Origin of the sequence: Desulfovibrio subterraneus, from assembly GCF_013340285.1 — a bacterium.
In the GTDB taxonomy this organism is placed as follows: Bacteria; Desulfobacterota; Desulfovibrionia; order Desulfovibrionales; family Desulfovibrionaceae; genus Halodesulfovibrio; species Halodesulfovibrio subterraneus.
Genome location: NZ_BLVO01000012.1, coordinates 517924 through 575594, shown reverse-complemented (window position 1 = coordinate 575594; position 57671 = coordinate 517924). Strand labels below are relative to the sequence as shown.

Here is a 57671-nt window from a genome sequence, read left to right as displayed (position 1 = left end):
GCAAGGGCGTGGGCGATGTAGGCTCTTCCGTACTCAAGGAGCGCCAGATTCTGGGCGGCGAAGGCATGGTGGTAGTCTTCCTCGTGCTCGACGAACAGATCTGGGAGATTCTGCACGGACCGGACATCGTTTCCAAGGGCTTCATATTTGAGGCCCATTACAACCACGTGCTGGAAGATGCCAAATGCATCGTTCTGGATATACTGGAGAACATGAGCCCCGGCGATCTGGAAAAACTGCAGGACCGTATCCGGTCCACCCTGCGAAGATTCTTCCGCAAGGTGCTGGAGCGCGACCCTGTGGTTCTGCCCGTTATCACCATGGTATAACGGCTTACGAATTGCAGCATGCACGTGCCGCGGATACGCCGGAGGCTGTGTCCAGTGCTGTGCAGCTTCAGGAAACCGGAAGAATAATGGACGCTTCCGGCCCTGCACCGCATACTGCCCCGCAGTGCCGGCTGCCACAAAGCCGGAACACTGCCGCACGCTCACAACGTCCCGCAACGGAGGAGACATGCGCGTTCTCAGGGTCCGCTACAACAATACCGCCTTCTACGCCGCCTTGCGCGAGGATACCGTACTCTGCCTGAACCCCCAGCTCGGGCTGGTTGATCCCATTCCGTTGGAAGACGTTTCCATCCTCCCCGTTGTCACGCCGTCCAAAATCGTGTGCGTGGGACTGAATTACAGGGCCCATGCGGCAGAACTTGGCATGCCCGTTTCGGATGAGCCGGTCTATTTTCTCAAGCCCCCGTCCGCCGTCATCGGTTCCGGCCAGCCCATTCTGCTGCCGGAAATCTCCAAACAGGTGGACTACGAAGCTGAGCTGGCCATCGTCATAGGCAAGGAATGCCGCAGACTGCGCCACGATCAGGTGCCGGACAGCATTTTCGGTTTCACCTGCGCCAATGATGTCACCGCGCGCGACCTGCAGAAAAATGACCCATGGTTCGGCCGCTGCAAGGGATTTGATACCTTCCTGCCCATAGGGCCGTGGATTGAGACGGACGTGAAGAACCCCGACGACCTGACCATACGGTGCATAAAGAACGGTCAGGTCATGCAGGAAGGACACACCTCGGACATGCTCTTCTCTCCCTATGATCTGGTGGTGCATATCTCGCAGGTCATGACGCTGCTACCGGGTGACGTGATTCTCACCGGCACCCCGCCCGGGATAGGCCCCATGCAGCCGGGAGACGAGATTCGGGTGGAAGTGGAGAACATGGGCCTGCTCATCAATCCGGTGCGCGACAGCATGGGGCGAACCGGCGAAGACGAAGTGCCCCTGCAGTAGGGCTTCGCGGACGGATTTCCGTCCCGCACCCCCTTCTTTATTATCTGATAAAATTCGCCGCCAACGCGCACAAACGCTTGCTTTTTCCCTGAAAGCGGCTTATCTACTCGTGCCTTTTATACATAAAGCACACTCCGAGTTTCGTCCTTGGGTGCCTTCAAGTCGGCGTAAACACGTACCTTCTTGCAGGTCGAGGGTCATGGCTCGGGGTGGAAGAAAACCCAATTACAGGAGTTACACATGTCTTACGTATCAATGAAGCAGATGCTGGAGACCGGCGTCCACTTCGGCCATCAGACCCGCCGCTGGAACCCCAAGATGCGCCCCTTCATTTTCGGCGCACGCAACGGCATCCACATCATGGACCTGCAGCAGACTGCAAAGCTGTTCCGCCGCGCTCATGACAAGGTTGCTGAAACCGTTGCCAAGGGCGGCAAGGTCATCTTCATCGGCACCAAGCGTCAGGCTCACGAAGCTGTTCGCACCGAAGCTTCCCGCGCAGATCAGTTCTTCGTAACCAACCGTTGGATGGGCGGCACGCTCACCAACTTCCAGACCATTCGCAAGTCCATCGACCGCCTGAAGAAGCTGGAAGCCATGTTTGAAGACGGCACCATCAACCGTTACCAGAAGAAGGAAATTCTGACTCTCCGTCGCGAGATGGATAAGCTGGAACTGACCCTCGGCGGTATCAAGAACATGGATCGTCTGCCCCAGCTGGCATTCATCGTGGACCCCAAGCGCGAAGAAATCGCCGTTAAGGAATGCCGCAAGCTCGGTATCCCGATTGTTGCCATCACCGACTCCAACTGCGATCCCGACGTGATCGACTACGTTATTCCCGGCAACGACGACGCCATCCGCGCCATCAAGCTGTTCGTAGCCCACATTGCCGAAGCCTGCATGGAAGGCGCCGCAATGGGCAAGGACGGCAAGGACGCTGATCCTGAAGTTGCCATGGCTGCCGCTGCTGAAGCTGAAGCCGGCAAGGACGAAGAATAAAATCACCACGGGAGAATACATATGTCTATTTCCGCCGCTATGGTGAAGAGCCTGCGCGATAAGACCGGCGCCGGCATGATGGACTGCAAGAAGGCTCTTGCAGAAAACAACGGAGACGAAGAGAAGGCAATCGACTGGCTGCGCCAGAAGGGCCTCTCCAAGGCTGCCAAGAAGGCCGGTCGTGCCACCACCGAAGGCCTCGTGGGCTGCGTGGTTGAAGGCAAGGTTGCCGCTCTGGCCGAATTCAAGTGCGAAACCGACTTCGTTGCACGCAACGAAGCCTTCATCGCCCTTTCCCAGAAGTTCGCACAGGACGTTGCAGCCAACGGCGCAGAAGGCTTTACTGACCGCGTAGCCAATGACGTGACCGACTGCATCGCCACCCTGGGTGAAAACATGTCCGCCGGCCGTGCAGCCCGTGTTGCACTGGCTAACGACGGCGTTATCGGTTCCTACGTGCACTCCAACGGCAAGATCGGCGTTCTGGTTGCCATCGAAGGCAGCTCCGACGCAGAACTGGCCAAGAACATTGCCATGCAGGTAGCCGCTACCAACCCCGTTTCTCTGGACTCTTCCAGCATTCCGGCCGACCTGATCGCCCGCGAACGCGAAATCCATCGTCAGAAGACCCTGGAAGAAGGCAAGCCCGAGAACATTGTCGACAAGATCGTGGACGGCCGCATGCAGAAGTTCTTCAAGGAAGTTACTCTGCTCGACCAGCCCTACATCCGCGACGACAAGATGGCCGTTAAGGACCTGCTCAAGGGCGGTGCCAAGGTTGTCGAATTCGTTCGCTTCGCTCTGGGTGAAGACGCCGTAGCCGAAGAGGAAGAGGCAGAATAGCCTTTTTCTTTCCATAGCTCGCTAAAGGGGGTCGCAAGACCCCCTTTTTTTGGGTACGGTATCGTCGGTCCGAAACAATGGCTCCAAGACCTCCCGGACACCTGCAAAATCACAGGCCCGCGCGTGTCTTGACTTTCGTGACCAAAGGGCGCACAGAAACGCAAATCTGAAACCGAATCCCCTTTTTCCATGCGCCTTCCGCCCCCTCAGGCGTGGCCGGAAAAACAGCTTACACACGCACAGCAAGCGGAGTTTACATACATGCGCGATTCCTTTCTGGTCTTCGGACAGCCGCTGATCGAGCAGGACGAAATTGATGAAGTGGTGGACAGCCTGAAAAAGGCGTGGATCGGCACCGGTCCCAAAGTGCATCAGTTCGAAAAAGATTTTGCCGCGTACAAAGGCGTTTCCTGTGCGGCTGCGGTTAACTCCGCCACCGCCGCCCTGCACCTTTCCTGCCTTACCCTTGAGCTGGAACCCGGTGATGAGGTCATCACCACGGCCATGACGTTCTGTGCCTCGGTGAACTCCATCATCCACGCAGGTGGCACTCCCGTGCTCGCCGATGTTGACCCGCTGACGCTCAACATAGACCCCGCCGCCATTGAAGCCAAAATTTCTCCGCGCACACGCGCCATCATGGTGGTGCACTATGCCGGACGATGCTGCGACATGGACCCCATCATGGCCCTTGCCGCCAAGCACAATCTTGTGGTCATTGAAGACTGCGCCCATGCCATTGAGACCACCTACAAGGGGCGTCAGGCAGGCACCATCGGCCACATAGGCTGCTTCAGCTTCTATGCCACCAAGAACATCGTCACCGGCGAAGGCGGCATGCTCATTTCCAATGACAAGGCCGCCATCGACCGCTGCAAGATCATGGCCCTGCACGGCATGAGCGCCGATGCGTGGGCACGCTTCTCTGATTCGGGCTACAAGCACTATCAGGTTGTGGACCACGGCTTCAAATACAACATGATGGATCTGCAGGCTGCGCTCGGGCTGCACCAGCTGCCCCGCGTGGATACATACTGGAAGCGCCGCGAAGCCGTGTGGAACCGCTACATGGAGGCCTTTGCCGATCTCGGACTCGGCCTGCCCGCAGCGCCTGAAGCCGACACCGTGCACGCCTACCACCTGTTCACCATCCGCGTGAACAAGGACTGCTGCAGCGTTGAGCGCGACCAGATGCTGGAAGCCATGCGCAAGCACAATATCGGCGTGGGTGTGCACTATCTCGCCATTCCCGAGCACCCTTACTATCAGAAGCGGTTCGGCTGGATGCCTGAAGACACTCCCCATGCCACCAGCTACGGCCGCGAAACCGTCAGCCTGCCCCTTTCGGCCAAACTGTCCGACAAGGATGTGGACGACGTGATCGAAGCCGTGCGCTCCATCTGTAACGCCTGCTCCGGAGTGTCCTAGTGAAACCTGCGGTGACCGGACTGGTGCTCACCTACAACGGTGAGCGTCTGCTGGACAAATGCCTTGTCTCTCTGGCGTTTTGCGACAAGGTACTGGTTGTGGATTCCTTTTCCACCGACCGCACCGTCGCCATTGCCGAAGCGGCCGGAGCAACCGTTGTTCAGCGCAAATGGGAAGGCCCCGGCCCCCAGTTCCAGTTCGCCCTCGCCCAGATTGACACAGAATGGGTTGTGAGCCTTGATCAGGATGAGATTTGCACCGATGATCTGCGTGAACGCGTCCTTGCGGCGCTGCCCGCTGCTCCGGCTTCGCTTGCCGGATTCTACGTGCACCGTCGCAACTGGTATTATGACAGGTTCATGAAGCATTCCGGCTGGTATCCGGACCGGTTGCTGCGCGTGTTCCGCACAACCAGGATGCAGGTAGAGGTAAGCGGTGCGCACTACTCCTTCCGCCCCAAGGGTGACACGGACGTGATCAAGGCCGACATCATACACTACCCTTACGAGAGCTTTGCCCAGCATCTGGACAAGATCAATTCCTATGCCCAGCAGGGTGCGGATGATCTGCGGCGCAAGGGCAGAAAAGGCGGAGTGCTGCGCGGCATAGGTCATGGCATGATGCGTTTTGCGAAACTGTATTTCTTTCAGTTGGGAATGCTGGATGGCCGTGCCGGTTTCATCAATGCCGCGCACGGCTCGTTTTACGCCTTCCTCAAATACGTTCGAATTGACGAAGGCATGTGGGGCAAGCCCTACAGCGATCAATAATGTATTTATGGCGGCAAGTCCGCCATATTTTTTGAATAGGTTTAGTAACGACAACCCCAGAGGTCGGACATGAGCGATTTGCGTTTCAAGCGCGTGCTGCTGAAGCTCAGCGGCGAGGCTTTGGCTGGTGATGAAAAATTCGGTATTGACCCTGCAACTGTTTCAAAGATATGTCGAGAAATCGCTGAAGTGGCTGATATGGGTATAGAAGTTGCCCTGGTCATCGGCGGCGGCAACATCTTCCGCGGATTGTCCTCTTCCGCCAAGGGCATGGACCGCTCCTCAGCGGACTACATGGGGATGATGGCAACGGTGCTCAACGCCCTTGCCGTGCAGGACCAGCTGGAAAAGCTCGGGCATCCCACCCGCGTTCTTTCCGCCATCACCATGCAGGAAGTGTGCGAGCCCTACATTCGCCGCCGCGCCGAGCGCCATCTGGAAAAGGGGCGCATAGTCATATGTGCCGCCGGAACCGGCAACCCCTACTTCACCACTGATACCGCTGCTGCGCTGCGCGGCATGGAACTCAAGTGCGATGCCATTATCAAGGCAACCAAGGTGGACGGGGTATACGACAAGGACCCCGTAAAGCACTCTGATGCAGTGATGTTCAAGCAGCTCAGCTACATCGACGTATTGCAAAAGAAGCTCGGCGTCATGGACTCCACCGCCATTACGCTGTGCATGGAAAACAATGTTCCGATTCTCGTCTGCAACCTCCACAAGGGTGACATCAAGCGCATGATGCTTGGCGAGAATGTCGGCACCATCGTACAAGGAGAGTAACCCCATGGATGAGATCCTGCTCGACGCCGAAGAAAGAATGGAGAAGGCCATCACGTCGCTTGAACGTGATTTCGGAAAGCTGCGCACCGGCCGCGCATCCACCTCGCTCGTGGACAACATCATCGTGGACTACTACGGCACACCCACGCCCATAAAGCAGATGTCGTCCGTTTCCATTCCCGACAGCCGCAGCATTACCATACAGCCGTGGGATAAGGCCGCCTTCGGGCTGATTGAAAAGGCCATCATCAATTCCGATCTGGGTCTCAACCCCATGAACGACGGCCGCGTCATCCGCATCAACATCCCGATGCTGACCGAGGAACGCCGTAAGGAACTCGTGAAGGTCGCCAAGAAGTATGTTGAAGAAGCCAAGGTTGCTGTCCGCAACGTACGTCGCGATGCCAATGAACAGATCAAGAAGCTGGAAAAGAGCAAAGACGTAACCGAGGACGAATCCCGCCAGGGTCAGGACGAGGTGCAGAAGCTCACCGACGCTTACGTGGCCAAGGCCGATGAGCGCGGAACTGCCAAAGAAGCCGAAATCATGGCTATCTAGCCCTTTCCTGTTTTTGTTGAAGAGTGAAGGCCGGTCCTCGTGGACCGGCCTTTTTCTATATAGAAGATTGATATCACACCTTATCCGGCTACCTGTTGTATCGTTGATATTCTTGAAGGACCGCATCTCTGTACTACCAATGCCTATGCAACTATGCTATGAGCAAAGGTAATTTAGCCATTTACCGCTCCGCCAGCCGCCAGCGCGGCAACCAGCGAGCCTTGCGGAAAACCCATAAAAGGCAGGTATCAACATGGAATCGAAGGCGTTGTATAAAACAATCTACAAAATCGCCAAGGTCGTGAACTCCTCCCTTGAACCCAAGGTAGTGCTCGGGCAAATAGTCGAACAGGTCACCCGTACAATGGGGGCCAGAGGCTGCTTTATCCGCCTGCTGAACAGAACCGGAACAGTGCTCAAGCCCGATGCATATTATGGCCTCAGCGACCGCTACGCCCAGAAAGGTCCCGTAGAAGTGAGCAAGAGCAAGCTGGATCAGGAAGTGCTGGCCGGCAAGGCTATCTATATTGAAGATGTACGAAACGATACACGTTTCCAGTATCCGGAGCAGGCTTCTGAAGAAGGCCTTGTCTCCCTCGTGGTTGTGCCGCTTATCGCACACGGCAACAAGGTTATCGGCGTGCTGCGCGTCTATTCCGGCGAAACCCGCAAGTTCACCGAAGACGAACTGGAATTTCTGAGCTGCATCGCCAACCTGTGCGGCATAGCACTGGAAAATGCGCGTATGTATGCGACTCTCAAGCGTGCCAGCGACCTGGCCAACGCCTACGTATATCAGGTGTTTGAAGACTAACCCTGACGCACCTGAACATTACCACTAACGCGACATATCGCGAGCGGAGGATAGCATGAGTAAAGTACGTGTAGGCATCAACGGCTTTGGCCGCATTGGTCGCCAGGTTCTCAGATCCATATGGAAATATCATCGGGACACCATTGAAGTGGTGGCCGTGAACGACCTTTTCGATATCAAGACCAACGCGCATCTGCTGGCGCACGACACCAGCTACGGCCCCTTTGAGCCCAAGGTGAGCGTGGACGGCGACATGATTATTGTGGGCGACGACTTCAAGGTGAAGAACTTTGCCGAGCGCGACCCGCGCCTCATTCCGTGGGGTGCCGAAAAGGTGGACGTGGTGGTGGAATCCACGGGTATCTTCCGCACCGGCCCCAAGGCGGCCATGCATATTGAAGCCGGTGCCAAGAAGGTCATCATCTCTGCCCCCGCCAAGGAAGAAGACATCACCATCGTCATGGGTGTTAACGACAAGGCATATGACCCTGCCAAGCACCACATCATTTCCAACGCATCGTGCACCACGAACTGCCTTGCCCCTGTCGTGAAGGTAGTGCACGAAACGTACGGCATCAGAAAGGGTGTGATGACCACCATCCACTCATACACCAACGACCAGCGCATTCTCGACCTGCCCCACTCCGACCTGCGTCGCGCACGGGCAGCCGCCTGCAACATGATTCCCACCTCAACAGGCGCAGCGAAAGCCGTTGCCCTGGTCATTCCTGAAATGAAGGGCAAGTTCTCGGGCTACTCCGTCCGCGTTCCCACCCCCACGGTTTCGCTCGTTGACTTCGTCTGCGAGCTTGAAAAGGACACGACCACTGAAGACCTTCGCGCCGTGCTCAAAGCCGCAGCAGAAGGCCCGCTGAAGGGTATTCTGGGGTACTCGGAAGAGCCGCTGGTATCTTCCGACTTCATCGGAGATCCGCGTTCCTCCATCGTGGAAGCGGACTTCACCATGATGCAGTCCGGCAACATGGCCAAAATCTATTCGTGGTACGACAACGAGTGGGGCTATTCCTGCCGCGTGGGCGACCTGATCGCCATGATGGCTGCCAAGGGCATGTAGCCTGCGGCCATATGATTACAATACAAAGGGAGGCCATGTGCCTCCCTTTTGCGTTGCCGCCCTCTTCCATCTTCCTGCAAATACGTATACATCCCAACCCATGAACAGCACAGTCCACAAAGATCTCATCAGTTTCGTTGAAGAGAAGATTCCCTTCCACCGTTTTCTCGGCGTGAAGGTGCTCGATGTTCGCCCCGGGTATGCCAAGGTGTGCCTCCCCTACCGGGAGGATTTTAACGGGAACGAAATGCGCGGCGTGTTGCACGGGGGCATAACCGCCCTGCTGGTGGACATTTGCGGTGCTGTTGCCCTGTGGACCCACTTTGGCCCCGAGGACAAGACGGCCACCATAGACATGCGTGTGGATTACCAGCGCCCTGCCCCTTTTGAAGATCTTGTGGCGGAAGGCGATGTGCGCATGCTCGGCAACCGCATTGCCAACGTGCACATACGCGTGACCTCCGCCTCCATGCCCGATACGCAGATTGCCGAAGGCCGTGCCGTCTATTACGTCAAGCGTGTCGGAGCACCGAGCTGACCTGCAGCCTGAAAGCAGTCTGATCCCATACGGCTCGCGCCAAGCTCACAACGGCTAACATCCGGGTAGCTGCTTACTCTGATCCGTTTTGAGGGCGGTTCGCAGCAGATCATCTTCAGCCGTCCAATCATACACTCACCCATCAGGACATACCCGCCGCCTGCAGACCCGATATTCCACATTACCAATGATAAAAGGCCGCCCCCCTGTGGAGCGGCCTTTTAAAAAACTGTGAGCAGGGAAGGAGAGGCGTAGTTCCAAACCTGGTCACAGGGTCTACCTATTGTGTGCTGCCGCGTCGTGTTCCCCCCGGAACAGAAGGGCTATGGCGTAGCCCTATCACGCGGCATCGTGTATCCACCGGCACGGACAATACCCACTGCCGGAGAACAACAGTCTGCAAAGGGCGGCTAGGCCACGGCTTCGTCAACAGAAGACCGCAGCGGCAAACCACACCTTCTATGCGCCCGCTGCCGGAGTATAATCCGACGGGCAGACGCTGTGCTTCAAATTCCCTGCCTAATCCGCCTGTTTGCGGATGAAAGACGGAATCTCGAACTCATCCTCATCGAATACGAAGTCGTCTTCGCCGGGATTATGTACATTGGCTGCCTGCTGTGCAGTCTGGGCAACCTGTCCCTGACGACGCAGATATGCGGGGATATTGCGATCTTCTTCACTGAAATTGCCAAGTCCGCGCGCGGGTGCAGGACGGGTGATCACTTCCTGCGCACGACGGGCCTGAGGAGCCATGGCCTGTCCTGCGGAATGGCCCATGCTATGCCCCATGGGCTGAGCTGCGGGCTGGGCAGGACGTGTGGCAACCTGAGGCTGAATCTGCTGCGCACGCGGAGCGGGTGCTGCCTTGGGCGCGCTGTTGCGCATGGGAGTCACCTTGCTTCCGCCGCCGGAAACCATGGTCCGGCTGCCGCTGCCCTGCGTTTCTGCACGGGAAGTGTCGATGCCGGTGGCAATAACGGTAATGCGCATTTCGTCGCCGATGTTGTCATCGAAAACGGTACCGAAGAAGATGCGTGCCTCTTCATGGGCGGCTTCCTGAATGGCGCCTGCGGCCTCGGAAACCTCTTCGATGGTCAGATCGGAGGAGCAGGTGATGTTCATGAGAACACCGCGTGCGCCGTCGATGGATACATCTTCCAGAAGCGGGCTGGTAATGGCCTTCATGGCTGCCTCGCGGGCGCGGGCTTCGCCGGTGGCGCTGCCTGCACCCATCATGGCGAGACCGGATTCGCCCATCACTGCCTTCACGTCCGCGAAGTCAAGGTTGATGAGACCGGGAACCATGATGAGGTCAGAGATGCCCTTCACTGCAAAATACAGAATTTCGTCGGCCTTCTTCAGCATTTCCACGAAGGTGGCTTTTTTGGCGGCCAGAGACAGCAGTCGGTCGTTGGGGATGGTGATGAGGGAGTCCACGTGCTGACGGAACTCTTCAATACCGGCTTCGGCTGCTTCAAGACGCTTCTTGCCTTCGAAGAAGAAAGGCTTGGTCACAACGCCAACGGTGAGCGCGCCCATTTCCTTGGCTACCTGTGCGATAACGGGTGCTGCACCGGTGCCGGTGCCGCCGCCCATGCCTGCGGTAACAAAGACCATGTCTGCTTCGCCGATGGCGGCACGGATCTGCTCGATGGATTCCAGAGCGGCATCGCGGCCGACTGCGGGGTTGGCGCCTGCGCCAAGGCCCTTGGTGAGCTTGTCACCCAGCTGAATCTTGTATTCAGCCTGCGAGTTGTTGAGAGCCTGCACGTCGGTGTTTGCCGTGATAAAGGTAACGCCGCGCAGTACCGAGCTGATCATGTTGTTGACGGCATTCCCGCCACCACCACCGACACCTATGACTTTTATTTTCGCCATGCTGTCGTTTTCAATTTCCATGAATTCCATTTCGCCTCTCCTTTAACCGATACTCAGTTCAACAATGTAGACCTTAAACGTGTAGACCATACAGGAATCAGTTCTCGGAAACGCCTAGGACACATCCGAGAACCACTTCTTCATCCGGGACAGGACCCGGTTGAAGACATTGCCGTCGCGAATGCGGAATTTCAGCTCCAAGCCTTCCTTTTCCGCGCCATACCGCAGGAGACCAACCGCGGTGGCGTACTTGGGGCTGTTCACTACATCCTTCAGGCCGCCCACATTGCGCGGATAGCCAATCCGCGTGGGCAAGTTGAAGATTTGTTCACCAAGTTCCTGGCATCCGTCAATAAGCGCCGTGCCGCCAGTGAGCACCACGCCTGCACCGATAAGGTTCTTGTATCCGGAACGGACGAGTTCCTGATCCACGAGGGACAGAATCTCTTCCATGCGCGGTTCACATATTTCCGCCAGTACCTGACGGGAAAGCTTGCGGGGCTCACGGTCGCCCACGCTGGAGACCTCTATGGTTTCATCGCCGCGCACAAGTTCGGCAAGTGCGCAGCCATACCGGGTCTTTATCTTTTCGGCGCTTACCATGGGGGTGCGCAGGCCGAAGGCGATATCGTTGGTCAGGTTCTGCCCGCCAAGAGCCAGCACCCCTGTGTGCTTGATGGAGTCGTTGGCGAAGACGGCGATATCCGTCGTGCCGCCGCCAAGGTCCACCAGAGCAACGCCTATTTCGCGCTCTTCTTCCGTCAGCACGGCTTTGGAAGAAGCCAGCGCCTCAAGCACGATATCGGAAACATCAAGACCGCTGCGATGGCAGGAACGCACGATGTTCTGGGCGCTTGTCACCGCGCCGGTGACTATATGCACCTTCACTTCGAGACGTACACCGGCCATGCCGAGCGGATCGGCAATGCCGCGCTGGTCGTCCACAATGTATTCCTGCGGAAGGATGTGGATGACCTCCCGGTCGAGCGGAATGGCCACAGCCTTGGCCGCATCCAGCACGCGCTCCACATCTTTGGGGCCGACTTCGCCGCCCTTGACCGCAATAACGCCGTGGCTGTTGAAGCCCTTGATATGACTGCCCGCAATTCCGGCATAGACGGAGCGGATCTCGCAGCCTGCCATGAGTTCAGCTTCTTCAAGCGCCTTCTTGATGGACTGCACGGTCTGCTCGATGTTGACGACAACACCCTTGCGCAGACCCGTGGAGGGAGCAGTGCCGATGCCGACGATGTCCACACCGTCAGGAGTGGGCTCGCCCACCACGGCGCAGATTTTCGTGGTCCCGATATCGAGTCCCACTATCAGATCAGACTTGCCCATACTGCATACCTCCGAAATTCATTATCTATCTGCGGCAGGAGAACGTGCCGCCTCAACCCAAACACTGTCACCATCCACCTTTACCGACCGAACATACTTCAGTTCGCCCCTCCTGCTCAAATCCCCCAAAACAAGAGCCAGCCGGTTCAGGTTTGTGGTCCAGTCCTCGACCCCTATGCCAAGGGTCATGTCCGCATTCTCCAGAAACAGCTCCATCCCCCCACTTCTGCTGAGCCGAACCCATGCGGCGTTATTCACATCCAATGGCAGACTTGCCGTTTCCAGCGACCCCACCATGTCGGGCAGCAACCCGAACCAGGGCTCCATTCCCGGATCTACCGAGAGGAAAGGCAGCGATGTGAACTTGGCGGGCTCCACCTCGCAGATAATGTCTCCGCGACTGTCGAGATACACCACCTTGTCATCACGCCTTCCCCAGTAGCGGGGTACCCGTTCGCGCACCGTTATGTAGAAGCTGCCGGGCAGTTCACGCTTCACCGACACACCCGCGATCCAGGGATTGTCGAGCAGGCGGGCTTCCACCGCCCCCATGCGTACAGCCAGACTGTTCATTCCGGGGCTTATCTCGGCAAGCTTTTGAATTTCAGCGCTTCCGAGGCGAACATTTCCCGCCACCTGTACATCCTTCACGGCAAAGTATTCACTAACTGTGAAGAAACGGTATAAATAGAGCAATGCGACACTGAGAATAACAATAAACAGGAAAGAAGTAAACAGTGTAAGCACCCAAGGCCACAAATTAGGAAACTTTCTATTACTGGGCTTCCTGGTTTTTGACCTTGTGTACGTGTTGCCGGAGATACTTATCGGCGCACGCTTTTTTTTGATTGCAGCAACCCTGGCCATCAGATGATTCTTACTTCCAGTTCAAGGGAATATCCCGTTTCTTTCTTTACTTTTTCCTGCGCATTTGATAAAAGATACTTTGCTTCTTCACTTGTCCCATCACCTGTGTTGATGAGAAAATTAGCATGCATTTCAGAAAATGCCATGCCACCATATCTTTTTCCCTTAAATCCAAGACTGTCTAAAATCTTTCCTGCGCTTGCTTCTTGCGTAGGATTTTTGAATACACAACCGGCACTATAGGCTGTAACTGGTTGCGTTGCTTTTTTCTTTGCGTAGTTTGTCTGCATTACAGTGTGAATACAGTCCCTCGATCCGACTTCAAGACGGAATGTTGCGTCCAGAATGATAACGGGAGAAAGGGAAGCAGATACATCATCAGTCTCTTTCACTGAAAAATGTCTGTACGCGAAATGCAGTGCATCACGCATAAGAGTCCGCACACCATTCGCGACATCAAAAACCGTCGCACTCACCAGTCGCGAACCGGTTTCACACCCGTAGGACCCCGCATTCATTGCCACGGCACCACCAACGGTTCCGGGAATTCCTGCCAGCCCTTCCAGTCCCGTCAGACCTGACGAACACAGCCAGCCGAGCAATCGCGGCAGTCTGAATCCTGCTCCCACGCGTACAAGCACGCCGGATGCGTCTTCACCGACAACCTTCGGGGCATCCATGACTGCAGGATTGACCACGACAAAGGGCAATTCTCCGTCACTGGCCAGAATATTGCTGCCATAGCCAAGCACCAGAGGCGTACCGCCAAGGCGTTGCAATGTCTGCGGCAAGGCATCACAGTCACGGGCGCAACCGATGACCACTTCTGCCATGGCGGTACCGCCAAGCCGGAGTGTGGTGCGTTCCCTGAGACTGGGACCTTGCAGAAGAGCCAGCGACATACTGTTATTCTCCGTCCAGATACTTCTGGCCAACAGTCCAGATGTTGCCTGCGCCAAGCGTTATGAAGAGATCGCCTGGCTGCAGCACGTCCGGAAGTGCATCAGATACCGCCTGAAAATCCTGACAATACAGAACATCAGTATTGGAAACCTGCCGGATGCCCTGTGCCAGACTCTGACCGCTCACTCCGGGAATGGGCGCTTCAGATGCAGGATAAATTTCGGTAAGCAGAAGCTTGTCCACGCCTTCAAAGGCCTTGCAGAATTCACCGAACAGCGCCTGTGTGCGGCTGAACCGGTGCGGCTGGAAAGCAACCACAAGTCTGCGGTTGGGGAAACACTGCTTTGCGGTGCCGATGGTAGCGGCAACTTCGGCAGGATGGTGGCCGTAATCATCCACCACCAGCACACCGTTGCGCTCACCCTTGCGTTCGAAGCGGCGGCCCACACCGGTAAATCCGGAAAGGCCTTCAAGGCAGGCAGCTTCGGAAATTCCTGACTCAAGCGACACACCAATGGCACCCAGTGCGTTCAGGATGTTGTGACGACCGGGCTGGGAAAGATTCACCTCACCGATGTCACGTCCCTTCACGACAACGCGGAAACGGCTTGTCTCTGCGCAGGAAAGCACCTCGGCTCTGACTTCGTTCTCGCGTCCGAAGCCGTAGGTGATGACAGGGCGCTTCACTCTGGGCAGCAGCCTGCGGACACCGGGATCATCGCCGCACACAACGTTGGAACCATAGAAGGGAACGTTGTTCATGAACTGCACAAAGGCATCGTCAATAGCCTGCTGGTCGGCATAAAAGTCCATGTGGTCGCGGTCCACGTTGGTCACCACGGTCATGATGGGCAGCAGACAGAGGAAGGAACCGTCGGATTCATCCGCTTCCGCGATCAGGAATTGCCCTTCGCCCAGACGGGCATTGGTGCCGTATGCATTGAGGCGACCGCCGATAATGACGGTGGGGTCGGTCTGCGCGGCATCGAAAATGGCGGCGGTGAGCGATGTGGTGGTCGTCTTGCCGTGCGTCCCCGCTATCGCCAGACCGGTACGCAGGCGCATCAGTTCGGCAAGCATTTCGGCACGGGGGATGATGGGAATCTTCTTCTCACGTGCGGCAATGACCTCGGGGTTGTCGTCCTTCACGGCTGAGGAACGCACAAGTACCTGAGCATCTGTCACATTGTCGGCACCGTGGCCGATGTAGATTTCAGCACCCAGATTCTTCAGGCGACGCACCACGGGGCCGTCGGATATATCGGAGCCGGCCACTTCATAGCCGAGGTTGAGCAGAACTTCGGCTATGCCGCTCATGCCTGCCCCACCGATACCCACCATGTGAATCTTGCGAACCTTGATCATCTCGCACCTACTTCTTGTATTCATGCACCAGAGACGCCAGAGGCGCCTTGCGCGTTATATCGAGCAGCCCGCTTGCCACGTTGGAAGCGGCTTCGGGCCATCCCTGTCTGCGGGAAGCGCCCGCCATGGTTTTCAGGCGGGATGCATCGCAGATCAGTTCGGTAACCAGAGTTGAAATTTCCACGTAATCGGATGCACCTTCGGCCAGCTGGCGCTCTTCAACCACCAGAGCCGCGCCCTGCCGCTCAAGGTAGCGGGCGTTGTGCACCTGATGGTTGTGCGTGGCATGCGGAAAGGGAATGAACACGGCAGGCTTGCCCGCCACGGTCAGCTCCGCCACGGTGGTGGCTCCGGCACGGCACAGCACAAGGTCGGCCTGCGCATAGGCTGCTGCCATATCGTCGATGAACGGGGAGACAATGCAATCCTGCATGCCCGCTTCCGCATAGGCAGTGCGAACCCGTTCGAAATCGGCCTGCCCTGTCTGGTGCTGCACGGTTACACCGGCATCACGCAGTGCAGGCAGCATGGCGATAACCGCCGTATTCACGGCACGGGCACCAAGGCTGCCCCCCACCACGAGAAGACGGCGCGCACCCGTCGTGTTCATGGAATGATCACGCAGCGCCCTGATATCAGCGCGGACGGGGTTGCCCGTCAGCACTGTTTTGCGGGGCAGAAAATTTTCCGCCGGATCAGGCATGGAAATGAACACGCGGTCGGCCACCTTGGCGATGAGCTTGTTGGCAAGGCCGGGAACACTGTTCTGCTCGTGCACTGCCACCGGCTTTTCACGCAGCTTGGCGGCCATGCATGCGGCAAAGGCGGCATACCCGCCGAAGCCGATAACGGCATCGGGGTTGAACCTGCCGATAATGCCCATGGCACGCACCGTTGCAGCAGCAAGGCCGAACACGGCACCCACGGCGCGCACACCGCGGCCGAGCACTCCGCGCACGGGCAGGCCCACGAATTCGATTCCGGCCCGCGTGACAATGTCGCGCTCCGGCCCGTACTCGCCGCCTATGAACAGGAATTCGGCCTCGGGAAACCGCTTCCGAAGTTCCTCTGCCACGGCCAGCGCCGGGAAGATGTGTCCACCGGTTCCTCCGGTGGTGAATATCACGCGTTGCATATCCTACGCCGTCCCTTCAGACGTTCTTGAAAAATTGAGCAGCAGGCCCACACAGGCGAAAGTGGCCAGAAGGCTACTGCCGCCGTAGCTCATGAATGGCATGGCAACACCCTTGGGCGGTGCGGCCCCCATGACCACGGCAAGATTGAACACGGCACCGAGCGTGAGAATGAGCGCCAGCCCGAACGCGGTGAGGCGGTCACGCAGGTCTTCCTGCTTGTAGGCCACTCTGTAGGCGCGCCACAGGAACACGCCCATGATAATGAAAAACAGGGATACACCCACAAAGCCCAGTTCTTCGCCTACCACCGCCATGATGAAGTCGTTGTGCGGTTCGGGCAGGAAGAAAAGCTTCTGCTTGCTTGCGCCGAGTCCCTGCCCTGCTATACCGCCGGAACCCATGGCAAAGAGCGACTGCACGAGCTGATAGCCTGTATCCTGCGCATCCTTGAACGGGTCGAGAAAGGCGAGCATGCGGCGCGAGCGGTAGCTGGAACGCATGATGAGCAGCCACCCTGCTCCGCCTGCCAGTACTGCGGAAGCGACCAGATAGATAAGGCGCGTTCCGCCTACAAGACACATGAAGAACAACAACATGGCCATCATTGCGGCAGCGCCGAAGTCCGGCTGCTTGAGCAACAGCAGGCAGAAAAGGCCGGTTACGGCAAAGGGAGGTATGACCCCCTTGGAGAAGGTCTTTACCAGCTCCTGCTTGGCGCTGAAGAAATAGGCCAGATACAGCACCAGGGCGATCTTGGCGAATTCCATGGGCTGCACGGCAAAAAATCCAAACGATATCCATCGACTGGCACCGTTGATATTGGTGCCCACCGGAGTCAGCGTAAGAATGACCAGCACAAGCGCTATGCCGAGCGCCGGATACTGCAGCTGATAGAGAAGCTTGCGCGGCATGGAGGCAAGCGCCACCATGCCCAGCCCGCCAAGCCCTGCGAACAGCAACTGGCGTTTGAAGAAGAAGTACTTATCCGCATAGAACTTCTCGGCCATGATACCGCTGGCGCTCAGCACCATGGTCAGGCCGAAGGCGACAAGGCACACCGCCGAGGCGAGCAGTACCCAGTCCATGTTCCATGCGGTCTTCTTCAAAGGGGACATACTTCCTATTCTCCTGCCAACAGGCTGTAGATGCGGCGGAAGTCCTCACCGCGGGCCCGGTAGTTGGCGTACTGGTCAAAGCTGGACGTGGCGGGAGCAAGCAACATCACATCGCCTGCGGCAGCCTTATCCATGAGCCGTCTTGCGGCTTCTTCCATGGTCGTGTCGTAGGACATGGGCGCACAACCGGCCCATGCCTGTTCAAATTTCTCACGGCTGCTGCCATACAGTCCCACAGCCTTCACCTTGCTGCGCACGAGTCCGGCAAGGGTGGAGAGGTCTCCGCCCTTGTATACGCCGCCTGCAAGCAGCAGGATGGGAGCGTCAAAGGTTTCCAGCGCGGCGCGCACGGCGTCCACGGTGGTGGCCTTGGTGTCGTTCACAAAGGTCACGCCCCTGGCGACGCCCACGGTTTCCAGCGTGTGCTCGGCTGCGACAAATTCGCGCAGCGTGGCTGCCGCACTTTCTTCAGTCACGCCGAACACTGAACAGGCAAGGAAGGAGGCTTCCATATTCAGACGATTGTGCCGCCCCTTCAGCAGTGCATCGGGGAAGCGGGAAGAATCGTCGAAGAACCAGATTTCCGCCTTCACGTCGTGGCGGTACGGCAAATCCTCAAGACCGGGACCGAAAATGGCCTTGTCCTCAACGGTCTGACGGGCGAACAGGCGCATCTTGGCGTCCGTGTATTCGTCCATGTCCTTATGGTAGTCGAGATGGTCCACGGTGATATTGGTCAGCACGCCCACCTTGGGGCGCAGTGCCGAGCAGGTCTGCAACTGGAAGCTGGAGAGTTCCAGCACCAGCACATCGGCCTCGCCGCCTTCCAGCACGAAACGGCTGAGAGGGGTGCCTATGTTGCCGCCGAGAAACACCTTCTTGCCAGCATCTTCCAGCATCTTTGCACACAGGCGCACGGTGGTGGTCTTGCCGTTCGTGCCCGTCACCGCCAGCACGGGAATGTGCTGCACGCAGTGCCACGCGAGTTCGGTTTCCGCCATCACAAGCGCATCGGCAGGCAGATACTGCTGTATCTTGAGCACAGGAACACCGGGGCTGGGCACCACAAGCGACGCTCCGGCAAACTGCTCCACGGAGTGATCGCCAAAGGCGGTCTCAAAACCCAACTTTTCGATAACCTCACGAAATGCGGGTGTAACCTTGTCCGCGCTGCGGTCCACAATGCGCACCTGTGCGCCAAGGGCATGCAGCAGCTCTGCGGCAGCCATGCCGGTGCTTCCCACACCCACAACCACGGCCTTCATGCCTGTGGTAACGGGACTCTGCTGGCAGGATATCTTCATGACCATGAACCTAGCGGAGCTTGAGCACGCTGAGGGCGACGAGGCCCAGCAGTGCCGAGGTTATCCAGAACCGGATGATGACCTTGGACTCCGGTATTCCCTTCAATTCGAAATGATGATGCAGCGGGGCCATGCGGAAGATGCGCTTGCCGCCGGAAAACTTGAAATAGCCCACCTGCAGGATGACCGAGAGGGTTTCCACCACGAACAGGCCGCCAGCCACGAGCAGGATGAGTTCCTGCTTGCAGAGCACGGCAAGGAAGCCGAGCGTGCCGCCGAGCGAGAGGCTGCCCACATCGCCCATGAACACCTGTGCCGGATAGGCGTTGAACCAGAGAAAGCCCATGCCCGCGCCAATGAGCGCACCGCAGACAACGGTCACCTCACCCACGCCGGGTACGGCGGGTACCTGAAGGTAGGAGGAAATCTGCGCGTGACCGGCCACATAGATGAACACCGAAAAGACGATGCCCGCTATGATGGTGGGCCCTATGGCAAGGCCGTCCATGCCGTCGGTGAGGTTCACGCCGTTGGAGGCACCGACCATGACGAACATGGCAAACGGCAGATACAGCCAGCCAAGATCAGGGGTGATGTTCTTAAAGAACGGCACGGAGAGCTGCGTGGAATAGGCGGGGTCCTGCACCAGTACCCACATGACCACAGCGGTGATGGCCATTTGCCAGAGGAACTTTGCCTTGGCGGAAAGGCCCTTGTTACGCTTGCGGCGCAGCTTGGAAAAATCGTCGATAAAGCCCACAAGGCCGAACCCGGTGAACACGAACAGGGTGAGCCACACCCGCGTGTTTGTCAGGTCGCACCACAGCAGTGAGCTGGTGATCATGGTAAAACCTATGAGCAGGCCGCCCATGGTAGGCGTGCCGGCCTTGCCGCTGTGACAGGCCACTTCTTCCTGAATGTACTGACCGCACTTGATGCGCTGCAGCCACTTGATGAAGCGGGGGCCGAGCAAGATGGACAGCAGAAGTGCCGTAAGCAGCGCCCACACGGCACGGAAGGTGATGTACCGGAAGACGTTGAACAGGGGGAATTCATCGCTCAGGGGGTAAAGCAGATTATACAGCATCGCCTTCCTCCAACTTGCAGGGTTCTACGCAGAACGCTTCCACAAGCCGTTCGAGCTTGTTGCCGCGCGACCCTTTGAAAAGAACCAAACCGGCCCGCAGGCCCGTATCCATGAAACGGTTCACAAAATCCTCTGGAGTTTGAACAATCTGCATCTCGCCCGACCAGCCTGCTTCGGCCAGTCCGCGGCGAACCTCTTCCGCGTGGCCCCCGACCCAGAAAACCGCTTCAGGAGCAGCTTCCGCCATGTTCTTGCCGAGCTGGACGTGAGCAGAGACCGCTTCACCACCCAGTTCGCGCATTTCGCCCATGACCAGCATGAGCGGTCTTCCCCCCGCCATTTCCGATGCCGTTTCAAGCATGCGTGCGCTTGAAAGCGGATTGGCGTTATAACTGTCGTCAATGACCAGCCAGTTGCCGCGCTGCTGGCAGCAGAAGCGCTTTTCCGGCAGTCTGGCATCAGCAAAGCCCTTGATGATCTCTTCGGATTTGAGTCCGAGAATGTAGGCGGCTGCCGCTACGGCGACCACGTTCTCTGCAGCGAAGGCACCGCGGAACGGCGCAACGATCTCGAAGTCCCTGCCCTCCAGACGCACCTTGTAGCGGCCGTGAGTTTCGGATTCGGGTCCGGCATACTCGGCAAAGTAGGTCGCTTCAGGGTCCTTGACGCTGAACAGACGCACTTCGCGGAAATTTCTTCTGGCTTCGCGGACAAGGTCCGGATAGTCGCCGCTCACGAGTCCCACACCGCCCTTGGCGATGTAGTTGAGCATGCGGGCCTTGTAGTAGGCCACGCCCTTGTCGCCCAGACCCTGCGTGTGGCCGCTGCCCACATTCAGCACGATGGCGAGGTCGGGACGGAGCACACCGGCCAGTTCATCCATGTCATGCGGTTCGCTGATGCCTGCCTCCATGACCCAGAAGCGCTCTTCGCCGGTGGCGGCAAGCATGGATACGGGCAGGCCGATCTGGTTGTTCAGGTTCAGATGGTTGCGGGCGGTTTCGCCGCGCACGGAGAGCACCTGTGCCAGCACTTCCTTCACGGTGGTCTTGCCTGCGGTTCCGGTCACACCGACCACGGTGGCCGAGGTCTGCTGGCGGTGATACGCGGCCAGTCTGCCAAGTGCATCCACGGAGTTGCGAACCATGAGCAAAGGCACCCCGCCCTCTTCACATTCCATGGAGCACATCTCGTCCATGGAGAAGGGAGGACGCTCGGCAACCACTGCGCAGGCACCGTGCTCAACGGCAAGGCGTGCAAAGTTGTGCCCGTCGAAGCGCTCGCCGGAGATGCAGAAGAACAGTTCGCCCTTCTTCAGCACACGGCTGTCTGTCTGCACTCCCGTTGGGATCACGTCTCCCGCATCGCCGAGAAAACCGACAGCGCCCATGGCGTTCTGTATGGTGTTCAGAGTGAGTTTCACCCGAGCAGCTCCTTCAATACGGCCTGGTCGCTGAAAGGAAATTTCTGTGTACCGATGATCTGGTAGTCTTCATGCCCCTTGCCTGCCACGAGAATGCAGTCGCCGGGACGCGCTTCCGCCACGGCCAGCGCAATGCCCTTTCTGCGATCGGGGTCAATGAGCACGCGGGTGCAGCCGCCGAGTCCGGGCTTCACGTCTTCCAGAATGGCAACGGGATCTTCGGTGCGGGGGTTGTCGGAGGTCAGCACGGCCACATCGGTGTGGTGGCACACGGCCTCGCCCATCAGGGGACGCTTGCGACGGTCGCGGTCGCCGCCGCAGCCGAACACGGTGATGATGCGTTCAAACCCCACCCTGCGCAGGGCGGTAAGCACGTTTTCAAGGGCATCGGGGGTGTGGGCGTAGTCCACGAAGGCATGCACGCCCTTCGCGTTGGGAATGCGCTCCAGCCTGCCGGGAACGCCGTTGAAGCCTTCCAGCCCGCGCATGTCTTCGGCGCTCAGGCCGAGCGCGCGGCCCATGCCCTGCACGGCCAGCAGGTTGGAAGCGTTATGGTAACCGACCATCGGCGAAACCAGTTCCCAGCTCTCGCCGTCAAGGGTCATGCGAAGGTGCAGACCTTCAACGGTGCACGAAAGCACTTCGCCGCTGAGAATACGGCAGCCTTCAATCTTCACGTCATGCAGCGTGAAGCCGATGCCGTTGGGCAGTTCGGGCAGCAGGCGGCGGCCATAGGGATCATCCACGTTCACCACGCAGGCCTTGCCGGCCTTGGGAACCGAAGTGAAGAGACGGCGCTTGGCCTGAAAATAGGTTTCCATGTCGCCGTGGTAATCAAGGTGGTCCTGCGTCAGGTTGGTCAGGATGGCACCGGAATACTCGACTCCCGCCGTGCGGTTCTGGTCAAGCGCGTGCGAAGAGACTTCCATGAACACGCCATCCACGCCTGCCACGGCCATGCGGGCCAGAAGCGCGTGCACCTTGAGGCAGTCCGGAGTGGTCATCTTGGCTTCCAGCTCGGTGCCGGGCCAGCGGTAGCTCACGGTGCCGATGACACCGGCCCTGCGGCCAGCGGCATTGAAAAGATGCTCAAGCATGTAGGTCACGGTAGTTTTACCGTTGGTTCCGGTCACGCCCACCACGGGGAATGAAAGCTCTGTGGTGCTGAACTTGACGCCGGCCAGAATGCCCAGCGCGGTCTGCGGGTCCTCATGCAGCACAAAGCGGGCATCACCTGCATCTGCAGGCATGCTGCGCTCGCGGCACACAACATACGCCGCCCCTTTTTCAAGGGCATCGCAGATGAAGTCGCCGCCGTCCATGGATGCACCGGGCACTGCGACAAACGCGTCACCGGGCATAACCTTGCGCGAATCCGTGTGCAGAGAAACCAGACCGGTGCGGATCTGTTCCGCCAGCTGTTCCAACGTCATTACCTGTGTCATGCTAAGAGCGCTCCGAAAGCCAGAGAATGTAATTCTGCGAGCCTTCCCTGGGCCAGGGGGTTCCCGGCTGGGGGCTTTGTTTCTTCACAAAAAGTCCGTCACCCTTCACGGTGGGGATGATGCCCTTGCGGGCAAAAGCTTCTACGGCCCAGCGCAACGATCTGCCGCGCACGTCCGGCACTGCGGAATCGTCTGCCAGTGCGGTCTTCGAAACATCGCGGCGGATTTCCGATACCCCCGGCGTACGCTCATTCAGCTCCGGTTCACCCGCGACGGTGAATGTGCTGCCCGCTCCGGTATCCGGCAATGTTCCCATGTACGCCATGGAACGCATGGCTATCTGGCGGAACGCAGGCGCGGCGATGACGCTGCCGTAATGGTTCTTCTCGGGTTCATCCACCACAACCATGAGAATGTAGCGCGGGGATTCTGCCGGAATCAGGCCCACAAAAGAGCCGGTATATTTGTCACCGTAGCCGCCCTGGGGGCTGGCCTTCTGCGCGGTACCGGTCTTGCCGCCCACGCTGATGCCAGGAATGCGGGCCGCCCTGCCGGTGCCGTCGTCTTCAACCACGGAGCGCATCATGGAGAGCACGGTCTTTGCCGTTGCCTCGGAGAAAATGCGCTCGGTGGGGCCGTGCTCTGTGCTGTCTGCCAGAAGCCGCAGGGGCTTACGCACGCCGCCGTTGGCAAGGCACAGATAGGCCTGCGCCAGCTGCAGCATGGTGGCGGAAAAACCCTGACCGAATGCCGCGTTGGCAAGGTCCACTTCCTGCCAGCGGTTGGCAGGACGCAGAATGCCCAGACTTTCGCCCCGCACGGGCAGTCCGGTCTTTTCGCCGAAGCCCAGCCGGGTCAGATAGCTGTAGTAGGCGGAAGCACCCAGATCGAGGCCGATCTTGGCGGTTCCGATGTTGCTCGAATAACGCAGCACTTTTTCAACGGGCAGCCATTCATATTTATGCGTATCCTTGATGCGCACATTGTGAAGCTGCCACCGGCCATTCTCGCAGTAGTAGAGGCTGTCCGGCGTTATCTTGCCTTCTTCGAGTGCCGCGGCAATGAGGAAAGGCTTGATGGTAGAACCCATTTCCAGCGCGTCGGCAGCAACACGGTTGCGCCACTGGCTGGGGGAATACCGGTTGTAGACGTTGGGGTTGAACGAGGGAACCTGTGCCCAGGCCAGAATATCGCCTGTCTCCACGTCCACCATGAGCGCCCCGCCCCATGACGCCTCAAAGGAGGTCACTGCTTCCGCAAGTGCCTCCTCTGCAAAAAACTGTATCTGCGCATCCAGTGTGAGCCGGACATCAAGCCCGTCTATCGACGGGTCCCGTTCCGGACCATTAAGGTATAACCTTCGTCCGGCAGCATCGCGTTGAACCACATATTTCGAGTCCTGCCCCATGAGCTGCTCGTCCTGTGTAAGTTCAAGGCCCTCCAACCCTTGATCGTCCATCCCCACAAACCCCAGCAGCCTGCCCGCCAGTTGCCTGTTCGGGTAGATGCGGCTGTAATCCGTTGAAAGGTACACGCCGGGAAGCTTGGCATCCTTGATGGTTACGGCGGCGCGGTCGCTGATTTTGCGGGCTATCCATGTAAAACGGCGGCGTTCCTGAATCTTGGCCCGCACGGCTGAAACCGGCATTTCCAGTGCAGAAGCCAGAACCCGCGCAGTCTCACTGACATTCGTCATCTCGACGGGTCGGACAAACACGGACTTGCTCGCCACGCTACGGGCCAGAATCTGCCCGTTGCGGTCAAGAATGGAACCTCGGCGGCCCGTAACAAGTTCGGGGGCAAGGTGCTGGCGCGTGGCCTTGGCGGCAAACTCCGGTCCGCGATAAATCTGTACATAGAAGGCACGGCACCACAGAGAGATCCAGACCAGACAGAAGAAGGCACCCACAAAACCAAGACGGAACCGGCCCCAGTCGCGTCCGCTGACACGCTGATGGGCAGGTTTCTTTACCGCCTTGTTACGGGGGATTTTTGCCTTTCTTCCGAAAACCACGCCTGTACTCCTCAGATACTACTGTACGTCTTCCAATCGACGAATCTGGCCGGGAACAGCCGGTCGCATTCCGAACTCCTCCGCCTTGCGGCGCAGGCGGTATGGTGCGAGCAGGTTATCCCGCTCAAGTTCGAGCTTGGCTCCGTGTGCGGCGCTGTTGTCCAGCTCCACCTGCAGCTTCTGCAGGCCGTATGCTATATCCATCCGCTCGATGTTCAGCCACACCAGTGTCAGGCCGAGCACAAGGCTCGTCATCGCTGCGAGAATGGTTCCGAGTATCCAGCCGCTCATGCCATTGTTCATGACGGCCCCCTCTACAACTTTTCCGCCGCCCGAAGCTTGGCACTGGAAGAACGGCGGTTACGCGCCAGTTCTTCTTCGCCGGCCATGACGGGTTTCTTTGTCAAAATACGAACCTGTGCCGTGTGATGACACACGCACACCGGTATCTGCCGCGGACAGATGCATCCCTTGGCCTCGTCGGCAAAGGCATGCTTGACCAATCGGTCTTCAAGAGAATGGAAAGAAATGACGACCACTCTACCTCCGGGGCGGAGGCGGGGTATAATCGTTTCCAGAAAAGATTCAAGCTCGTCGAGTTCACCGTTCACCGCCATGCGCAGCGCCTGAAACGTGCGGGTGGCAGGATGGTTGCGGGCCTGCGCGCGCCACTTGGCCGGATAGGCCATCTCAACGATCTTTGCGAGTTCCAGAGTCGTTTCAATGGGAGCCTTGGCACGCGCATCGAGAATGGCGTTGGTAATACGCCCACCCATGGGTTCTTCGCCATACTTGCCGATGATCATGCGCAGCGTATCAGCGCTGGCCTTGTTCACTATGTGGCTTGCAGGGGGCGTGTCACCGTCGGGGTCCATACGCATGTCCAGAGGGCCGTCGGCATTAAAGCTGAAGCCACGCTCCGCCTGATCCAGCTGCATGGAGGAGACGCCGATATCAAGGAGAGCTCCATCAAGCAAGTCCCAACCGAGCTCATCGAGAACTTCTTCGTAGTCGCTGTATTTTGAATGGAAGAGATGAACGTTGTCGCCGAACCGCTCAAGGCGCTTGCGGGCACGCCCCAGCGTGGCCATATCGCGGTCAAGACCTACGAGCTGAGCCTTGCCCTGAGCAGCTTCCATGATGGCTTCACTGTGGCCGCCAAGACCCAGAGTACCGTCCAGATAATAACCGCCCGGTTTGGGTGCCAGATATTCCAGCACTTCATTGAGCAGCACGGGAACATGATCACTCCATTCTGCCCCGGAGCGACTTGATTCCTCGCCTTGTGTCACAGGCTTCCCTTCCTTGTAAGTATGACAGGCTAAATCGGGAAATCGATCCCGCTGTCGGCCAGTTCATCGGCCACGTCATCAAAGCTGTCTTCGGACATGAGCGCCTCGAACCGCGCCTTGTCCCAGATTTCGAACTTGCTGCCCTGCCCGATGATGACAACATCCTTGTCCAGTCCGGCATAGGCCATGTGATCCGCGGAAATACGGATGCGTCCCTGCTTGTCCAGAGCCATTTCCTCTGCGCCGCCTATGACCAGACGGCGGAAGTTCCGAACCTTGAGCGAAGGGGTCTTCAACTTCTGGAACTTCTGCTCGAACTCTTCCCAGTCCGGCAGAGGATAGCCGACCACACACCGGTCATACGTGGTGAGCACCAGCCTTCCCTCTTGCGAACGAGAAAGCAGAATGTCCCGTATTTCCGGGGTCAACATGAGCCTGCCCTTGGGGTCGAGGCTGCGGTGTGATCGTCCTCTGAACAACATAGCTCAACTTCCTACCACTTTTTACCACACTTTACCACTTTTTCTTTTATATAGTTGCAAGTGTCAAGTTCATAACCTTTTTTTATCTAGAATTTTTGTAGATTATCGAATATTCTCGGGACAAATACACTTGACAGAAAGTGGCAAATCACCAAGAGTTTCAGGTATGAGAACAAAAATTATCGCCACCATAGGTCCGGCGTCCAACTCGCCGGAAACCCTGACCAGGCTGATCCAGAATGGGGTGCGCATATTTCGCCTGAACTTCTCTCATGGTGATGCCTCCATGTTCACGGATCTTATCGCGCTCCTTCGCGCACTGGAGAAGGAGCACGGTGTCCCCCTCACCCTATTGCAGGACCTTTCGGGCCCCAAGATACGCATCGGGGAGCTCCGGGAGGGTACGATCACCCTGGATCAGCGCGACAGGGTGGTGCTGGGTCCCTCCGGATCGGAGATGGTGCGAGATTTGCCGTTCATTCCCTTTGACAACCCGCCCATCATGGAAACCCTTGAAGTGGGCGACAAGGTTGTGCTCAGCGACGGCGTTCTCCAGTTCGTGATTACGGAAAAGCTGCCCCTCGGGGCGTTCGAGATGGAATGTCAGAACAATGGCATTCTCACTTCCCGCAAGGGACTCGCCCTGCCCGGCAAGCCGGTACGCCTTCCGGCCATGACAGACAAGGACAAAAGAGACCTTCGCGACGGTCTTGCACTGGGTGTGGATGCCTGCGCTTTGTCCTATGTACAGACGCCGGAAGACATTCTCACCGCCAAAGCCATCATCAGGGAAGCGGGAAAAAATATTCCCGTGGTTGCCAAACTGGAACGGCAGAACGCCGTGGACAGGCTGGAAGACATACTTGAGGTGACCGATGTGGTCATGGTTGCACGCGGCGATCTCGGGGTGGAATGCCCCCTGCCCATGCTGCCCGCCATGCAGAAGCGCATCATCAGGGCCTGCAACAGGGCTGCCAAGCCCGTTATCGTGGCCACGCAGATGCTGCTTTCCATGGTCAACAACCCTGCGCCGACCCGTGCCGAAACCACGGACGTTGCCAACGCGGTGCTCGACGGCGCAGACTGCGTGATGCTTTCCGAAGAAACGGCCATGGGCAAATTCCCCGTGGAGACCGTTAGCTTCATGGTAGAGATCGCCAAACAGGCCGAAGAAATTCAGTTCGAGGCCCAGAAGGTGCGCCCCCCGGACGACGAAAAAGGAACGCCGGACTTCCTCGCCTACTCCGCCTGCCTGCTGGCAGAAAAGACGCAGGCCGATGCCATTGTCTCGCACTCAATGTCCGGCTCCTCGGCGCGACAGCTCTCTGCCCGCAGACCCCGGCAGATCATCTACGCCCTTACCCCTGATCCTGAAGCCCTGCGCGGACTCAATTTTTCATGGGGCGTAAAGCCTGAAGGCGTGAACAAGGCTCTTTCCGGCCACCTTGAACGGGCTGAATATTTTATCGAGACCTGTCCGCTTCTGCCCGAAGGGTCCAATGTCGTCATCACCGCAGGCCAGCCCAAGCCGGGGGCTAAGGCCAGAGGTACAAACCTGGTCAAAATATACCGCAAATAACATGTGTGCAGCCGGAAGCCTCATCCCTGACGCGATTCAGGAAGAATACTACCAGATAGCCTTGCCTATTCTGGAAAGCTTTCCCAAATACCGCCCTCCCGTGGACCTTTTCGAGTTCAAGGAGAACATTGCCCGGCTGCAACCTTACAGCAAAAAGGGTGCCCGCCTCACCAACGAACAGGTTGAGGCGGTGCATAATTTATGCGAAAGCGGCAACCTTTTCGTATCCCGGGCCGACCACCCTATCTACTCCAAGCACATCATCAAGCAGCTCGACCTTGTTCTGGTGGACCAGAACCTCAAACAGGGCGAAATCGCCGACGTGTTCATGCAGGCCCTCGCGCTGCGCGTAAACGAATTTGCCGAACAGCCGGTGATGCCCGTTTTCGAACAGCTGTATCAGGACGTCATGGTGTTCACGGAATTTCTCCAGCAGGACAGGCACCGCGCCAAACTCTTCATGCGGCGTCTGAACCGCGACCATTCGCTTGCAACCCACTCAGTGAACACACTGGTCATAGGGACGTGGCTGTTCTTTGCCTCACGCACCGAATATCGCAGGCGCGACCTCGACAAGGCTGCCCTTGCCCTGCTGCTGCACGACATAGGCATGTGCAAGGTACCCGCCTTCATCCTTGCCAAAACCACGCCCCTGAAGGTGGAAGAAAAGGACAAGCTGACACCGCACCCCCTTATCGGTGCCAAGATCATGCACAAGCTGGGCTTTGCGTTTGATGAAATGAAACAGGCCACTCTTGAGCATCACGAACGGCTGGACGGTTCCGGTTACCCCCAGAAAACCAAGGGAGAAGCCATCAGCCGCTTCGGCAGGCTGGTTGCGGTTGCAGATTCCTTTTCGGCCATGGTCTGCTCCCGCCCCTATGCTCCGGGCATGGAACCCGCCGAGGCCGCACGAAAGCTCGCCGAAGACAAGCGCCGTTATGATGAACGCTTCACCATGCTGCTCAACCACGCCTATCTGACGGATGCATTCCGTACTGCGCAATCTGCGCAGGCACAGACAGCCCAGCAGGAAAAAGCCCCGGCCGCTTCATAAAAAAACTCCGGCAACAGGCAGACCTGTCGCCGGAGCTTCGAAACTATCTGTGGCACGGGTGCCAAGTGCCAAATATCCAGCCAGAATCAGGGCAAACGCATAGTTGCCACCGACCAGACGCCGTACTGACTCCCTATCCTGTCCGATCCTATCCGATCCTATCCGTGACAAACGATCTGACCGCTGATCTCCTTGAAAATGTCAGCAATCATTATCACACCAAGAACACGCGGACCTTCCTTGACCACCGCGTAGCTGCGGCCCTTCTTCACGAAGTCCTCCAGCACCACGAGCAGAGGCTCATCGGGTGCCACCACAGTCGGGCTCGTATCCATGACATCCTTCACGGACGTGGAACCGGCAACCTTGCAGGCGTTCACATACATCTGCTCAAAACGGTTTTCGTCCAACCCGCGAAGCGCGTCGCCACGCAGCAGATTATCTTCCATGAAACGCACAGTGTCCCACATGGAAACAGCTCCCTTGAGGCGGCTGTTGTCATCCATCACAAGAGCGCACAGGCAGCCGCTGTCGCTGACAGCGTTCAGCTCGCGCATGGCATCGGCCAGCGAACTGGACTCCCTGAGCACGGGGAATTCCTCGCGAACTATATCCCAGGCGCGGGTACGTAACAGCATATGATTCTCCCTTGGGGACAGCACGGCCCCGCTAAAAGGTTACACGCTTACAATTCAATGTAACCAGTTGTCCTTGTTTGGTAAAGGGGACAACTGCAAAGGGCGACAAATCAATCGAAATCAGCCAGCAGCGCGCCCACGTGAATATTGCCGATAACCAGCTTGCGGTGCTGCTGGCGGAGCCGCCACAACGCCTGATGCAGTTCATCCACGGAAATGCCGTTGCGCACTGCGGTGTACGCTTCGATAAAGGCAGCCAGCGTATCGCAGGCCTTGAGCATGACACCATCCTTGGGGTCGAACTGGTCCTCGTTGTAATGGCTCTGCAACTGTTCGAAATTCAATTTCTTGATGCTGCCATCCACGACAATGGCCTCGTCGAACTCCGAACCGGTCTCCAGACCGAGGAAGTAGCCGAGACGCCACGCAAGGCGTTCGTATCCTTCTGCCCGCAAGGGGGCGAGCACCCGCCGTTCAAGTTCTTCCGCCTCATATTCCTTGATGAAGTCATCGAGCTTATCCACAGACTTCTTCACCGGCGAGATGATGTCGCGGGTCAGCAGTTCGGGCAGATCGTGAAACAGCCCGCAGAAGAAGTTGTTCTGCCTGCGCGCACCGCAGGCATCCTGCACGATGGAGAAAAAATAGCTGTAACAGGCCACAAGAAACATGTGCCCGATGACGGATGTTTCGGGAACACGGGGCGTCTGCGACCATCGCTTCTGAAACCGCAGCTGCCCGCACAGGTTGGCCAGCCGGCCGAGTACGTTGTCGGAACCGGAGAGCAGTTCCGGCACCCCCTTGAGGTAGGAATAAGCCTTGAGCCGCTCGTTGAACGAGGCATCTATTTCCGGAATTTCGTCATCGAACCCGTTCAGGTTCTTGAGCAGGTCGAATTCCCATTTACTGGCATACAGATGGGCGGCATCCAGAATTTCATCACCGAGCGTTTTCTTCCGGTTGGGCGCGAAATAGGCGACAAAGCGCTCCCAGAATTCGTTGCCCAGCGGCGCGAGCACCGGTTCAAGCTCTCCCTGCACCCAGCTTATGAGCTGGGCATAATGGGTGGGATTCTCGCGTATTCTATAGAATATGGGTGGCTTTATGTCTGTGATGACAAGACGGAAGAAGTAATCGAAAATACCCCCTTCCACGATGGTCTCGCCAAGCTTGATGCGCTCTCCCTGCAACCGGCCTTCCACATTGAGCTGGTAGAGCAGCCATGCCACGATCATCTTGTGTGCCTGCTTGTCCACCTCAAGCAATTCCATGGGGCGCAGCTTGTCGTTCCAGCGCTTCATGTAGGCTCCGGCAAAGGTGAACTGCAGCAGACTCTTGCGAATATTGGACATATGGCGCTCCCATTTTTTTTCAAAAAATCACTTGGCAAGGTAGGCTGTCGTAGTATAGAGATCAACAGTTTCCACGAGGGACTGACGTTTTTTTCCAGGGCCACGAGGCCTTGCCCCACCCGTTACCCGTCTGCTCCCGTCGTGCCGGTGACCGGTGCATGCTGCTGAATCCAACTCGGCAACTGCAACAGTGACCCTTACGCCATACTTTGACAAGTGGCGCAAGCCGGATGAACATGTTCTCCGGCGCACTGACGTAACACAGGACTTTGCTGCGCAAAGTTTTGTGCGGATGCTATTGACTATTGACAACGAACCTGAAACTCCCTATGAAGTTCACCTTTCGAGCTTCGCACTCAGGAGTATATAATTATGAAGACGTTCAGCCCCAAGCCTGAAGATATCAACCGCGAATGGTTCGTGGTAGATGCCGAAGATAAGATCCTCGGCCGCCTGGCTACTCAGATTGCTCACCGCCTGCGCGGCAAGCACAAGCCCGAATTCGCCCCCCATATGGATAACGGCGACTTCATCGTGGTTGTGAACTGCGAGAAGATCAAGGTTACCGGCAAAAAGATGTCCGACAAGAAGTACTACAGGTACACCGGCTACATGGGTGGCCTGCGTGAAACCAGCCTGTCCGACATGCTGGCCAAGAAGCCCGAAGAGGTTATCCGCAAGGCTGTTCAGGGCATGCTGCCCAAGAACCGTCTCGGCGCAGCCATGCTGAAGAAGCTCAAGATCTATGTCGGTCCTGAGCATCCCCATGTGGCACAGAATCCCCAGACTCTGGAAATCCAGGCTTAAGAGCTAGAGGCAGGAGAACAACATGTCCAACGAATTTAATTACGGCACCGGCAGAAGAAAGAACGCCACCGCTAGGACCCGCCTCTACGCTGGCTCGGGCCAGATCCTTGTGAACGGCCGTCCCTACGAAGACTACTTCCCGCGTAAGACCCTGCAGATGGTTGTGCGTCAGCCCCTTGAGCTGACCAAGAACCTCGGCAAGTTCGATATCAAGGTGAACGTTGCCGGCGGCGGTATGTCCGGTCAGGCTCAGGCTGTTCGCCATGGCATTTCCCGCGCTCTTCTGGAAGTTGACGCCGACCTGCGCGGCGCACTGAAGAAGGCCGGCTTCCTTACCCGCGACGCGCGTAAGAAGGAACGTAAGAAGTACGGTCAGCGCGCAGCTCGCGCACGTTTCCAGTACTCCAAGCGTTAATCGTTTTCCGCAGCCTGCTGCGGATACTCGACACATCGCACTTTACAGGCCCGCTTTTGCGGGCCTGTTTTGTTATGTGCCTCCGGGCAGGCAGGGTATGAAGTTGACACAACGCCCACGCAAAGGCACAACTACCCTGCTTGATGCAACATGATAATTCCAGAGGGATAGCTTTTCATGTCCGATACGCCGAACCTGAGACAACCTGTTGCCACCGACGAAGAATGTGTTTCCATCATCGGCATGGCGGGAGCGGGCAAAACCACTGTGGGCAAAACGCTTGCCGCCCAGTTGAGCTGGGCGTTCATTGATTCCGACCACATCATCGAGGCCCATTACGGCACCCGGCTGCAGGACGTGGCGGACAGCATGACCAAGGATGAGTTCCTTGATGTGGAAGGCTCCATAATAGGCCGCATAGGCGCACGCAGAACCGTTATTTCCACCGGCGGCAGCGTGGTATATCGTCAGCCCGCAGTGGACCATCTGAAGACGCTGGGACCGGTCATCTATCTGGATGTGAGCCTGCCGGTCATTCTGGAACGCATCAGCCGCAACCCTGAACGCGGCCTTGCCATTGCCCCGGGGCAGACCATCGAAGACCTGTATAACGAACGCAAGGCGCTGTACGAGGCTGCTGCCGACTTCACGGTATGCTGCGATGACCTTGCCCCCGACACCTGTGCCCAGACCATCCGGCACTGGCTGGAGGCGCGATAATGAAAAAGACCGCAAAGCGCGGCAAGGGCGTGGGCGTTTTCGCCCGTCTTGGCGATCTGTACGAGCGCATGTCTTCGGCCTACGGGGAAACCGCCGCAAAAGCCGGACTGAGCTGCGAAGGCTGCCAGCAGAACTGCTGCTACAGTTACTTTCAGCACCATACCTATATTGAATGGAGCTATCTGTGGCGGGGTATGAACGAGCTGCCGCAGGAACGCCGTGAAAGCTATCTGCAGCGGGCACATGAAGCCGTGCGCCAGTATCAGCACTCGCTTTCCATGGGGCTGCCGCCGAGCGTGATGTGTCCTCTCAATGATGACGGTTTGTGCGGCGTGTACAAGCACCGCCTGATGATCTGCCGCATGCACGGCACCCGCAACACCATGCTGCTGCCCAACGGCGACAGAAGAGTGTTTACAGGTTGCTACCGCTTTGTGGATAATGTTAAGGACATGCCAGACGAACTGGTGCCCGCTCTGGACAGAACCGAACTCTACAAGGAACTTGTGCAGCTTGAGATGGAGTTTGTGGGTGCCAAGCTGCGTGTTTTGCCGCGGGTGAACATGACCCTTGCGGAAATGCTTGTTCAGGGTCCGCCCATCATCAAATAAGAGACAGGAACGCTCCATGAAACGCGCCTTTATGCCGCTTGCCGCTGCCGTGATTCTGTTGGCGCTGCTGACGCTCTCCGGCTGCACCTACCTCAATGTGAGCCACCTCGACCGCCGCCCCTGGCTGACGGACACACCGCAGACCATTTCCATGAAGTTCTGGCGTTTCGAGTTTCACAACATGCCGCTCAAGCATGGTGTGGGCCTGCAGGGAACGGCCTATCCCAATACCGAGCTCTTCCCCGAATGGGCCCGCTATTATGACCAGCTTTCATTCACGGCATATCTCAGTGACAGCACGGGCAATGTTGTCGATTCCGCAGAGGTCGAAGTCCTGCCCCGCGCCCTTGGAGACGAGCGAGCCATTCCCTTCGAATTCCGCCTGAGCCCGGAAGAAACCCATGCCTCGCTCTATGTATCCTTCGGCTACCGCATGGTGCTGGCCGAAATGCCCTGGCGCCCTGAAAAAGAACAGGAAGGACGCATCCATCTGGCTCACGAAGGTGCGCTTACCCGCTGACCGCATAACGGCACACGCAGCTCCTCATAATTTTGCTGAATTTTCAAAGCTCCGCTTTATGCGGAGCTTTCTTTTTATGTTTCCTCCGGTGGAAAAACTGCTATGCTGAATCAATCGTTCATTCTTCCGGAGGTCTACATGCCATCCTACGCAGTCAGAACTTTTCTCAAATATTCCATGATATTCAGCGAGGGAAGCAGGGGAGATTCCGCATACCTGCTGCAGGAAGGCAGAGTGGAACTGTCCAAGGACGTGCATGGCAAGAAGAAGGTGCTGGCCATTCTCAACCCGGTGAACATGTTCGGCGAAATGTCTCTGATTCTGGACGACAAGCGGCGCACGGCCACAGCCGTTGCGCTGGACGATGTGCGGGCCGTGGAGCTGAAGCAGAAGCACTTCGACAGCTTTGTCAGAGAGTCCCCGCAGATCATGCAGACGCTCATTGACGTACTGGTACACAGGTTGCGCTCCAGCACGAAAAAATCCATGCATGTTCCCAGCCTGTTTCAGGGCGTCTGCAGAACCTTTGAACTCATGGCGCACAACGGAGTGCGGAAATGCGACTACATGCACACAATCATGTCGCTCAAAGAGGCCTTTGTCAGCCCGGAAGACAAGGTGCTGGACATCCTCTACAAGCTTGAACATCTGGGCATGATCGAACAGACGTATTCCCCCGATGGCGCTAAGTGCATCACCTTACTGCACCCTGACCACTTCACGGTAGAGGCGGCGCGCAGGGTTCAGGCCCATGCAAAGGGCGAGGAATTCTAACTGCAGCAATGAAAAACGCGCCATTACGGCGCGTCAGTATAATATCAACCTTTGGTAGTATCAGGAAGCAGGCTCTTTCCTGCTCTCCTCATCAATACAGTGTATGGCTGGATATCTGCCCCCCGGTAGCTCCAGCTCCGATATATCGGGATTCCGCGTATCCGTGAAAGACGGAATGTGAATCTGTCGGCCCATAATCTTTACAGCGATTCTATTGTACAACTACTTTACGACGTTTTTCCCACAGCGCCATAGACTTCATCTTCTTGCGCCGTTCACGCTGCAACGCCTTGCAAACGAGCGGCGTATTCTTCTTGAATCCCCACTTCTCGCGGTACTCGGCAGCATCAAGCCCGTGCAGCACAAGGTGCTTGCGGGTGAGTATCTTGAACGACTTGCCGCATTCGAGACAGGTTATGGATTTTTCCTTGATCGACTTCTTGGGATCAAGCTCGGGATCGACTTCAAACCCGACCTCTTCCGAACCATTGCTGATCTCACGAATATTATCAGCGAGCGTGCGTACCATTGAGGTGATTTCTTCTTCAGTCATTGTGCGCACACTGGCTTGCGCCTTCACAATTTCCAATGCCCCTTTCAAATAGTCGTCCACATCTTTCTCCGGATAAGCAGCTACAACGTTAATAGTCACCTAAAACAACCGAAGTTTGTTAAGCATCGCATGCACAATCATGCAATACTCGCTAACACTATGGCCTGAAGTGCTCATATCATCGGCACAGCATCCATTCTTCACTCAATTCTGACACAGGACACACTGTTCATGCAATATAAAAAAGTTTTCATGGCAGGCAAAATACACACTTGCAGCAAAATCATCAAACGTTTCTTCTTTATTTTGCAAACTACATGAAAATGCATAATCAGTATCTTACACATCAATAAAAAAGCGGCCCCCAAGGGGGGCCGCCATATTTCGGTAGTCTGATACCCATGCTCAGGCATGAGGTTCGCAGCATCCTGTTTCACGTCACAAATCCGCCGGGTACGGTCAAATCTCAGACGTGTCACATTATGCGATATACAAACTGCAATACGCTACAGTTTCTTTGCGAGCAGTTCGTTCACCAGGGCCGGATTGGCCTTGCCACGCGTCTTGCGCATGACCTGACCGACAAAGAAGCTCTGCAGCTTGGTCTTGCCGCCTCGGTATGCCTCCACCTCGGAGGGGTTTTCGGCGATAACCTCATCGACAGCCCGTTCGAGTTCGGATGTGTCGGAGATCTGCACCATGCCCTTCTCCTTCACATATGCCTCGGGAGATGCTCCGCTGGTGAAGAGATCGGGGAAGATATCGCTGCCGATCTTGTTGGAGATAAGCCCTTCCTCAATAATACGCACAAGCTCTGCCAGCATCTCGGGGCGGATGGGTGCCTCTTTCGCCGTCAGGTTGCGCTCATTGAGTTCCCGCTGGAACTGGCCCATCATGAAGTTGCTGATCTTCTTGGGGTTGTTGAATGCTGCAAGTGCCGCCTCAAAATAGTCGGCCATGTCCTTGTCCTGCGTCAGCACCTCAGCATCATACTCGGGCAGGCCCAGTCCGGCCGCAAAGCGGGCCTTGCGCTGCTCCGGCAGTTCCGGAAGTTCTTCACGCCATGCGGCGATCTGCTCATCCGACAGCATGATGGGGATGAGGTCCGGATCGGGAAAGTAGCGGTAATCGTGGGCTTCTTCCTTGCCGCGCATGGCAGCGGTGACGTTCTTCTCCGCATTATACAGACGGGTCTGCTGCACCACGGGTTCACCGTCGTCCAGCAGGTCCTGCTGGCGGGCAATTTCGTACTCAATCCCCTTCTGCACATGGCGGAAGGAGTTCATGTTCTTCAGCTCCACACGGATGCCGAACTCCTCCTGTCCCGCAGGACGCAGGGAAACGTTGGCGTCGCAGCGGAAACTGCCCTCTTCCATGTTCCCGTCGCAGATGCCCAGATAGAGCAGAATGGCGCGCAACGACTTGAGGTACGCCACGGCTTCTTCGGCGCTGCGCATATCAGGATCGGAAACGATCTCGATAAGCGGCACGCCGGTACGGTTCAGGTCCACGAAAGAGGCATTGTCCGCTGCGGAATGGATGGACTTGCCGGCATCGTTTTCGAGCTGGATGCGGGTAATACCCACTCTGCGGACATACTCACCCATATTCAGCTCAATATGACCGCCATGACAGATCGCCTCGCCCAGCTGGGAAATCTGGTAGCCGTTCGGGGAATCGGGATAGAAATAGTTTTTGCGCTCGAACACGGATCGGTTGCGCACCGTGCAGTTCATGGCCAGCCCCATTTTGGCGGCAAATTCCACGGCCCGCTTGTTCAGAACCGGCAGCACGCCGGGCATGCCGGAGCACACCTCGCACACGTTCTCGTTGGGGTCGTTGCCGAAACGGGTGGAGCAGGAACAGAACAGCTTGGAGTCGGTCTTCAACTGGGCATGCACTTCCAACCCGATGACAACTTCATACTTCGCCATGACAATCTCCTTGAAATCCATATCTTGCGGAACCCGGCAGTGGTCCGCCTGCGGCGGTCGGGACCGCCCTTCCCTTCTCTGCCTACGCGCCCTTGTAGAGCTGGGGGTTGAGCGAGGGATCGTTATACATCTTGAACTGGAAATACACCTTAGGCCGCTTCACGCCTGTACGGTAGTCGTCCAGCAGTTCGAGCACGGCACGGGCAAGGTCGGCACGCTGCTCCTGCAGCACGGCCAGCTTATCGCGGCAGGAGGCACGATGCGCCTCATCCACGTCGGTACGCTCGGTCTGCTCGCGCATGTGGAAAATCTTCAGGCTGAGAATGGAAAGCCTGTCCACCGACATGCCCAGCGACTCCGTATTGTGGCGCAGCATTGCTCCATCGGCAACCGGCGGCAGCATAGGAGCGATCATGCCCACGATGCAGGCATCCACCTTTTCCATAAAGTCGTTTCGGCGCTGGTTGAGCCCGTCAATGCGGTACTTGCAGTCCGCAATGACTTCGGGGCCCACGTCCTTGCGGCGGGCTATGTCTTCCACGTGCCAGAGCTTGAAGTTCATGAGGTGCTGTGCCAGAACCAGCCCCTTCAGGTTCTTCAGTTCCGCGCCTTCTTCCGCGCCGGTTGCATCTTCCGGTTCCGTCGCGTGCCAGTCAGCGGTGCTCTGCACCTGCGCCGCAAAACAACGTTCCAATTCTTTCGAAATATCTTCAAAACCGATCATGATACGGTAAGCCTGTTCCTGATTCAGTTATGCGCGCACAAGCCTAGGGCTGCTTGATACCCGCGTCGTAATATTTGCCTACGCCGTACTCCGCCCTGCGGAAGAACTTGTCGGCGCTGGGGCCGATAATCTGCATTTCGGAGTGCAACTTCTGCATATCCAGCGCTATGCGCATTTCCTTTGTGCATCCGGTGGAATAGGTCGAATCCTTGCCCGACCATGCTGAAGGCACCTTGCGTCCCATAAGCGCGAAGCTCGTTTCTATATCCTCAACCGTCTGAAAACGCCAGACGTCAAGCAAGCCGCTTCTCTGCACCCGTTCCCACATGAACATGAGATCGTCACCATCCATACCTTCTTCAAAATGCTCGGCGGGATTGATGATGAAGGTGTTTTCAAGCCGCTCGCGAAGATGGCGCACAAAGGTATCCACAACCCGTATGGCCTGCGAGGTCTGCCCGGGAATGGAACCGATGACCGCACTGTAGAACATCACGCTCTTGCCCGTTGCACGGGCTTCGCGCATTTCACTGATAATTTCCTTGGCCTTGTCGTGCAGATCAGCCTCGGTGAACTTGCGCACCCATTTGGCGCGGGGCTTGGTGGTCAGATGGAATTCGCCGTCTTCGGAACGATGGAAGCACACGATGTCCCGGGTAAACTCCAGACCGCAGCCGACAAGATTCATGTAATTCCGGCCGCCCTTGGCGATGATCAGATCACACTCCTTCCATGCGCGGGCAAAGGTCACGCTTGTCTTGTACAGATTGAGCTGCTCGCGCGTGCCGTCGGAAATGATCAGGAACCGGTGCTCGCGCAACATGCGCAACAGGTCGTTCTTGCTCACGTTGTCGTCATGCAGGATATGGGCATCGGCCGTGGCCTGCTTCAGAACAGGGTCTCGCTCAATCTCCCACAGGGTGGGGGTGTTGAAATAAAATCCTTCCTTGAGCGCCAGAACAACCTGATGCCCCTGACGGAGGAGCGAGTGGATGATCTTCAGGTCGAACACGAACGCCCCGCTCACGTCGGGAAGATACAGAATCTTCTTGCGCTCTTCGTCCTCCGGTCCGAGCAGCAGGCGCAGGCGGCTGCATTCTCCGCAGGGTTTTTCCAGCTCGGCTTCCACCTCCAGCGGCGAGGGATCGTTATCCTGCCACAGCACGGGCAGGGTCGAAAGATAGAGCAGGCGGCGCAGTTCGAGAAAATCCAGATCCCAGCGCATTTCGCGTATATCGGCGGCGGAGTTGCATTCCGGCGGATTGGCAAGAATGAGCCGCTCAGTGGAGGGACGCTTCAGAAACTCGCCTGCAAGCCGGTTGGCCTTGAGCTTGCCTTCCCTGTAGGGGTCCGTGACCGCGCACTGGGTGAGCACTATGCTGACAAGACGCTTTGCCAGACGCGAGGGAATCATTATCCGCGAATTGAAGTGCTGGCGGAACCGCATCTTGCAGAACTGAATGACCCGGCGTTCATTGTATCTGTCGAGACCGTGCTGGCGGATGAGCCGCACGATGAAACGCCATATGCGTGTATATTCCAGATGCAGGGTCTTGGGCCGGTGCTTGCTCAGCAGCTGTGTGAAGATGACATCGGAACAGGGCATGTAGACCTGCTGCTCGTCAAGCGCCACCATGAAACGGAGTTGCTCGTCAGGAGCTACGTTTTCCGGATTCATGAGGTGTTCGATATTGTTTTCGGTCTTGAAGTTGTGCAGCCAGGCATCCATGTAAGGGTCTTTGCCCCAACGCACCTCCCGCACAGACTTCAACTCAGGCAACACGCTCATGAATGGCCTCCGGTATGGTTATGGAAAACCGGTCCGCCCCTGCCCCGCGTGGCGGTTGCCTGCGGCGGCCGGAACAGTCCGGCTTGGTGTTCATGTCCTGCCGCGCATACTCTGCGGGGCAGCAGCTACTGCTGATCCTTGTAGAACCCTCTGGTGCGCAGCCTTTCAAAATAGCTGGCACAACCCAGTTCGGCCACAAGCAACCCCTTTGGGGCCGTTGAAATGGTAACACGGTCGCCCGCTTTGAGAATGACACCGTCCTGCCCGTCCTGAGTCAGATACAGGTCCGTATCCGTATCCTGTATATCGATAGCCAGCTCCATATCACCGCACAGCACAAAGGGCTTGAGCGCGTTGAGGAAGGGGCAGATGGGCGTAACCGAAAACGCGTTGAGGTCGGGATGGATGAGCGGCCCGTTGGCGGATACCGCATAGCCTGTGGAACCCGTGGGAGAGGAAACGATGAGCCCGTCTGCGCGCAGGCCGCCGAGACGCTCACCCTGCACATGCAGTTCCAGCTTTATGACCCGCGCAAGGGCACCGCGATGCACGACCATGTCGTTTACCGCCACACCGCTGTAGATACGATGCGAGCTGCGCTCCACAATGCAGGACAGGGCGACGCGGCGCACATAGCGCACGCGCTCGTCAAAGAGCCGTTCAATCTGCGTCTGCCACTCATCCACGGACACTTCGGTCAGGAACCCCACGCGCCCCAGATTGACACCCAGAACGGGGATGTCCGAACCCACAAGGCGGCGCGCCACGCTCAGCATGGTTCCGTCGCCGCCAAGCACAAGCACAAGCCCCCCGGTGGCGGGGAACACTACCTTCTGCCACTGAAGACGGCCGTTTTCGAACACTTCCGCCTCGCATCCGCGCCCGAGGAACCACTCCTTCATGGAGGCCGCGAGCTCAAGTGCAGCAGTGTGTCCTGCCTTGGTAACGATAAAAACTGTATGTATGGTTCGGCTCATCGGATTTCCCTAGTAAAAAGCCGCGATTCCATCAAGGTTGAAGCGGCATTCGGGCCATATATTTTTTCCTGCGGGAAAAAGCGGAGTGCTTACCGTTGTCACTTTGCGCCATTTAGTATACTGCCGGAATGGATTTACGGTACAACGACGGATATGTGATACGTTTTCACAGGCAGGAGCACTAATGACCGATACCGCCAAAGAGATGATTCTGGAACATGCCCGTGCAGGCGCCCGCCTGCGCGAAGCCTATTTCGAAGCCAACGCCGACAAGGTGAACGAAGTGGCCAAGATTCTGGCCCTGTGCCTTGCCCGCGGCGGCAAGATTCTCTTCTGCGGCAACGGGGGCAGCGCGGCAGATTCGCAGCATCTGGCTGCCGAGTTCGTGAACCGCTTTCTCATGGAACGTCCCCCTCTGCCTGCCATTGCCCTGACGACGGACTCGTCCATTCTCACCGCCATCGGCAATGACTACGGTTTCGACCTTGTGTTCAGCAAGCAGGTGCAGGCGCTTGCCACAGAGGGCGATGTGCTTGTGGCCATCTCCACCTCCGGCAACAGCAACAACATCGTTGAAGCCCTCAAGGTGGCGCGCGAACGCTGCATAACCACCATAGGCATCACGGGACAGGGCGGCGGCCGCATGGCCCCTTTGTGTGAACATCTGCTTGATGTTTCCCACCGTCATACGCCTCTTGTCCAAGAAGTGCACATTGCCATAGGTCACCTGCTCTGCCAACTGACAGATCACTATCTTTTCGAGAACGTCATGGAGTTGCAGCCCTACCTGAACGAGCCGGACGGGGCCTGCCACGAATAACCACACCATTTGACGATCGCGCGATCGGCATTATCTCATGCCGTGAAACATTCACGGAGGAATTGTTATGCCCATTTACGAATACAAATGTGAAGCCTGCGGCAAGGAATTTGAAGAACTGGTTTTCGGTGATGCCGCTCCGGCATGCCCCGCATGCGCTTCCGGTGCTACGCACAAGTTGCTTTCCGCCTCCCAGTTCAAGATGCCCGGCGGCACTGTTTCTGCTCCTTCCGGCAGTGCGGGCGGCTCCGGCTGCTCCGGCTGCTCCGGCGGCAACTGCTCCACCTGCAAGTAAACGCAGGCACGGTACGAAATCCCGTGCGGCAGCATGAACTGCCGCCGCACCCGAATATCCGGCGGCCTGCTGCGCCAAAGCGCAACACGTAACCACCGGCACGGAACCTCAAGCTCAAGCGGACGCGAAATGAAGAACATCGTCATCGCCACGCGCGGCTCCAAGCTCGCACTCTGGCAGGCCAACCACATCAAGGATTGCATCGAACGGCAGCATGCGGGCAAGGTTTCCGTTGAACTGCTGGTTCTCAAAACCAAGGGCGACATCATTCTGGATGTTCCTCTGGCCAAAGTCGGCGGCAAGGGCCTGTTCGTCAAGGAAATCGAAGAAGCGCTTCTGGACGGCAGAGCCGACCTTGCCGTGCATTCCATGAAGGATGTGCCCATGGAATTGCCCGAAGGTCTGGTGCTCGGCACCATTCCCCAGCGTGAAGACGCCTCGGACACCTTCCTTTCCGTCAACTACGACACGCTGGATTCCCTGCCGCAGGGTGCCACCGTGGGCACCAGCAGCCTGCGCCGTCAGTCGCAGCTTCTGACCCTGCGCCCCGACCTCAAGGTCGTTTCGCTGCGCGGCAACGTGGATACCCGCCTGCGCAAGCTCATGGACGGCGAGTTCGACGCCATTATCATGGCCACTTCCGGCCTGAAGCGTCTGGGACTCACCGCTCCCAGGCACGAAATTCTGGGGCCGCCCCGCTTCCTGCCCGCCGTGGGTCAGGGCGCGCTCGGCATCGAATTCCATCAGGACCGCGAAGACATCCGTGAAATGCTGGCATTTCTTGAGCACCGCCCCACCCGCATCTGCGTGGAAGCCGAACGCGGTTTCCTCTTCGGTCTGCAGGGCGGTTGTCAGGTGCCCATTGCGGGCCACGCCACCATGACGGGCGACGACACCTTCACTCTGGTGGGCTTTGTGGCCGACCTTGAAGGCAAGCGTATCATCCGCGAAACCGTGAACGGAGCCGAAGCTGCTGCCCGCAACGTGGGCCTTGCCCTTGCAGAGACCGTAAAACAGCAGGGTGCAGGCGCCATACTCGAAGAGGTGTATGCCTCTGAGCAGGCAACCCGCTCATAAGCACCGCGCCTGCCGCACTGCGGCGGATTGCATCACTGATTATTCATTCCGGCCCTTCGGGGCCGGAAATACTTTGCAACAATCACCATTCCCGCTACTGTCAAAGGACGCATGACAAGTACCAACTACCCCCACCTTGCCGAACTTGGCTGGAACGACTTCTTCGAAAACCAGCTTGATGACGAACGCCCTGCGGAAAACGCCATTGTCCGCGTCTGCAGCGTACACAGCATGGTCCTGTTCGTGATGGGGGCAGAGGGAAAACGCCAGCTGGCCATTCCCGGCAACTGGCTTTCCAGCGATCCTGAAGACAGGCCCACAGTGGGGGACTGGCTTATCCTGGACGAAACAGGCCAATGGCCTGTGCGCATTCTGAAACGCCAGACCCTTGTGACCCGCCGCGCGCCTTCCGACATCACCAGCGTACAACTGGTTGCAGCCAACCTGGACACGCTGTTTATCGTCACCTCGCTCAACGACGACTTCAACCTTTCCCGGCTTGAGCGCTATCTCGCCATTGCTTACGAATATGGTGTCACCCCCGTCGTCGTGCTCAGCAAGCGCGATCTGGTCACAGCCGAACATGCGGAAGACTGCGCCGCACAGGTGCGCGCCCTGCATGACGGGCTGGACGTGGTGGTGGTAAACGCCCTGACCATAGATACCGTAAACGCCCTTTTCCCGTGGGTTGAAAAAGGCATGACGGCAACCCTTGTCGGCTCTTCCGGCGTGGGCAAGTCCACCCTCGTCAACACGCTGAGCGGCGAAGAACGCACCCCCACGGGTGCCATCCGCGATTCTGACAGCAAGGGACGGCACACCACCTCAAGCCGCACGCTCTATACGCTGCCCAACGGCGGACTCATCATGGATGTGCCCGGCTTCCGCGAGCTGCGCCTGCCCTCGTGCGAACACGGCATAGCCAAAGTGTTTGCGGATATCATCGAGATAGGCCTTCACTGCGGGTTTACCGACTGCCTGCACGACGGAGAGCCTGACTGCGCCGTTGAAAAGGCCGTGGAAGAAGGCCGCATCACGCGCCGCCGCGTGGAGAACTACCGCAAGCTGCTCAAGGAACAGGCCGCACAGGACGATGAAAAGCAGCAGGCCAAGATATATGCCAGACAGCGCCGCGTGGCTGACCGCGTCGCCGGAAAAACTTCAGGCAAGAAGCAGCGCCGCCGTCGCTGATCCCCTCCTCTCAACTCCCCGCATTTTGTAGATTTCGACACGAAATCGACATCCAATTGTGATATTAATCACAATTCAGTCCTCTATTTCCTCTTCTGCTGCGCCATTCCGCGTTCTGAAAGTTCTTTTCTTCCCATAGTCATATCTGTTCGCTTTATTTCCCGCCCCTGCATAAAATCATATTCATCTCTCTAGTAATTACTATTAATAGGGAAATCCTTTTATATATCCTACCGGATGAAAGGCAGTGTGTTCCGGAGCGTTAAACTCCGACAGAATATGCAGGGCGAGTGAAGTGCTCCCACAACCCAAAATACTTCACGAGGGGTCAGATGAAGCTCATCTGGAAATTATCCATTCCACAAGTCATCTTTGTTCTCATACTTGGAATCATCAGCTACATGGTGATCCATTCTTCTTTTACCGACATGAAGCAACGGTACGTTGAAGACACCGTGCATAACCGCTTCACACGCATCAGCACCGACATACACAAGACAGCCGAAGCAGCCACAAACCTTGCCGCAGTTTTTGCCAAGGTACCGGCCGTGCTTGATGCCTATGCCCTTGCCCACAGCGGCAACATGGATGACGAAAATTCTCCCGAGTCACAGGCCGCCCGCGAAATGCTGCGAAAAGCCCTTGCCCCCATGCTGAACAGCTACAAAGAAATTTCCGGCGAGAGCATGCAGCTGCATTTTCACCTGCCAAACGGCAGAAGTCTTGCCCGCCTCTGGCGCAAGCAACAGGCAAAGCGCAACGGCAAATGGGTTGATATTTCCGACGACCTTTCCTCTTTCCGTCAGACCGTGCTTGATGTGAACAGAACCGGCCAGCCTGTCAGCGGTATTGAGCTGGGGCGCGGCGGCTTTGTGGTACGCGGTCTTGTTCCTGTCAAATCGCCTGACGGCAGGCAGCTCGGCTCTGTGGAAATGCTGTTCGGCTTCGATCCCATTCTTTCCGCCGCCACGGAAGAGGGAAAGAACGAGATGATCATGTACATGAACGGCGACATGCTCAGCATCACCACCGCATTGCAGGATGAAGCCAAGTTCCCGCGGCTGGGCAACTTTGTCCGGACGACCACCCCCAAGGATTCCGGCGTGGAGCAGTTTGTCACGTCCGAGCTGCTGGAACGCGGCAAGACAGACAACACCTTTGACGACCACGGCGAACTGGTGCTGGCCACCTACCCCATTCCCGACTATCGCGGCAAACAGATCGGCGTGCTGGTCTGCGCGGTACACACCGGTTCACTGATGCAGCTCGTAGCCAGAGCGGATACCACGCTCATGGTCATGCTGGCTGGCATGGCGCTGGCTCCGGTGCTGGTACTGCTGGTTTTCCTGCGCCATCTTGTGACCAGGCCGCTCACGAACATCAAGGCCAAGATCAAGGACATTGCAGAAGACAAGGCCGACCTTACAGAGCAGATTCACTGCACCCAGAAGGATGAAATCGGCGATCTGGCCCGCTGGTTCAACACGCTTACCGGCAAGCTGAGCACCATGATCGACGAGATGGAAGGCTACGTGAACGTGCTGAACACCGTTCCCGATCCCATTTTCGTTGTGGACGAACAGTACCGCATCCTCATGGCCAACAAGGCCACGCTGGACTTCCTCGGCATTACCGAAGAAAACCTCAAACAGTGCCGGTGCCACGACCAGTTCAAGACCAGCGTATGCAGCACCCCTGATTGTCCCATCGACATGGTCAAAAAACTCGGCAGACAGGCCGAGGCTGACATCATTGAACTGAAGCAGCCCGACGGGCACAGTGTATTCATCAAACCCTCGGCAAACCTGCTCAAGGATTCCAAGGGTCACAAGGTCGGGTATGTGGAAGTGGCCCGCGTGGTAACCGACCTTGTGCATGCCGAACGTGAAATGAATGTGAAGCTTGAGCGCATCCGTCAGGTGAACGAGGCAACCAGAGAAGCCGCCGTGCATCTTTCAAGTACATCATCCGACCTTGCCCGAGAGTTTTCCGGTGTGCAGCAGGCTCTGGACAACCAGCAGAACCGCCTGCAGGAAACCGTTACAGCCATGGAACAGATGAACGTAACCGTGCAGCAGGTGGCCCAGAGCGCCACGGAAGCGGCGGAGCAGTCGCAGTCCGCACGGGAACAGGCCCAGCAGGGCGCTGCCATTGTGGACCAGTCTGTAAATGCCATTCTGCGCGTCAGCGAGCAGGCATCGGCCATGAAGGTATCCATGCACCAGCTCGGCAAGCAGGCGCAGGAAATTGGCGCGGTTCTGGGCGTTATTTCCGACATTGCCGACCAGACCAACCTGCTGGCGCTGAATGCGGCCATTGAAGCCGCCCGTGCCGGTGAAGCAGGCCGCGGTTTCGCGGTGGTGGCCGACGAAGTTCGCAAGCTGGCCGAAAAGACCATGCAGGCCACCAGCGAGGTGGAAAAGGCCATCGGCTCCATACAGCGCGGTGCGCAGGATTCCATCCGCATGGTGGAAGAGACCGGCGGACTGGTGGAAAACGCCAGCACCCTTGCAACACGCTCCGGCGAGGCACTGCAGTCCATCGTGCATCTGGTAACAGCCTCTTCCGATCAGGTGCGCAACATTGCCACCGCTGCAGAAGAGCAGTCTGCCACCAGCGACCACATCAACGGCGCAATCGACGAGGTGGCCAACATGGCTTCCGACGTGTCGAGCCGTATGGACGCATCCACCGGTTCCGTGCAGGAACTGGCTGCCCTTGCGAAGGAGCTGGACAAACTCTCCAAGGGGTAGACTCCCTGACCCGAATGCAATCAGAGCCGGAAGCATATGCTTCCGGCTCTGATTGCTGACAAAGTCATTTTGGGTATTTTTGGCTCCGCCGGGCAGGAACCTAACGTTCCTGCACCTCGTATAAGCGATGAAAATCCGTTTTTGGACCTTAGCTCCGGCTTAACGGAAATGCGGTCTTACTGAAAACGAGGGTTTGTCATTAACCTGGGCCGGAAGCATATGCTTCCGGCCTTTTCATTTTCTGTTGTTCCAAAGCGGTGCGACTCTCAAAGCCTCTTACGCCGCTCCCTGTCTGTCCAGCGTGCGGCAGTTTATGGCCTCGGCTATGTGCGGCACGGCGATGACCTCTTCATGCGCAAGGTCCGCTATGGTGCGGGCTATGCGCAGAATGCGCGTATAGGCTCTGGCGGAAAGGGCCAGCGCGTTCACGGCCTTGCCGAGAAAGGCATGCTCCGCCGCACCGAGACGGCAGAATTCCTCCAGCCATCTGCCGGAAAGATCCGCATTGGTCATGCAGGGGGTGCCAGCATACCGCGCGGCCTGCAGAGCACGCGCCGCCTCAATGCGCTGACGCATCTCACCCGATGTCACGCCGGTGCTTTCGCTACGCAGATCTTCATACGGCACGGCAGGCACTTCCACATGCAGGTCTATGCGGTCGAGCAGCGGGCCGGAAAGGCGCGCACGGTAGCGTTGAATCTGAAAATCGCTGCACACGCAGGTGTGGCGCTCGTCCGTCTGGTATCCGCACGGGCAGGGATTCATGGCCGCCACCAGCATGAAATCGGCAGGATAGGTCAGCGAAATGGCAGCGCGGGAAATGGTCACGTTGCCTGCCTCAAGCGGCTGACGCATCACCTCCAGAGCAGGCTTTTTGAACTCCGGCAGTTCATCGAGAAACAGCACACCGCGATGGGCCAGCGAGACTTCTCCCGGTCGGGGGTAGGCACCGCCGCCGATAAGCCCCACATCCGAAATAGTATGGTGCGGTGAACGGAAAGGTCGCGTGCGGATAAGCGACTGCTCGCCCAGCATGTCCGCCACCGAATAAATCTTGGTTACTTCCAGCGCCTCATCAAAGGTGAGCGGCGGCAGCACAGTGGGAATGCGCTGCGCAAGCATGGTCTTGCCACTGCCGGGAGGTCCGAGGAACAGCAGGTTATGCCCGCCCGCCGCTGCTATTTCGATGGCGCGCTTGGCATGCTCCTGCCCCTTCACCTCGGCAAAGTCGAACAGCCAGCCATCGCCGGCCGAGGCAACCTCTATATCTCGCTGAACAGGCGTAAGCGCAGTCTCACCGGATAAAAAGCCCACGGCCTCGCCAAGAGAACGGACTGAATATACGTCCAACCCTTCCACCACAGCAGCTTCGGCGGCATTATCCGCCGGAACAAGAAATCCCTTTGCCCCTTCCTTGCGGGCCAGAATGGCCATGGGCAGCACGCCGGGTACGGGCTTGAGTTCGCCGGTGAGCGAAAGCTCTCCCACCACATACCAGCCATCAAGCTTCTTCTGAGGCAGCACCTCCGCAGCACCGAGAAGCGCAAGGGCCAGAGGCAGGTCGTATCCACTGCCCCCCTTGCGACGGTCTGCCGGAGCAAGGTTTACGGTGATACGTGAAGGCGGCAGCTTGTAGCCGCCGTTTTTCAGGGCCGCAAAGACACGCTCTTTGGACTCACGCACAGCCCCTTCAGCCAACCCCACAAGCGTGAAGGCAGGCATACCTTGGCGTGCAAGGTCCACTTCAAGATCAACCCTGAATGCATCAATCCCCAGCAGGGCTGCGCAGGCAACTCGTGCTATCATCGTATCGTACTCCCCCGTTGCCTGCCATTCCTTGCAATCATCGCAGCTCCAAGACCTTATGCTTTCGCAGTTACGGCCGATAAAACGAATCAGCACGGTGCGTTATGAATAACGCACGATGCATTATCCCCTTGCGAAAGTCTATTGAACTATTCTCTGACGTATACGCCAGAAACGTATCCGTTCAGGGTTGGTTTCAAGAAACGGTTATTTTGTCAACGTGTCGCCCGAAAGCGGCATCCGATATCCACCTTTCCAAACAGAGAAAAAGCCGGAGCACCTGAAGTACGCTGCATTTCACTGCAAAAGAAAATTAAAAATCGATGGGGTTCTACATTGCTATTGAGAGCCTTTCTCCTTATCTTTACGCCGCTGCACATCTCTTGCTCAACCCATTTTGGGGGGAAAAATGACTATACGCACAAGGATTCTCATATCAATCCTTAGCCTTTTCTTTGTTTCGCTGACCATGCTCGCGGGAACACTGATCGTTACCCGCTCACAGGACGGAGACGGACTGGCCATTAACCTGTCCGGTCGCCAGCGCATGCTCAGCCAGAAGATCGCCAAGGAAGCCCTTGCTTTTGAAATATCCAAGGACGCCGCTTACAAGGACAGCCTGTCCAACTCCATCCGCATATTCGACAAGACCCTTGACGCTCTCGCAAACGGTGGCTCTGCTCCGCTCACGCTGAACGTTTCCGGTCCTGCGGGAACCCTTTCCGCTCCGGACCCGGACGTTGCCGAGCAGCTCGCACAGGTTTCATCGATCTGGAGAGATTATCGCAGACAGGTTGAAGCCTCGCTCGAAGGCAAGGCGGACGCAACCGCAGCCCTGCCCGCTGCCAGCGACAAGCTGGTAGCCTCCATGAGCAAGGCTGTTTCACTGATGCAGGCTTCCGCAGAAGGCAAGGTTCAGTACCTGCTGTTTCTGGAACTCGCCTGCGCCGCCTTTGGCGCCTTTGTTCTGCTGATCATCCTGCTTGGCCTGCGCCGCGACCTGTTCTCGCCGCTTGCCAGCCTGCGTGCCTATTCGCAGAAGGTGGCAGACGGCAAACTGGATGCCCGGCCTGAAGGGGAATACGCTCACGAGCTGCTCTCTCTCAAGGACGACATCGGCACCATGGTAGCCAATCTCAAGACCAAGATGGCGGAAGCCGACGCGCTCGGCCGCGAAGCAAACCTGCGCGCGGAAGAAACCGCCAAGGCCCTGCAGGAAGCCGAAAAGCAGCGCCAGACCGTTCAGCAGCTCTTTGATACCATGACGGCCGTTGCCAACAAGGCACAGGGCGTTTCGCAGAAGGTGTTTGCTTCGGTTGAAGAGCTTTCGCGTCAGATCGAGGTGGTGAACAACGGTGTCGATATCCAGCGTGACCGCATGACCGAAACCGCCACCGCCATGGAAGAAATGAACGGCACCGTCTACGAGGTAGCCCAGAACGCTTCCAGCGCGGCCCAGTCTGCTGCGCATTCCAAGGACAACGCTGAAACAGGCGCCAAGGGTGTACGCAAGGCTGTCGAATCCATAGAAAAAATTCAGCAGCGCATCATGTCGCTGAAGGATACTATGGGGCAGCTCGGCAAGCAGGCCGATTCCATCAGCCAGATCATGGTCACCATCTCGGATATTGCCGACCAGACCAACCTGCTGGCGTTGAACGCCGCCATTGAAGCGGCGCGCGCAGGTGATGCCGGTCGCGGATTTGCCGTTGTAGCCGACGAGGTGCGCAAACTGGCCGAAAAGACCATGAATGCCACCAAGGAAGTGGGCGATGCCGTAAAGCTCATCCAGAGCCATGCCCGTGAAAACGTGCAGGCCGTTGAACTGGCCGCCAAGGATATTGTCATATCCACGGATGCTGCCAGCGAATCCGGCAGGTTCATGGAAGAGATCGTACATATCGTGGATGAAACGGCCATGCAGGTTTCTTCCATTGCCACGGCGTCCGAAGAACAGTCTGCCGCCTCGGAAGAGATCAACCGCGCCGTATCCGAAGTAACCCGCGTGGCCTCGGACACGGCAGAAGGCATGACTGTGGCGGCACGCGCGCTGGTGGAAATATCCGGTCTGGTGGAAGAGCTTGATACCGTCATCCAGTCCCTTGCCTCGGGCAAGGCTACCGGCGTGGATACCAACGGCAACGGCGACCTTTTCACCTGGACTCCGGACCTTGCGCTGGGCATCAAGTCCATTGACGATCAGCACAAGCGCCTTGTGCACCTCATCAACAGCCTGCACAAGGCCATGAAGGAACGCCGCAGCAAGGACCATCTTATCAGCATCGTTGATGAGCTGAAGAACTACACGGTGACCCACTTCAAGTTCGAAGAAGATCTCTTCGCAAAACACAAATATGCAGAAACTCCCGGACACATTCAGCAGCATGTCAAGTTCGTGGAAAAGGTTCTGGATTTCGAAGAAGGCCTCAAGTCCGGCAAGCTCACCGTTACCATGGATGTCATGCGCTTCCTCAAGGAATGGCTCATGAAGCATATCAACGGCACGGACCGCCGCTACGCCCCCTTCCTGAAGCAGAAAGGCGTTCGCTAGCTGTCCGTAGCTGTCCGGCATCAAGCCCGACAATCTGCCCGGCTATCTGCCCGACTATCAGCCAGACTATCATCTGATGAAACAACAAAGCCCCTGTGCGCCAGCGCAGGGGCTTTTCGTATGCATTCTCGGGAGATGCATTTGACTCGGACTGTATGGGTAACAACCTCTCCCTGCACGGCCAACCGCACTGCCCGCTCTACCTCAGACAAAGAATCACTCATTTCATCCACCCCAAGCTACTATTGTCGAAAGCTGGCGTGCAGCACACCATACACACGCCCGATAACCACCGCCGCAAAACAAAAAAGGCCCCCGCACATGGTGCGGGGGCCTGCTATTTCAGGGAATGGCTGCGGGCTTACAGGTTGTGAACCGGTTTGCCGATACGGCTCCAGCGAATGGAGCTGATGCCGTCCATGGACCAGTAGAGAACCAGCGCCTTGCCCACCACCGCAGAACGGTCCACAAAACCCCAGAAACGGGAATCGTAAGATTCGTCGCGGTTGTCACCCATGCAGAAGTACTTGCCGTCCGGCACCACTACGGGACCGAAATTGTCACCGGGGCCGGGATAGTTGCGCACATGCTGCACATAGGGTTCTTCCTGCTTCTCGCCGTTTACATACAGAACCTTCTCACGCACTTCCACCGTGTCACCGGGAACACCGATAACGCGCTTGATGTAGTGGATGGACGGGTCCTTGGGATACTCGAACACAATGATATCATGCCGCTGGGGATCATTCATGTGCACAAGTTCCGGCCCCAGCACCACCGAATGACGCGACCACCACGTACCGCCGGTGGGATTGGTCTCCTTCACCGCAAAGGGAAAACGGACACCGTAGGTGAACTTGTTCACCAGCAGATAGTCGCCGATCTGCAGGGTCTGCAGCATGGAACCGGAAGGAATGGTGAAAGCCTGAACAATGAAGGAACGGATGAACAATGCCAGAATGATGGCGATGAACAACGCTTCGAAATACTCGGCAAATCCGCTCTTCTGATTCAACTCGGACATGATGCGTTCCATATTCTGCCGCTCGGCGTTTGTCGGGCGGGTAGTGACAGTTTTAGTTTCCGCTACGGGAAACAACAGCCGGTTTAATCATCGCCCACCTTCAAGGCGGCAAGGAATGCTTCCTGCGGCAATTCCACGTTGCCCATGCGCTTCATGCGCTTTTTGCCTTCCTTCTGCTTTTCGAGCAGCTTGCGCTTACGGGTAATGTCACCGCCGTAGCACTTTGCGGTCACGTTCTTGCGCATGGGCGCATTACGTTCACGCGCAATGACCTTGGTGCCGATGGCTGCCTGAATGACCACCTCGAACATCTGTCGGGGAATGGTGTTCTTCAGTTTCAGCGCCACGGCACGACCATGGAACTGGGCCTTGTCGCGATGCACGATGATGGAAAGTGCGTCCACCGGTTCGCCGTTGATGAGCAGGTCGAGCTTCACCAGGTTGGAGTCGCGGTAGTCGATGATTTCATAGTCCATGGAGGCATACCCGCGGGTATAGGACTTCAGCTTGTCAAAGAAGTCATACACGATTTCCGCAAAGGGCAGCTCGTACGTGATGATGACACGGTTGGACGTAAGATACTTCAGATCCTTCTGAACACCGCGCTTTTCTTCGCACAGCTTGAGCACGTTGCCCACGTATTCGTCGGGTACGTGAATCTCGCAGCGTACAAAGGGTTCATACAGGGTATCGATCTTGGTGGGGTCCGGCAGCTTTGCGGGGCTGTCGATATCCACCGTCTTTCCGTCCACGGTCTTGATCTTGTAGATAACCGACGGAGCCGTGGCAATAAGGTCCACGTCGAACTCGCGTTCAAGACGTTCCTGAATGATTTCCATATGCAGCAGGCCGAGGAAGCCGCAGCGGAAACCGAAACCGAGCGCCTGCGACGTTTCCGCCTCGTAGGAGAAGGAAGCATCGTTGAGCTGCAGTTTTTCAAGGGCATACTTGAGCGGTTCGTATTCGTTGGCATCTGAAGGGTACAGACCACAGAACACCATGGGCTTTACCACCTTGAAACCAGGCACGGCCTCGGTCGCGGGGTTGGACACCAATGTCACGGTGTCGCCCACCTTGGCATCGCCCAGCTCCTTGATCGTGGCACACAGATAGCCCACCTCGCCGGCGGAAAGGCTCTTCATCTCGATCATCTCGGGGCTGAATGCACCGACTTTGGTTACTTCGTATTCCTTACCCGTGGCCATCAGACGAATCTTGTCGCCCTTCTTGAGAGTGCCGTCCACCACGCGGAACATGATGATGACCCCCTGATACGAGTCGTACCACGAGTCAAAAATCAGCGCCTTGAGGGGGGCAGCGGGGTCACCTTCGGGAGCAGGCAGGCGGTCCACAATGGCTTCCAGCACCTGCTCCACGTTCAGACCGGTCTTGGCGCTCACACCGAGTGCGTCGGTGGTGTCGAGGCCGATAATTTCCTCTATTTCACCCTTCACGCGTTCCGGTTCGGCACTGGCAAGATCAATCTTGTTCAGAACGGGAATGACCTCAAGATCATGGTCCAACGCAAGATATACGTTGGCAAGGGTCTGGGCTTCCACCCCCTGCGAGGCGTCTACCACCAGCAGCGCGCCTTCGCACGCCGCAAGAGAGCGCGAGACTTCGTAGCCGAAGTCAACGTGCCCGGGGGTATCGATAAGGTTCAGGATATATTCGGTGCCGTTATTCGCCTTGTAGGGAATACGGACGGCCTGAGCCTTGATGGTAATACCGCGCTCACGCTCGATATCCATGCGGTCGAGGTACTGTTCCTTCTTGTCACGTGCCTGAACAAGGCCGGTGATGTCGAGGATACGGTCGGCCAGCGTGGACTTGCCGTGGTCAATGTGCGCGATAATGCTGAAATTTCTGATATGTTCCTGTTTCGCCATATGTATTTGGATGGCGCCCCTCAGGGCGTCATTCCTCCTGTGCATAAGGTTAAGATTCCGGCAGCGGGGACCGCACGCCGGATGTTTTGCGGGATCGTTGCTCCACCGTTGAGGCGAAGCCCGGAGCCCTCGCGCTGAACAGCTTTACTTAGACTATTTGCTGCCGGAAGTCTAACACCAAGCGGGGGCACGCACCGCTGAAATGAAGCATCGCTCATGACGCAATAACAATATGAAATAACTACAAAAGACACTGAAGTCCGCCGAGACACCACGGACAATGTCCGCAGGGCACTGTTATTCCGTGGCAGTCATGTTCAAAGGCCCCCATCTCGCCGGTCATGTCGTCGCAGGGCCCCATGGTGCAGGCCGAACAATCCGGATACTCGTAGGCGCAGACTTCCTTCCTGAATTTCGCATACTCCGGCGCGCGCCATATGGCTTCCAGCGGTGCGTCGGTAATGGAGCCGAAGCGCTCGGGCCGCACTATCTTTCTCTGTCCGTCAAGGTGGCAGGAATACCTGTGCCAGAGGAAGTAACAGGGATGTACGCCGCCGTCGGGCGAAATGAATGCGGCACCATCCTCCACAAAATCACATCGGCGCTCGCTGTGTGCGGCCGCGGCAGGCAGGTGCAGTTCAAGGCCGCATGCTCCGGCCACGCTCCGTGCCTGTGCGAACACCTCTTCCACCTCGGCCAGCGGCAAAGCCCCGTGCTGTTCGATCAGGCGCTTGAGATGCAACGATAGCCCCCGCCCTGCCGCCGCCTGCTGCATCTCCTGCACAAAGGCGACAAGGCGCTTTTCGTCTTCACTGCGATGAAATTTGCGGAACAGGGAATAATAGCGCTCAAGATCCAGCCCCCCGGCTGCGGCCTTTTCTCTCCATTCGGCAAAGAAGGCGAGTGTTTCGGCTGAATCCTGCGTGAAGACGGACTCCGCCGCAGCCTGCTCGTCATAGGGCAGCACGTGACTGGCCAGCATGTAGTCGGCCCCCTGCTCCGCAGCCCAGCGGACAACATGTGGCAGCTCGTGCAGATTGCGGCGCATGATGACGAACTCCGCGCCAATCCGGAACGGTTTTACACCCGGCAGGCTCTCGTTACTGGTGGCTGCATCGCGGGCGACTGCATCACGGGCTTCGCGCAGCATGGCAAACGAACGGGCAAGACCGGCAGTCTGGCCGCCGCCGTGCAGCGTTTCCATTTCTGCCGAGGCGATGGAATCCACGGAAAGACACATGGTGCCGAGGCCGGCCTCCAGCAGATCGGCTGCCAGGCGGGGTGTGAGCGCAAGACCGTTGGACTGGAAGCCCACCCATGCCTCTTCCCGCATATGCGTGCGTGCGAAGCGGACCATGTCTACCAGCCGCGGATGCAGCAGGGGCTCCCCTACACCGTTCAGAAGCACGGCATCGGCATGGGGCAGGCAGGATGCAAGCCTTGCGAATACTTCGAAGGGCATGTCCGCCTCTTCAATGCCGCAGCCTTGCGTCTGCTTGACGCACATGCTGCAGCGCAGGTTGCAGCGGGTTGTCACTTCCACATACAGACGGGCGGGAAACTCATTTGACACGCTTCTTCTCCATATCGCTATCAGTATGCCGTGCTCCGTTTTTTGATTTCGGGCAGGCCGACCATACTAGACAGGCTATTCAGACAGACCATTTGGGCAGACCATTCGGGCATATCAACATGACAGATCATTCAGCCATATAGATCGGATACACCTGCAAGCAAAGGCCGGACGAACGGCTGGGTGAACGGCCGGTCAAATCGACCCCCAAAACGACCTGACGACCGAGTGAATGGGGGTATGGGTAAACGGTCTGCCGAACGATCACTATGGTCACCCCGAATACCCGACCGATAGCCCCGCGTCCACTCCGGCACACAAGCACCAGACATGTCCGGAACGCCCCCTGCCCCACAGCCACAAACGGACGTAATGTGCCTTGCCGCAGGAGCGCAACATTACCGAAGCAACGCTCTGCAGATTATAACAGAAGGGACAACCCATTCCGGTTATGCACAAGTAATGTCCAACTGCCCCTTGGCAAGCACGAAACAGGTATTAGTTATCCGCTCAGACAGCTGCCTCTGGACAAACAGACGGAAAAATCGCAGTCTGCCGAAAACAGGCTGCGGATTCCCGCCATAAGCACACGGGAATCCGCCTTTGCTAACCTTCAACAGGAATGGCTCATGGACGCTGCATCGGACATACCCGGCAGTCCGGTGGCATGGAACGGAATTTTCCTGACCGTGCCCGACGACTGGATACCGGCAATCATTGATACTCGCCACATTCTCTTTACCCGCCACAACATTGCCGTGCTGGAATGCAAATGGACTGCGGAATCCGGTCCCGTTTCCATTCCGCGCAAGTGCCGAGCACTTGAAAAGCAGATGCAACGCCACGAGGGATTCTCTCTCGCATCTGCCGACATCCCTGCCCGCTGGAATGAGATGCTGCAAGGCATGTCTTCCGATTTCGAGGTTCACCCCTTCACGCATGCCGAAGCCAACGGTGCCTTCTGCCTGCACAGACCCTCGAACAGCACCCTTTTCATCCAATGCCCCAACGCCGACGCCCGACCGGACACACAACCGGATGGACAGCCCGACGTGCGACCCGAAGTGCTGCCTGATATGCAGCCTGACGTGCAGTCAGATGTATGTTTGGATGCGCAACTCCGCGACGTACTGCGCAGCATCGGCATGGTCATGTCCGGAGTTCCGGTTCCCTATGCCCTGAACGACCTGCAATTTCTGGCACCGGCCGGATACGTCCTCAGAAATGCGGAGTTCAAGCCCGGACTGAGCGAAATCATCTTTTCGGACGGCCAGTGCGAACTGTGTATCCGCCGTTTTGCTCCTGCCAACGTGGTCCTGCAGGGTCAACCGTTCCGGGTATGGATTCAGGAAACCATGGACACCCCGCTCAAGGATATCCGCAAGGAAAAGACCGGACTGCCCACCGGTGCGCGCAAGCGCTACCAATGGCACCGCGAGGTGCGGCCGAACCTGCTGCAGCGGCTTTCCCTGTTCT

The 57671-nt window shown here is 57.4% G+C and carries 52 protein-coding genes (2 of these 52 only partly in view); 26 read left to right on the top strand and 26 right to left on the bottom strand.

The genetic code is table 11. From position 1 onward, the window contains the following. From HUV30_RS06495 to HUV30_RS06445, 11 genes are all read left to right on the top strand, one after another. Nucleotides 1-329: the final stretch of a ribonuclease J gene (locus tag HUV30_RS06495; protein ID WP_174404592.1), read on the top strand. The gene continues 1330 nt to the left of window position 1, outside the view; the window shows 329 of its 1659 coding nt (coding positions 1331-1659); the start codon falls outside the window, past its left edge; the stop codon is at nucleotides 327-329. A 187-nt stretch (nucleotides 330-516) separates the two neighbouring features. Next, nucleotides 517-1299, top strand: coding sequence for a fumarylacetoacetate hydrolase family protein (locus HUV30_RS06490; RefSeq protein WP_174404591.1), 783 nt, complete (start codon nucleotides 517-519; stop codon nucleotides 1297-1299). A gap of 240 nt (nucleotides 1300-1539) precedes the next feature. Next, nucleotides 1540-2301 carry a 30S ribosomal protein S2 gene (rpsB, locus tag HUV30_RS06485; protein WP_174404590.1) on the top strand — a complete coding sequence of 254 codons (762 nt, stop codon included), beginning with the start codon at nucleotides 1540-1542 and terminating at the stop codon, nucleotides 2299-2301. A 21-nt stretch (nucleotides 2302-2322) separates the two neighbouring features. Then, on the top strand, nucleotides 2323-3144 hold the full coding sequence (gene tsf, locus HUV30_RS06480; protein ID WP_174404589.1) for a translation elongation factor Ts: 822 nt from the start codon (nucleotides 2323-2325) through the stop codon (nucleotides 3142-3144). A 261-nt stretch (nucleotides 3145-3405) separates the two neighbouring features. Then, the gene (locus HUV30_RS06475) at nucleotides 3406-4572 is read left to right on the top strand and encodes a DegT/DnrJ/EryC1/StrS family aminotransferase (RefSeq protein ID WP_174404588.1); all 1167 of its coding nucleotides are present in this window, start codon (nucleotides 3406-3408) and stop codon (nucleotides 4570-4572) included. After that, on the top strand, nucleotides 4572-5342 hold the full coding sequence (locus HUV30_RS06470; RefSeq protein ID WP_174404587.1) for a glycosyltransferase family 2 protein: 771 nt from the start codon (nucleotides 4572-4574) through the stop codon (nucleotides 5340-5342). The genes HUV30_RS06475 and HUV30_RS06470 overlap by 1 nt, the downstream gene beginning before the upstream one ends. 69 nt (nucleotides 5343-5411) lie before the next feature. After that, nucleotides 5412-6128 carry a UMP kinase gene (gene pyrH, locus HUV30_RS06465; protein ID WP_174404586.1) on the top strand — a complete coding sequence of 239 codons (717 nt, stop codon included), beginning with the start codon at nucleotides 5412-5414 and terminating at the stop codon, nucleotides 6126-6128. Between the two features lie 4 nt (nucleotides 6129-6132). Then, the gene (frr, locus tag HUV30_RS06460; protein WP_174404585.1) at nucleotides 6133-6687 is read left to right on the top strand and encodes a ribosome recycling factor; all 555 of its coding nucleotides are present in this window, start codon (nucleotides 6133-6135) and stop codon (nucleotides 6685-6687) included. Nucleotides 6688-6940: 253 nt separating this feature from the next. After that, complete coding sequence (locus HUV30_RS06455) at nucleotides 6941-7501, top strand: GAF domain-containing protein (RefSeq protein WP_174404584.1); 561 nt, start codon at nucleotides 6941-6943, stop codon at nucleotides 7499-7501. Between the two features lie 55 nt (nucleotides 7502-7556). Then, nucleotides 7557-8576 (top strand): type I glyceraldehyde-3-phosphate dehydrogenase, encoded by a 1020-nt coding sequence (gene gap / locus HUV30_RS06450; protein ID WP_174404583.1) that lies wholly within the window; start codon nucleotides 7557-7559, stop codon nucleotides 8574-8576. 100 nt (nucleotides 8577-8676) lie between these two features. Further along, nucleotides 8677-9114 (top strand): PaaI family thioesterase, encoded by a 438-nt coding sequence (locus HUV30_RS06445; RefSeq protein WP_174404582.1) that lies wholly within the window; start codon nucleotides 8677-8679, stop codon nucleotides 9112-9114. Nucleotides 9115-9633: 519 nt separating this feature from the next. Here the strand turns inward: HUV30_RS06445 and ftsZ are convergent. The 15 genes from ftsZ to mraZ all read right to left on the bottom strand — a co-directional run bounded on the left by ftsZ (nucleotide 9634) and on the right by mraZ (nucleotide 26766). Continuing rightward, on the bottom strand, nucleotides 9634-11022 hold the full coding sequence (ftsZ, locus tag HUV30_RS06440) for a cell division protein FtsZ (RefSeq protein ID WP_174404581.1): 1389 nt from the start codon (nucleotides 11020-11022) through the stop codon (nucleotides 9634-9636). Nucleotides 11023-11106: 84 nt separating this feature from the next. Next, entirely contained in the window at nucleotides 11107-12333 is a 1227-nt protein-coding gene (ftsA, locus tag HUV30_RS06435; protein ID WP_174404580.1) for a cell division protein FtsA, read from the bottom strand. A 21-nt stretch (nucleotides 12334-12354) separates the two neighbouring features. After that, nucleotides 12355-13200, bottom strand: coding sequence for a cell division protein FtsQ/DivIB (locus HUV30_RS06430; protein ID WP_269890838.1), 846 nt, complete (start codon nucleotides 13198-13200; stop codon nucleotides 12355-12357). After that, nucleotides 13200-14102, bottom strand: a complete 903-nt coding sequence (murB, locus tag HUV30_RS06425; protein ID WP_174404578.1) for a UDP-N-acetylmuramate dehydrogenase — start codon at nucleotides 14100-14102, stop codon at nucleotides 13200-13202. The genes HUV30_RS06430 and murB overlap by 1 nt, the downstream gene beginning before the upstream one ends. Nucleotides 14103-14106: 4 nt before the next feature. Then, nucleotides 14107-15468, bottom strand: coding sequence for a UDP-N-acetylmuramate--L-alanine ligase (murC, locus tag HUV30_RS06420; protein WP_174404577.1), 1362 nt, complete (start codon nucleotides 15466-15468; stop codon nucleotides 14107-14109). Nucleotides 15469-15475: 7 nt separating this feature from the next. Then, nucleotides 15476-16603 carry an undecaprenyldiphospho-muramoylpentapeptide beta-N-acetylglucosaminyltransferase gene (murG, locus tag HUV30_RS06415; protein WP_174404576.1) on the bottom strand — a complete coding sequence of 376 codons (1128 nt, stop codon included), beginning with the start codon at nucleotides 16601-16603 and terminating at the stop codon, nucleotides 15476-15478. 3 nt (nucleotides 16604-16606) lie between these two features. Further along, nucleotides 16607-17719, bottom strand: coding sequence for a putative lipid II flippase FtsW (gene ftsW / locus HUV30_RS06410; RefSeq protein ID WP_174404575.1), 1113 nt, complete (start codon nucleotides 17717-17719; stop codon nucleotides 16607-16609). A 5-nt stretch (nucleotides 17720-17724) separates the two neighbouring features. Beyond that, the gene (gene murD / locus HUV30_RS06405; RefSeq protein ID WP_373869327.1) at nucleotides 17725-19017 is read right to left on the bottom strand and encodes a UDP-N-acetylmuramoyl-L-alanine--D-glutamate ligase; all 1293 of its coding nucleotides are present in this window, start codon (nucleotides 19015-19017) and stop codon (nucleotides 17725-17727) included. Nucleotides 19018-19033: 16 nt separating this feature from the next. Continuing rightward, the gene (gene mraY / locus HUV30_RS06400; protein ID WP_174404573.1) at nucleotides 19034-20110 is read right to left on the bottom strand and encodes a phospho-N-acetylmuramoyl-pentapeptide-transferase; all 1077 of its coding nucleotides are present in this window, start codon (nucleotides 20108-20110) and stop codon (nucleotides 19034-19036) included. Next, nucleotides 20100-21533, bottom strand: coding sequence for a UDP-N-acetylmuramoyl-tripeptide--D-alanyl-D-alanine ligase (locus tag HUV30_RS06395; protein WP_174404572.1), 1434 nt, complete (start codon nucleotides 21531-21533; stop codon nucleotides 20100-20102). The genes mraY and HUV30_RS06395 overlap by 11 nt, the downstream gene beginning before the upstream one ends. After that, nucleotides 21530-22978: a UDP-N-acetylmuramoyl-L-alanyl-D-glutamate--2,6-diaminopimelate ligase gene (locus HUV30_RS06390; protein ID WP_174404571.1), complete on the bottom strand. Its 1449-nt coding sequence runs from the start codon at nucleotides 22976-22978 to the stop codon at nucleotides 21530-21532. Before HUV30_RS06390 ends, HUV30_RS06395 begins: the two co-directional genes overlap by 4 nt. A gap of 1 nt (nucleotide 22979) precedes the next feature. Continuing rightward, nucleotides 22980-24992 (bottom strand): penicillin-binding transpeptidase domain-containing protein, encoded by a 2013-nt coding sequence (locus HUV30_RS06385; RefSeq protein WP_243452091.1) that lies wholly within the window; start codon nucleotides 24990-24992, stop codon nucleotides 22980-22982. An 18-nt stretch (nucleotides 24993-25010) separates the two neighbouring features. Continuing rightward, entirely contained in the window at nucleotides 25011-25295 is a 285-nt protein-coding gene (locus tag HUV30_RS06380) for a hypothetical protein (RefSeq protein WP_174404570.1), read from the bottom strand. 11 nt (nucleotides 25296-25306) lie between these two features. After that, nucleotides 25307-26284 carry a 16S rRNA (cytosine(1402)-N(4))-methyltransferase RsmH gene (gene rsmH / locus HUV30_RS06375; RefSeq protein ID WP_174404569.1) on the bottom strand — a complete coding sequence of 326 codons (978 nt, stop codon included), beginning with the start codon at nucleotides 26282-26284 and terminating at the stop codon, nucleotides 25307-25309. A gap of 29 nt (nucleotides 26285-26313) precedes the next feature. Next, entirely contained in the window at nucleotides 26314-26766 is a 453-nt protein-coding gene (gene mraZ / locus HUV30_RS06370) for a division/cell wall cluster transcriptional repressor MraZ (protein WP_174404568.1), read from the bottom strand. A gap of 166 nt (nucleotides 26767-26932) precedes the next feature. On the opposite strand from mraZ, the gene pyk reads away from it, so the two are divergent. Next, on the top strand, nucleotides 26933-28345 hold the full coding sequence (gene pyk / locus HUV30_RS06365; RefSeq protein ID WP_174404567.1) for a pyruvate kinase: 1413 nt from the start codon (nucleotides 26933-26935) through the stop codon (nucleotides 28343-28345). 1 nt (nucleotide 28346) lies between these two features. After that, the gene (locus HUV30_RS06360; RefSeq protein WP_174404566.1) at nucleotides 28347-29402 is read left to right on the top strand and encodes an HD-GYP domain-containing protein; all 1056 of its coding nucleotides are present in this window, start codon (nucleotides 28347-28349) and stop codon (nucleotides 29400-29402) included. 158 nt (nucleotides 29403-29560) lie between these two features. Here HUV30_RS06360 and HUV30_RS06355 read toward each other — a convergent pair whose 3' ends face one another. Further along, nucleotides 29561-30040, bottom strand: a complete 480-nt coding sequence (locus tag HUV30_RS06355) for a CBS domain-containing protein (protein WP_174404565.1) — start codon at nucleotides 30038-30040, stop codon at nucleotides 29561-29563. A 110-nt stretch (nucleotides 30041-30150) separates the two neighbouring features. Next, complete coding sequence (locus tag HUV30_RS06350) at nucleotides 30151-31392, bottom strand: HD domain-containing protein (RefSeq protein ID WP_174404564.1); 1242 nt, start codon at nucleotides 31390-31392, stop codon at nucleotides 30151-30153. A gap of 372 nt (nucleotides 31393-31764) precedes the next feature. Between HUV30_RS06350 and rplM the strand changes: the two genes are divergently transcribed. The 6 genes from rplM to HUV30_RS06320 all read left to right on the top strand — a co-directional run bounded on the left by rplM (nucleotide 31765) and on the right by HUV30_RS06320 (nucleotide 35239). Continuing rightward, the gene (rplM, locus tag HUV30_RS06345; protein ID WP_174404563.1) at nucleotides 31765-32199 is read left to right on the top strand and encodes a 50S ribosomal protein L13; all 435 of its coding nucleotides are present in this window, start codon (nucleotides 31765-31767) and stop codon (nucleotides 32197-32199) included. Nucleotides 32200-32221: 22 nt separating this feature from the next. Beyond that, nucleotides 32222-32614, top strand: coding sequence for a 30S ribosomal protein S9 (gene rpsI / locus HUV30_RS06340; protein WP_174404562.1), 393 nt, complete (start codon nucleotides 32222-32224; stop codon nucleotides 32612-32614). Between the two features lie 177 nt (nucleotides 32615-32791). After that, nucleotides 32792-33334 carry a homoserine kinase gene (gene thrB / locus HUV30_RS06335; protein WP_243452090.1) on the top strand — a complete coding sequence of 181 codons (543 nt, stop codon included), beginning with the start codon at nucleotides 32792-32794 and terminating at the stop codon, nucleotides 33332-33334. Further along, nucleotides 33334-33945 carry a hypothetical protein gene (locus HUV30_RS06330; RefSeq protein WP_174404561.1) on the top strand — a complete coding sequence of 204 codons (612 nt, stop codon included), beginning with the start codon at nucleotides 33334-33336 and terminating at the stop codon, nucleotides 33943-33945. The genes thrB and HUV30_RS06330 overlap by 1 nt, the downstream gene beginning before the upstream one ends. Before the next feature lie 16 nt (nucleotides 33946-33961). Further along, complete coding sequence (locus HUV30_RS06325; RefSeq protein ID WP_174404560.1) at nucleotides 33962-34465, top strand: hypothetical protein; 504 nt, start codon at nucleotides 33962-33964, stop codon at nucleotides 34463-34465. Between the two features lie 138 nt (nucleotides 34466-34603). Further along, complete coding sequence (locus HUV30_RS06320; protein ID WP_174404559.1) at nucleotides 34604-35239, top strand: Crp/Fnr family transcriptional regulator; 636 nt, start codon at nucleotides 34604-34606, stop codon at nucleotides 35237-35239. A gap of 211 nt (nucleotides 35240-35450) precedes the next feature. Here the strand turns inward: HUV30_RS06320 and HUV30_RS06315 are convergent, their stop codons facing one another. The 5 genes from HUV30_RS06315 to HUV30_RS06295 all read right to left on the bottom strand — a co-directional run bounded on the left by HUV30_RS06315 (nucleotide 35451) and on the right by HUV30_RS06295 (nucleotide 41216). Then, entirely contained in the window at nucleotides 35451-35852 is a 402-nt protein-coding gene (locus tag HUV30_RS06315) for a Ros/MucR family transcriptional regulator (RefSeq protein ID WP_174404558.1), read from the bottom strand. A 446-nt stretch (nucleotides 35853-36298) separates the two neighbouring features. Next, nucleotides 36299-37726, bottom strand: coding sequence for an Asp-tRNA(Asn)/Glu-tRNA(Gln) amidotransferase subunit GatB (gatB, locus tag HUV30_RS06310; RefSeq protein ID WP_174404557.1), 1428 nt, complete (start codon nucleotides 37724-37726; stop codon nucleotides 36299-36301). An 82-nt stretch (nucleotides 37727-37808) separates the two neighbouring features. After that, nucleotides 37809-38450, bottom strand: coding sequence for a DUF4254 domain-containing protein (locus HUV30_RS06305; RefSeq protein ID WP_174404556.1), 642 nt, complete (start codon nucleotides 38448-38450; stop codon nucleotides 37809-37811). A 43-nt stretch (nucleotides 38451-38493) separates the two neighbouring features. Next, a complete protein-coding gene (locus tag HUV30_RS06300) occupies nucleotides 38494-40239 on the bottom strand; it encodes an ARMT1-like domain-containing protein (RefSeq protein ID WP_174404555.1) in 1746 nt (581 codons plus the stop codon). Nucleotides 40240-40364: 125 nt separating this feature from the next. Continuing rightward, nucleotides 40365-41216, bottom strand: a complete 852-nt coding sequence (locus tag HUV30_RS06295; RefSeq protein WP_174404554.1) for an NAD(+)/NADH kinase — start codon at nucleotides 41214-41216, stop codon at nucleotides 40365-40367. 184 nt (nucleotides 41217-41400) lie between these two features. On the opposite strand from HUV30_RS06295, the gene HUV30_RS06290 reads away from it, so the two are divergent. The 5 genes from HUV30_RS06290 (at nucleotide 41401) to HUV30_RS06270 (ending at nucleotide 47352) form a co-directional block, all read left to right on the top strand. Continuing rightward, a complete protein-coding gene (locus tag HUV30_RS06290; RefSeq protein ID WP_174404553.1) occupies nucleotides 41401-42036 on the top strand; it encodes a D-sedoheptulose 7-phosphate isomerase in 636 nt (211 codons plus the stop codon). 67 nt (nucleotides 42037-42103) lie between these two features. Next, nucleotides 42104-42331 (top strand): FmdB family zinc ribbon protein, encoded by a 228-nt coding sequence (locus HUV30_RS06285; protein WP_174404552.1) that lies wholly within the window; start codon nucleotides 42104-42106, stop codon nucleotides 42329-42331. Between the two features lie 129 nt (nucleotides 42332-42460). Next, complete coding sequence (gene hemC / locus HUV30_RS06280; RefSeq protein ID WP_174404551.1) at nucleotides 42461-43408, top strand: hydroxymethylbilane synthase; 948 nt, start codon at nucleotides 42461-42463, stop codon at nucleotides 43406-43408. A 111-nt stretch (nucleotides 43409-43519) separates the two neighbouring features. Beyond that, nucleotides 43520-44599, top strand: coding sequence for a ribosome small subunit-dependent GTPase A (gene rsgA / locus HUV30_RS06275; RefSeq protein WP_174404550.1), 1080 nt, complete (start codon nucleotides 43520-43522; stop codon nucleotides 44597-44599). A 332-nt stretch (nucleotides 44600-44931) separates the two neighbouring features. Continuing rightward, complete coding sequence (locus HUV30_RS06270; protein WP_174404549.1) at nucleotides 44932-47352, top strand: methyl-accepting chemotaxis protein; 2421 nt, start codon at nucleotides 44932-44934, stop codon at nucleotides 47350-47352. A 276-nt stretch (nucleotides 47353-47628) separates the two neighbouring features. Here HUV30_RS06270 and HUV30_RS06265 read toward each other — a convergent pair whose 3' ends face one another. Then, nucleotides 47629-49158, bottom strand: a complete 1530-nt coding sequence (locus HUV30_RS06265; RefSeq protein WP_174404548.1) for a YifB family Mg chelatase-like AAA ATPase — start codon at nucleotides 49156-49158, stop codon at nucleotides 47629-47631. 409 nt (nucleotides 49159-49567) lie between these two features. Here HUV30_RS06265 and HUV30_RS06260 point away from each other — a divergent pair, with 409 nt between their 5' ends. Continuing rightward, nucleotides 49568-51709 (top strand): bacteriohemerythrin, encoded by a 2142-nt coding sequence (locus HUV30_RS06260; RefSeq protein WP_174404547.1) that lies wholly within the window; start codon nucleotides 49568-49570, stop codon nucleotides 51707-51709. A gap of 361 nt (nucleotides 51710-52070) precedes the next feature. Here HUV30_RS06260 and lepB read toward each other — a convergent pair whose 3' ends face one another. The 3 genes from lepB to HUV30_RS06245 all read right to left on the bottom strand — a co-directional run bounded on the left by lepB (nucleotide 52071) and on the right by HUV30_RS06245 (nucleotide 56195). Next, nucleotides 52071-52733, bottom strand: coding sequence for a signal peptidase I (lepB, locus tag HUV30_RS06255; protein ID WP_174404546.1), 663 nt, complete (start codon nucleotides 52731-52733; stop codon nucleotides 52071-52073). Between the two features lie 83 nt (nucleotides 52734-52816). Continuing rightward, entirely contained in the window at nucleotides 52817-54622 is a 1806-nt protein-coding gene (gene lepA, locus HUV30_RS06250) for a translation elongation factor 4 (protein ID WP_174404545.1), read from the bottom strand. Nucleotides 54623-54863: 241 nt separating this feature from the next. Beyond that, a complete protein-coding gene (locus HUV30_RS06245; RefSeq protein WP_174404544.1) occupies nucleotides 54864-56195 on the bottom strand; it encodes a radical SAM/SPASM family putative metalloenzyme maturase in 1332 nt (443 codons plus the stop codon). Between the two features lie 629 nt (nucleotides 56196-56824). Between HUV30_RS06245 and HUV30_RS06240 the strand changes: the two genes are divergently transcribed. Then, nucleotides 56825-57671: the 5' portion of a hypothetical protein gene (locus tag HUV30_RS06240; protein ID WP_174404543.1), read on the top strand. It continues 155 nt past the right edge of the window; only the first 847 of its 1002 coding nucleotides appear in the window; it begins with the start codon at nucleotides 56825-56827; its stop codon lies beyond the right edge, outside the window.

Bases quoted from the DNA above. Each gene is read 5' to 3' on its own strand.
- frr (WP_174404585.1), top strand. From the start codon at position 6,133: ATGGATGAGATCCTGCTCGACGCCGAAGAAAGAATGGAGAAGGCCATC.
- tsf (WP_174404589.1), top strand. From the start codon at position 2,323: ATGTCTATTTCCGCCGCTATGGTGAAGAGCCTGCGCGATAAGACCGGC.
- lepB (WP_174404546.1), bottom strand. From the start codon at position 52,733: ATGTCCGAGTTGAATCAGAAGAGCGGATTTGCCGAGTATTTCGAAGCG.
- rpsI (WP_174404562.1), top strand. From the start codon at position 32,222: ATGTCCAACGAATTTAATTACGGCACCGGCAGAAGAAAGAACGCCACC.
- HUV30_RS06320 (WP_174404559.1), top strand. From the start codon at position 34,604: ATGCCATCCTACGCAGTCAGAACTTTTCTCAAATATTCCATGATATTC.
- rplM (WP_174404563.1), top strand. From the start codon at position 31,765: ATGAAGACGTTCAGCCCCAAGCCTGAAGATATCAACCGCGAATGGTTC.
- murB (WP_174404578.1), bottom strand. From the start codon at position 14,102: ATGTCGCTGGCTCTTCTGCAAGGTCCCAGTCTCAGGGAACGCACCACA.
- HUV30_RS06350 (WP_174404564.1), bottom strand. From the start codon at position 31,392: ATGTCCAATATTCGCAAGAGTCTGCTGCAGTTCACCTTTGCCGGAGCC.
- ftsW (WP_174404575.1), bottom strand. From the start codon at position 17,719: ATGTCCCCTTTGAAGAAGACCGCATGGAACATGGACTGGGTACTGCTC.
- HUV30_RS06265 (WP_174404548.1), bottom strand. From the start codon at position 49,158: ATGATAGCACGAGTTGCCTGCGCAGCCCTGCTGGGGATTGATGCATTC.
- HUV30_RS06445 (WP_174404582.1), top strand. From the start codon at position 8,677: ATGAACAGCACAGTCCACAAAGATCTCATCAGTTTCGTTGAAGAGAAG.
- HUV30_RS06390 (WP_174404571.1), bottom strand. From the start codon at position 22,978: ATGACACAGGTAATGACGTTGGAACAGCTGGCGGAACAGATCCGCACC.
- pyk (WP_174404567.1), top strand. From the start codon at position 26,933: ATGAGAACAAAAATTATCGCCACCATAGGTCCGGCGTCCAACTCGCCG.
- HUV30_RS06290 (WP_174404553.1), top strand. From the start codon at position 41,401: ATGACCGATACCGCCAAAGAGATGATTCTGGAACATGCCCGTGCAGGC.
- hemC (WP_174404551.1), top strand. From the start codon at position 42,461: ATGAAGAACATCGTCATCGCCACGCGCGGCTCCAAGCTCGCACTCTGG.
- thrB (WP_243452090.1), top strand. From the start codon at position 32,792: ATGTCCGATACGCCGAACCTGAGACAACCTGTTGCCACCGACGAAGAA.
- HUV30_RS06360 (WP_174404566.1), top strand. From the start codon at position 28,347: ATGTGTGCAGCCGGAAGCCTCATCCCTGACGCGATTCAGGAAGAATAC.
- HUV30_RS06455 (WP_174404584.1), top strand. From the start codon at position 6,941: ATGGAATCGAAGGCGTTGTATAAAACAATCTACAAAATCGCCAAGGTC.
- HUV30_RS06295 (WP_174404554.1), bottom strand. From the start codon at position 41,216: ATGAGCCGAACCATACATACAGTTTTTATCGTTACCAAGGCAGGACAC.
- gatB (WP_174404557.1), bottom strand. From the start codon at position 37,726: ATGGCGAAGTATGAAGTTGTCATCGGGTTGGAAGTGCATGCCCAGTTG.
- HUV30_RS06490 (WP_174404591.1), top strand. From the start codon at position 517: ATGCGCGTTCTCAGGGTCCGCTACAACAATACCGCCTTCTACGCCGCC.
- HUV30_RS06260 (WP_174404547.1), top strand. From the start codon at position 49,568: ATGACTATACGCACAAGGATTCTCATATCAATCCTTAGCCTTTTCTTT.
- HUV30_RS06270 (WP_174404549.1), top strand. From the start codon at position 44,932: ATGAAGCTCATCTGGAAATTATCCATTCCACAAGTCATCTTTGTTCTC.
- ftsZ (WP_174404581.1), bottom strand. From the start codon at position 11,022: ATGGAATTCATGGAAATTGAAAACGACAGCATGGCGAAAATAAAAGTC.
- HUV30_RS06300 (WP_174404555.1), bottom strand. From the start codon at position 40,239: ATGAGCGTGTTGCCTGAGTTGAAGTCTGTGCGGGAGGTGCGTTGGGGC.
- murC (WP_174404577.1), bottom strand. From the start codon at position 15,468: ATGATCAAGGTTCGCAAGATTCACATGGTGGGTATCGGTGGGGCAGGC.
- ftsA (WP_174404580.1), bottom strand. From the start codon at position 12,333: ATGGGCAAGTCTGATCTGATAGTGGGACTCGATATCGGGACCACGAAA.
- gap (WP_174404583.1), top strand. From the start codon at position 7,557: ATGAGTAAAGTACGTGTAGGCATCAACGGCTTTGGCCGCATTGGTCGC.
- murG (WP_174404576.1), bottom strand. From the start codon at position 16,603: ATGCAACGCGTGATATTCACCACCGGAGGAACCGGTGGACACATCTTC.
- HUV30_RS06330 (WP_174404561.1), top strand. From the start codon at position 33,334: ATGAAAAAGACCGCAAAGCGCGGCAAGGGCGTGGGCGTTTTCGCCCGT.
- pyrH (WP_174404586.1), top strand. From the start codon at position 5,412: ATGAGCGATTTGCGTTTCAAGCGCGTGCTGCTGAAGCTCAGCGGCGAG.
- rsgA (WP_174404550.1), top strand. From the start codon at position 43,520: ATGACAAGTACCAACTACCCCCACCTTGCCGAACTTGGCTGGAACGAC.
- HUV30_RS06285 (WP_174404552.1), top strand. From the start codon at position 42,104: ATGCCCATTTACGAATACAAATGTGAAGCCTGCGGCAAGGAATTTGAA.
- lepA (WP_174404545.1), bottom strand. From the start codon at position 54,622: ATGGCGAAACAGGAACATATCAGAAATTTCAGCATTATCGCGCACATT.
- HUV30_RS06475 (WP_174404588.1), top strand. From the start codon at position 3,406: ATGCGCGATTCCTTTCTGGTCTTCGGACAGCCGCTGATCGAGCAGGAC.
- HUV30_RS06380 (WP_174404570.1), bottom strand. From the start codon at position 25,295: ATGAACAATGGCATGAGCGGCTGGATACTCGGAACCATTCTCGCAGCG.
- mraY (WP_174404573.1), bottom strand. From the start codon at position 20,110: ATGCTGTATAATCTGCTTTACCCCCTGAGCGATGAATTCCCCCTGTTC.
- mraZ (WP_174404568.1), bottom strand. From the start codon at position 26,766: ATGTTGTTCAGAGGACGATCACACCGCAGCCTCGACCCCAAGGGCAGG.
- HUV30_RS06305 (WP_174404556.1), bottom strand. From the start codon at position 38,450: ATGATCGGTTTTGAAGATATTTCGAAAGAATTGGAACGTTGTTTTGCG.
- rpsB (WP_174404590.1), top strand. From the start codon at position 1,540: ATGTCTTACGTATCAATGAAGCAGATGCTGGAGACCGGCGTCCACTTC.
- HUV30_RS06430 (WP_269890838.1), bottom strand. From the start codon at position 13,200: ATGGCCAGGGTTGCTGCAATCAAAAAAAAGCGTGCGCCGATAAGTATC.
- HUV30_RS06325 (WP_174404560.1), top strand. From the start codon at position 33,962: ATGAAACGCGCCTTTATGCCGCTTGCCGCTGCCGTGATTCTGTTGGCG.
- HUV30_RS06355 (WP_174404565.1), bottom strand. From the start codon at position 30,040: ATGCTGTTACGTACCCGCGCCTGGGATATAGTTCGCGAGGAATTCCCC.